This window comes from Sporosarcina obsidiansis (genome assembly GCF_009651005.1).
GTDB lineage: Bacteria > Bacillota > Bacilli > Bacillales_A > Planococcaceae > Sporosarcina > Sporosarcina obsidiansis.
Window position 1 is genome coordinate 1 of record NZ_WHVW01000023.1, and the last position, 52037, is coordinate 52037.

Annotated in this window: 53 protein-coding genes; 10 read left to right on the forward strand and 43 right to left on the reverse strand. The window is 40.9% G+C overall.

Features of this window, described 5'->3' with window-relative positions:
• Window positions 1-94: 94 nt before the first annotated feature.
• The 4 genes from GD002_RS15025 to GD002_RS15040 form a co-directional block, all read right to left on the reverse strand.
• A complete protein-coding gene (locus tag GD002_RS15025; protein ID WP_153733183.1) occupies window positions 95-2260 on the reverse strand; it encodes a peptidoglycan D,D-transpeptidase FtsI family protein in 2166 nt (721 codons plus the stop codon).
• Window positions 2261-2360: 100 nt separating this feature from the next.
• A complete protein-coding gene (locus GD002_RS15030; protein WP_153733184.1) occupies window positions 2361-2969 on the reverse strand; it encodes a superoxide dismutase in 609 nt (202 codons plus the stop codon).
• An 85-nt stretch (window positions 2970-3054) separates the two neighbouring features.
• Entirely contained in the window at window positions 3055-3537 is a 483-nt protein-coding gene (locus tag GD002_RS15035) for a DUF456 domain-containing protein (RefSeq protein WP_153733185.1), read from the reverse strand.
• A gap of 19 nt (window positions 3538-3556) precedes the next feature.
• Window positions 3557-5188: a Na/Pi cotransporter family protein gene (locus tag GD002_RS15040; RefSeq protein WP_153733186.1), complete on the reverse strand. Its 1632-nt coding sequence runs from the start codon at window positions 5186-5188 to the stop codon at window positions 3557-3559.
• Between the two features lie 248 nt (window positions 5189-5436).
• On the opposite strand from GD002_RS15040, the gene GD002_RS15045 reads away from it, so the two are divergent.
• From GD002_RS15045 to GD002_RS15065, 5 genes are all read left to right on the forward strand, one after another.
• Window positions 5437-5940, forward strand: coding sequence for a DUF1189 family protein (locus GD002_RS15045; RefSeq protein WP_194841632.1), 504 nt, complete (start codon window positions 5437-5439; stop codon window positions 5938-5940).
• Window positions 5941-5987: 47 nt separating this feature from the next.
• Complete coding sequence (locus GD002_RS15050; RefSeq protein WP_153733188.1) at window positions 5988-6320, forward strand: hypothetical protein; 333 nt, start codon at window positions 5988-5990, stop codon at window positions 6318-6320.
• A 67-nt stretch (window positions 6321-6387) separates the two neighbouring features.
• Window positions 6388-7512 (forward strand): flavodoxin-dependent (E)-4-hydroxy-3-methylbut-2-enyl-diphosphate synthase, encoded by a 1125-nt coding sequence (gene ispG, locus GD002_RS15055; RefSeq protein WP_255425166.1) that lies wholly within the window; start codon window positions 6388-6390, stop codon window positions 7510-7512.
• Window positions 7509-8099 carry a 5' nucleotidase, NT5C type gene (locus GD002_RS15060; protein WP_153733189.1) on the forward strand — a complete coding sequence of 197 codons (591 nt, stop codon included), beginning with the start codon at window positions 7509-7511 and terminating at the stop codon, window positions 8097-8099. Before ispG ends, GD002_RS15060 begins: the two co-directional genes overlap by 4 nt.
• 372 nt (window positions 8100-8471) lie before the next feature.
• Window positions 8472-8879, forward strand: a complete 408-nt coding sequence (locus tag GD002_RS15065; RefSeq protein ID WP_153733190.1) for a hypothetical protein — start codon at window positions 8472-8474, stop codon at window positions 8877-8879.
• Window positions 8880-9083: 204 nt separating this feature from the next.
• Here the strand turns inward: GD002_RS15065 and GD002_RS15070 are convergent, their stop codons facing one another.
• Genes GD002_RS15070 through GD002_RS15080 form a run of 3 tightly spaced genes read right to left on the reverse strand, consistent with a single transcriptional unit; the run spans window position 9084 to window position 11123 of the window.
• Entirely contained in the window at window positions 9084-9500 is a 417-nt protein-coding gene (locus tag GD002_RS15070; protein WP_153733191.1) for a Fur family transcriptional regulator, read from the reverse strand.
• 25 nt (window positions 9501-9525) lie between these two features.
• Window positions 9526-10356, reverse strand: coding sequence for a metal ABC transporter permease (locus GD002_RS15075; protein ID WP_153733192.1), 831 nt, complete (start codon window positions 10354-10356; stop codon window positions 9526-9528).
• Complete coding sequence (locus GD002_RS15080) at window positions 10353-11123, reverse strand: metal ABC transporter ATP-binding protein (RefSeq protein WP_153733193.1); 771 nt, start codon at window positions 11121-11123, stop codon at window positions 10353-10355. The genes GD002_RS15075 and GD002_RS15080 overlap by 4 nt, the downstream gene beginning before the upstream one ends.
• A 99-nt stretch (window positions 11124-11222) precedes the next feature.
• Between GD002_RS15080 and GD002_RS15085 the strand changes: the two genes are divergently transcribed.
• Window positions 11223-11465 (forward strand): hypothetical protein, encoded by a 243-nt coding sequence (locus tag GD002_RS15085; RefSeq protein WP_153733194.1) that lies wholly within the window; start codon window positions 11223-11225, stop codon window positions 11463-11465.
• Between the two features lie 40 nt (window positions 11466-11505).
• Here GD002_RS15085 and GD002_RS15090 read toward each other — a convergent pair whose 3' ends face one another.
• Both GD002_RS15090 and GD002_RS15095 read right to left on the reverse strand, forming a co-directional pair.
• Entirely contained in the window at window positions 11506-12393 is an 888-nt protein-coding gene (locus GD002_RS15090; RefSeq protein WP_153733233.1) for a deoxyribonuclease IV, read from the reverse strand.
• A 14-nt stretch (window positions 12394-12407) separates the two neighbouring features.
• Window positions 12408-13700: a DEAD/DEAH box helicase gene (locus GD002_RS15095; RefSeq protein WP_153733195.1), complete on the reverse strand. Its 1293-nt coding sequence runs from the start codon at window positions 13698-13700 to the stop codon at window positions 12408-12410.
• A gap of 113 nt (window positions 13701-13813) precedes the next feature.
• Between GD002_RS15095 and vrrA the strand changes: the two genes are divergently transcribed.
• Window positions 13814-14281 (forward strand): VrrA/YqfQ family protein, encoded by a 468-nt coding sequence (gene vrrA / locus GD002_RS15100; protein WP_153733196.1) that lies wholly within the window; start codon window positions 13814-13816, stop codon window positions 14279-14281.
• A 69-nt stretch (window positions 14282-14350) separates the two neighbouring features.
• Complete coding sequence (locus GD002_RS15105; RefSeq protein WP_153733197.1) at window positions 14351-15316, forward strand: 4-hydroxy-3-methylbut-2-enyl diphosphate reductase; 966 nt, start codon at window positions 14351-14353, stop codon at window positions 15314-15316.
• An 80-nt stretch (window positions 15317-15396) separates the two neighbouring features.
• Here GD002_RS15105 and GD002_RS15110 read toward each other — a convergent pair whose 3' ends face one another.
• The 9 genes from GD002_RS15110 to GD002_RS15150 all read right to left on the reverse strand — a co-directional run bounded on the left by GD002_RS15110 (window position 15397) and on the right by GD002_RS15150 (window position 24702).
• A complete protein-coding gene (locus GD002_RS15110; RefSeq protein WP_153733198.1) occupies window positions 15397-16515 on the reverse strand; it encodes a Nif3-like dinuclear metal center hexameric protein in 1119 nt (372 codons plus the stop codon).
• Window positions 16512-17210, reverse strand: a complete 699-nt coding sequence (locus GD002_RS15115) for a tRNA (adenine(22)-N(1))-methyltransferase (protein ID WP_153733199.1) — start codon at window positions 17208-17210, stop codon at window positions 16512-16514. Before GD002_RS15115 ends, GD002_RS15110 begins: the two co-directional genes overlap by 4 nt.
• A gap of 116 nt (window positions 17211-17326) precedes the next feature.
• Complete coding sequence (gene cccA, locus GD002_RS15120) at window positions 17327-17701, reverse strand: cytochrome c550 (protein WP_194841633.1); 375 nt, start codon at window positions 17699-17701, stop codon at window positions 17327-17329.
• A gap of 159 nt (window positions 17702-17860) precedes the next feature.
• Entirely contained in the window at window positions 17861-19000 is a 1140-nt protein-coding gene (locus tag GD002_RS15125) for an acyl-CoA dehydrogenase family protein (protein ID WP_153733201.1), read from the reverse strand.
• Window positions 19001-19191: 191 nt separating this feature from the next.
• Complete coding sequence (locus tag GD002_RS15130; RefSeq protein ID WP_153733202.1) at window positions 19192-19758, reverse strand: hypothetical protein; 567 nt, start codon at window positions 19756-19758, stop codon at window positions 19192-19194.
• Between the two features lie 97 nt (window positions 19759-19855).
• On the reverse strand, window positions 19856-21025 hold the full coding sequence (gene rpoD / locus GD002_RS15135; RefSeq protein ID WP_153733203.1) for an RNA polymerase sigma factor RpoD: 1170 nt from the start codon (window positions 21023-21025) through the stop codon (window positions 19856-19858).
• Between the two features lie 15 nt (window positions 21026-21040).
• Window positions 21041-22852, reverse strand: coding sequence for a DNA primase (dnaG, locus tag GD002_RS15140; protein WP_153733204.1), 1812 nt, complete (start codon window positions 22850-22852; stop codon window positions 21041-21043).
• Window positions 22853-23233: 381 nt separating this feature from the next.
• Complete coding sequence (locus tag GD002_RS15145) at window positions 23234-24052, reverse strand: pyruvate, water dikinase regulatory protein (protein WP_153733205.1); 819 nt, start codon at window positions 24050-24052, stop codon at window positions 23234-23236.
• Window positions 24053-24063: 11 nt separating this feature from the next.
• The gene (locus tag GD002_RS15150) at window positions 24064-24702 is read right to left on the reverse strand and encodes a helix-turn-helix transcriptional regulator (RefSeq protein ID WP_153733206.1); all 639 of its coding nucleotides are present in this window, start codon (window positions 24700-24702) and stop codon (window positions 24064-24066) included.
• Window positions 24703-25014: 312 nt separating this feature from the next.
• Here GD002_RS15150 and GD002_RS15155 point away from each other — a divergent pair, with 312 nt between their 5' ends.
• Complete coding sequence (locus GD002_RS15155; RefSeq protein ID WP_153733207.1) at window positions 25015-26394, forward strand: glycine--tRNA ligase; 1380 nt, start codon at window positions 25015-25017, stop codon at window positions 26392-26394.
• Between the two features lie 25 nt (window positions 26395-26419).
• Here GD002_RS15155 and recO read toward each other — a convergent pair whose 3' ends face one another.
• The 25 genes from recO to gpr all read right to left on the reverse strand — a co-directional run bounded on the left by recO (window position 26420) and on the right by gpr (window position 51480).
• The gene (gene recO, locus GD002_RS15160) at window positions 26420-27202 is read right to left on the reverse strand and encodes a DNA repair protein RecO (RefSeq protein WP_153733208.1); all 783 of its coding nucleotides are present in this window, start codon (window positions 27200-27202) and stop codon (window positions 26420-26422) included.
• 42 nt (window positions 27203-27244) lie between these two features.
• Window positions 27245-28159, reverse strand: coding sequence for a GTPase Era (era, locus tag GD002_RS15165; protein WP_153733209.1), 915 nt, complete (start codon window positions 28157-28159; stop codon window positions 27245-27247).
• Entirely contained in the window at window positions 28143-28553 is a 411-nt protein-coding gene (locus GD002_RS15170; protein WP_153733210.1) for a cytidine deaminase, read from the reverse strand. Before GD002_RS15170 ends, era begins: the two co-directional genes overlap by 17 nt.
• Before the next feature lie 33 nt (window positions 28554-28586).
• On the reverse strand, window positions 28587-28937 hold the full coding sequence (locus GD002_RS15175; protein WP_153733211.1) for a diacylglycerol kinase family protein: 351 nt from the start codon (window positions 28935-28937) through the stop codon (window positions 28587-28589).
• A 4-nt stretch (window positions 28938-28941) separates the two neighbouring features.
• A complete protein-coding gene (gene ybeY / locus GD002_RS15180; RefSeq protein ID WP_153733212.1) occupies window positions 28942-29415 on the reverse strand; it encodes an rRNA maturation RNase YbeY in 474 nt (157 codons plus the stop codon).
• Between the two features lie 18 nt (window positions 29416-29433).
• Window positions 29434-31500, reverse strand: a complete 2067-nt coding sequence (locus GD002_RS15185; RefSeq protein WP_194841635.1) for an HD family phosphohydrolase — start codon at window positions 31498-31500, stop codon at window positions 29434-29436.
• Between the two features lie 420 nt (window positions 31501-31920).
• On the reverse strand, window positions 31921-32832 hold the full coding sequence (locus GD002_RS15190; RefSeq protein ID WP_194841636.1) for a PhoH family protein: 912 nt from the start codon (window positions 32830-32832) through the stop codon (window positions 31921-31923).
• Window positions 32833-32888: 56 nt separating this feature from the next.
• The gene (locus tag GD002_RS15195) at window positions 32889-33980 is read right to left on the reverse strand and encodes a sporulation protein YqfD (protein WP_153733215.1); all 1092 of its coding nucleotides are present in this window, start codon (window positions 33978-33980) and stop codon (window positions 32889-32891) included.
• Window positions 33970-34227, reverse strand: a complete 258-nt coding sequence (locus GD002_RS15200) for a YabP/YqfC family sporulation protein (RefSeq protein WP_194841634.1) — start codon at window positions 34225-34227, stop codon at window positions 33970-33972. The genes GD002_RS15195 and GD002_RS15200 overlap by 11 nt, the downstream gene beginning before the upstream one ends.
• Before the next feature lie 47 nt (window positions 34228-34274).
• Window positions 34275-34811, reverse strand: a complete 537-nt coding sequence (locus GD002_RS15205; RefSeq protein WP_153733217.1) for a hypothetical protein — start codon at window positions 34809-34811, stop codon at window positions 34275-34277.
• Window positions 34812-34855: 44 nt separating this feature from the next.
• On the reverse strand, window positions 34856-35854 hold the full coding sequence (gene floA / locus GD002_RS15210; RefSeq protein ID WP_153733234.1) for a flotillin-like protein FloA: 999 nt from the start codon (window positions 35852-35854) through the stop codon (window positions 34856-34858).
• Window positions 35854-37191, reverse strand: coding sequence for an NfeD family protein (locus GD002_RS15215; protein ID WP_153733218.1), 1338 nt, complete (start codon window positions 37189-37191; stop codon window positions 35854-35856). The genes floA and GD002_RS15215 overlap by 1 nt, the downstream gene beginning before the upstream one ends.
• Before the next feature lie 181 nt (window positions 37192-37372).
• Window positions 37373-37546, reverse strand: a complete 174-nt coding sequence (gene rpsU / locus GD002_RS15220; RefSeq protein ID WP_009496905.1) for a 30S ribosomal protein S21 — start codon at window positions 37544-37546, stop codon at window positions 37373-37375.
• A 142-nt stretch (window positions 37547-37688) separates the two neighbouring features.
• Window positions 37689-38360, reverse strand: coding sequence for a deoxyribose-phosphate aldolase (gene deoC / locus GD002_RS15225; protein ID WP_153733219.1), 672 nt, complete (start codon window positions 38358-38360; stop codon window positions 37689-37691).
• Between the two features lie 93 nt (window positions 38361-38453).
• Complete coding sequence (gene mtaB, locus GD002_RS15230; RefSeq protein WP_153733220.1) at window positions 38454-39794, reverse strand: tRNA (N(6)-L-threonylcarbamoyladenosine(37)-C(2))-methylthiotransferase MtaB; 1341 nt, start codon at window positions 39792-39794, stop codon at window positions 38454-38456.
• 16 nt (window positions 39795-39810) lie between these two features.
• Window positions 39811-40551 (reverse strand): 16S rRNA (uracil(1498)-N(3))-methyltransferase, encoded by a 741-nt coding sequence (locus GD002_RS15235; RefSeq protein WP_153733221.1) that lies wholly within the window; start codon window positions 40549-40551, stop codon window positions 39811-39813.
• Window positions 40552-40553: 2 nt separating this feature from the next.
• Window positions 40554-41498: a 50S ribosomal protein L11 methyltransferase gene (gene prmA / locus GD002_RS15240; protein ID WP_153733222.1), complete on the reverse strand. Its 945-nt coding sequence runs from the start codon at window positions 41496-41498 to the stop codon at window positions 40554-40556.
• 15 nt (window positions 41499-41513) lie between these two features.
• A complete protein-coding gene (gene dnaJ / locus GD002_RS15245) occupies window positions 41514-42635 on the reverse strand; it encodes a molecular chaperone DnaJ (RefSeq protein WP_153733223.1) in 1122 nt (373 codons plus the stop codon).
• Window positions 42636-42771: 136 nt separating this feature from the next.
• Entirely contained in the window at window positions 42772-44604 is a 1833-nt protein-coding gene (gene dnaK / locus GD002_RS15250; RefSeq protein ID WP_153733224.1) for a molecular chaperone DnaK, read from the reverse strand.
• 39 nt (window positions 44605-44643) lie between these two features.
• Window positions 44644-45222: a nucleotide exchange factor GrpE gene (gene grpE, locus GD002_RS15255; RefSeq protein ID WP_153733225.1), complete on the reverse strand. Its 579-nt coding sequence runs from the start codon at window positions 45220-45222 to the stop codon at window positions 44644-44646.
• A complete protein-coding gene (gene hrcA, locus GD002_RS15260; protein WP_153733226.1) occupies window positions 45219-46274 on the reverse strand; it encodes a heat-inducible transcriptional repressor HrcA in 1056 nt (351 codons plus the stop codon). The genes grpE and hrcA overlap by 4 nt, the downstream gene beginning before the upstream one ends.
• Before the next feature lie 89 nt (window positions 46275-46363).
• Window positions 46364-47503, reverse strand: a complete 1140-nt coding sequence (hemW, locus tag GD002_RS15265; RefSeq protein WP_153733227.1) for a radical SAM family heme chaperone HemW — start codon at window positions 47501-47503, stop codon at window positions 46364-46366.
• A gap of 79 nt (window positions 47504-47582) precedes the next feature.
• On the reverse strand, window positions 47583-49406 hold the full coding sequence (lepA, locus tag GD002_RS15270) for a translation elongation factor 4 (protein WP_153733228.1): 1824 nt from the start codon (window positions 49404-49406) through the stop codon (window positions 47583-47585).
• Window positions 49407-49588: 182 nt separating this feature from the next.
• Complete coding sequence (gene spoIIP / locus GD002_RS15275; protein WP_228548397.1) at window positions 49589-50389, reverse strand: stage II sporulation protein P; 801 nt, start codon at window positions 50387-50389, stop codon at window positions 49589-49591.
• 53 nt (window positions 50390-50442) lie between these two features.
• Complete coding sequence (gene gpr / locus GD002_RS15280) at window positions 50443-51480, reverse strand: GPR endopeptidase (protein WP_153733230.1); 1038 nt, start codon at window positions 51478-51480, stop codon at window positions 50443-50445.
• A 196-nt stretch (window positions 51481-51676) separates the two neighbouring features.
• Between gpr and rpsT the strand changes: the two genes are divergently transcribed.
• Window positions 51677-51928 (forward strand): 30S ribosomal protein S20, encoded by a 252-nt coding sequence (gene rpsT / locus GD002_RS15285; RefSeq protein WP_153733231.1) that lies wholly within the window; start codon window positions 51677-51679, stop codon window positions 51926-51928.
• Window positions 51929-52037 lie beyond the last annotated feature (109 nt).

Here is a 52037-nt window from a genome sequence, read left to right on the forward strand (position 1 = left end):
CATTTTTCATGTATAAACAAAAATACCCTATAAGAGGGACTTTTTCAAAGTGTCCATCTTATAGGGTACAGTTTAATGTGACAGGAGGTTGTTTTTATTCGACATCTGAAACTTTTTTGATCTTGATTTCAGGAGAAGAGTTAGCGGCTTGTGCGCTTCTTTCTTTTTTTAAATCAAAGTACACATCCAGTGCTTCTCTTACAATCTCGCTTGCAGTTGCAGAAGGATAACGCTTTGTATTAGTTGAGATATACGGAATCATTACAGCGTATGCTACTTCAGGATTATCAGCAGGCGCAAAGCCGACATGAGATAAATTAATCGTTGGAATCACAGGCCGCGATTTATTGCCTGTATAATAAAAGGATTGTGCAGTCCCTGTTTTTCCTGCCCCGTCATATGAAGCACCTTTTAATAATCCTGACGCTGTTCCATTAGATCCGTAATACGTATAATGCATGCCTTTTTTTACTTGATCAATTTCCCGTTGTGTATTATTAATATGATTTAAAACCTGAACTGGACTTTCTTCAATCAATTCACCCAGCACTTCTCCATCCGGCGAAGGCTCACGTACTTCTTTTAAGATTTTTGGAGCGATCCGATTTCCATCCGCTGCTATTGTAGCGACATACTGCGCCATTTGAAGAGGTGTGTAGGTATCAAACTGACCAATTGCAAAGTCCATCAGTTTACCTGTTATCGTTTCGGTACCTGTAACTCCTGTATATTCGCCTGGCAAATCAATTCCTGTTTTCACACCTAAACCAAAGGAAGCAAAATTTTGTCGAAAAATATCAAAGGCTCCTTTGTCGATCGGTAACGCCTGTCCTGGCCGATAAGTCGCGCCGCCTAACGCAAAAGAGATTCGGAACATATAGACGTTAGAAGAACGCCCAATGGCTTGAATATCATTCAGTGCTACACGACCATTCTGATTGAATAGGGATCGCTTCACCGTCCGCCCGATACGGATCGGTTCGTCTATTTTGACATCCCCAACCCGTATAGCACCTTCACTGTATCCGGTCAGCATGGTAGCTAATTTTACAGTGGAGCCTGCTTCATAAGCGGAAGTAAATGTGCCAAACGTATAGTCTTGGATCGCCCATTTTCCTGTCGATTCATCTCTCACAACTTTCTTACCTACCAAGGATAAGATTTCTCCATTATTTGGATCCAACATGACAAGAAAAGCAGATTCCAATGCACCTGCGCTCGGGTTTCTCTTTAACTTTAATAATTTATTGGAGACGACTTCTTCAAGAGCTTTTTGCAATTCACTATCCGTCGTTAACACCAGATCTTTACCAGGCTCCCCTTCTTTCACCGTCTTTGTTTCGATTACCTTACCCGTCCGGTCTTTAATATTCTTTACAATAGTCTTTTGTCCTTTTAATAAATCTTCATAATAGGCTTCCAAATAACTTCTGCCGACCCGGTCATTACGAGAATAATCTCTTGCGAGGAAGTAATCTAGATGAGAACGTGGAATCCCTTCTACTGGACTCGTAGTAGAACCTAGGATAGCACTATCAGATTTCTTGACGCGATCCCAATCAGTCGTCGTGTTCACCCCAGGCAAATCATTTAGCCGTTCTGAAACAACTGCAAATTCTTTATCGGTGACTCCATCACTTTTAATAATTTGTGGTGAATAGGCGTAACCTGCCATCATTTCTCGATAAATGGCAAGAACCTCTAATTCTTCATCCGTAAAGGAGTTAATTTCTTCATCCGTGATACGATCTCTCGTTAATTGGTTGATTTCCCTTTGTATATCTTTTTTTGATTTCTTTTCGTCTTTACTAAGTTTCAGCTGTTCTTTTTTCGATACTTTTTCTGCTGCTTCTTCGGGATGCAGCAAAATCCAAAAATCTCGCTTATCTCCTAGTGTTACTCGCTTTGTATCTTGCTCGATCAACCCAGATAACGTCTTCGCAAGTTTCAGCATCTCCGTAGACGTAGTAGAGGATGTTTTTGTATATGTAATGGCATTTTTCGGTTCATTATCCACAAGCACTTGGCCATTTCGATCATAAATTCGTCCTCTTGGCGTGCTCGTATTGACAGCTATTTCTTCCGTACGTTCAAGCATGCTTGTATAGTCCTCGCCTTTAACGATTTGCAAATATCCTAACCGGAATATGAGCAAAGAAAAAAGGACGAAGATTGCTACAAAGAGAAAGTTCATTCGAAACGCAATATGTTTTCGCTGTCGGGCTTTCGCCTGATCCGCTTTTTTTGACGTCTTTTTCAACTGGAGTCTCCTTTCAATAAATTTATATGTATATCTAAGTATATCATGAACCCATAAAAGAACACACATCTTGACGAATCAGATGTGTGTCAGGTTTCAATTACTTATTGTTTTGGTAACGCTTTTCAACTTCATCCCAATTTACTACATTCCAGAATGCTGAAATGTAATCAGGACGACGGTTTTGGTAGTTTAGGTAGTAAGCATGCTCCCATACATCTAAGCCAAGTAATGGCGTTTTACCTTCCATGTAAGGAGAATCCTGATTTGGTGTTGAAGTAACTTCAATTTCACCGTTGTTCAGAACGAGCCAAGCCCAACCTGAACCGAAACGTGTAGTTGCTGCTTTCGCAAACTCTTCTTTGAATGCATCAAAGCTACCAAACTTCTTGTCGATTGCTTCTGCAATTTCACCTGATGGATTGCCTCCACCGTTTGGAGAAAGGATTTGCCAGAAGAATGAGTGGTTTGAATGACCGCCACCATTGTTACGGACTGCTGTACGCTTGTCCTCTGGAACTTTGTCCAAGTTCGCAACTAATTCATCAACCGGCATGCTTAGTAGATCATCGTGACCTTCTAGCGCATTGTTCACGTTTGTTACATACGTGTTGTGGTGTTTTGTGTGATGGATGTTCATCGTCTCTTTGTCGATGTGTGGCTCCAATGCATCATAAGCGTATGGTAGTTCTGGTAATTTGTAAGCCATTTCCATTCCTCCTCTAATTATTTCTGTTTTGCCCTACCTATTCACATTATCAAAATCAAAGGAATCATTCAATGAAAACGGACTCTTATCGAAGGAAATATAGAAAAATACCAATCATGATTCCCATAATTAACCCTTTTGATACCACAGATGTTAAAAATCCGACAAGAGACCCAATTCCTGTTTTAACTGCTTGTTGAACTCCAGAACGAGTAATAAGTAATTCCGCCAGTATAGCACCAAGAAATGGACCAACTATAATGCCGGCGACAGGAATGACGAATGGTCCGATCAGCAAACCAATTGTACTGCCCCACATGCCCGCCTTACTGCCTCCGAACCTTTTAACACCGACCCAATTGGCAATCGTATCTGCACCGAACAACAAGATGACGAACAGTCCTTCTATTACCCAAAACAACCATGTCAGCTCTTCGAATGAAACGATAAAGCCGTATAATAAAAATCCCGCAGCAATAAAGAGTACAGAAGGAATAATCGGATATACCAGTCCGATAAACGCAACGGCAAACATGAAAATGGTGACACCCCAGCCTAACCAAACCATATCCGTCATTCCTCCTTCATTATGCGTGCTTGCCTAAGATCGCTTCCGCAATATTTACCGCATGATCACCGATACGTTCTAGATTCGAAACGATGTCTACGAACACCATACCCGCCTGTGCACTACAATGTCCTTCATTCAATCGAATAATATGATTTTTACGGAAACGGCGTTCCATATTATCAATTAATTCTTCTTTTTCGGCAACTGTACGTGCCAATCCCGTATCGTTTTTATCCAATGATTCAATGGCTTTTTGCACTGTTTCAATCGTTAGCGTGAACATTTCTGTCAAATCATCCATCGCATCATCCGTGAGTTTTAATTTATTCGTTTCACGTAAATCAATTAACTCAATGATATTTTCGAAATGATCACCGATACGTTCGATATCCCGTACACTATCCATCAACATGACATGTCGTCCAGATTCTGCTGGCGAAACGGTAGCCGCTGAAATTTCTACTAGGTAGTCAGTAATCTTCCGATCTAGATTGTTAATGGCATCTTCAATTTGATACGCCATTTCCGCATGTTTTTTCTGTCCCGTTTTTAAATACTCGAAAGATTGTTCTAAACCTTGCACACTGAAATCACCCATACGGATAATTTCTTCCTTTGCCTGTCCAATGGCAACTGCTGGAGATTGTGTGATGAAGTGTCGGTCGAGGTGCTTCGGTTTATATTCGATCGTCACATCTTCTCCCGGAATCATACGAGTCACAAGATAAGCCCAGGCACCTATAAATGGAAATTGCAGAATTGTGTTCGCTATGTTAAATGAACCGTGGGCAAAAGCAATCTGCATTTTACTCTCTAAATTTAATAGGCCTGATACCCATTCCACATAGGCGGTAAATGGAATAAGCAATAACATGAAGATGATCGTTCCGACAATATTAAACAATACATGGGTAGCAGCTGCACGTCTAGCCGCAACGGACGCACCGATGGAAGCAAGGACTGCTGTGATTGTCGTCCCGATATTATCACCGAAAAGAATAGGCAAAGCCGCTTTCAACGTCACAAGATCTTCTGCGTAAAGACCTTGCAAGATTCCAACTGTTGCACTGGAACTCTGTACAATCAATGTGAAGATCGTTCCGGCTACGACACCCAGCAATGAATGTTCACTCATCACCAGTGTAAAATCCGAAAATGATTCGAGAGAACTTAGAGGCTTCATACCATCACTCATCAGTTCTAAACCTAAAAACAATCCCCCAAAGCCAAAAATAACTTCACCTAGATTTTTGATTTTAGCCTTATTAATAAAGAAAATGAGAAATGCTCCAACTGCCATAATAGGAAGTGCGTATGCGCCAACATCTAATCCGATAATAAACGCAGTTACTGTCGTACCAATATTGGCACCCATAATAACACCTATCGCTTGGCGAAGTGTCATAAATCCCGCACTTACCAGCCCAACTGTTATAACAGTAGTACCCGAGCTGGATTGAATCAATACCGTTACAATAATACCGACAAGAACGCCCATGAATGGGTTGGTTGTAAAACGGTCTAAAATTGCACGAAGTTTATCCCCGGCAGCTTTTTGCAATCCATCCCCCATATACTTAATTGCAAATAGAAAAATACCTAAACCCCCAAGAAATTGGAACACCACTTCTTGCCAGTTAACTTCCATTTAATTGTCAACCTCCATCAAACGATTATGTATGGTCTTGCTTCATCTCTTCACCCTAAACAACATCTTGTTCATGTGAAGTTTCACCTTATTATGTTAGGAGTAAACGCTAATTGTAAAGTACTGAATTATAATATTTACATCACCTTAACAAAGCGGTAACAATTTGTCATCAGAATGTCGAAATTTCGCGTAACATGTATGTTTTAAATAAATGGTAGACTAGGATACAAAGGGAGGCTTATTCAGTGAAATTCCATCAACTCTTCAAAGCATCTTTACACGAACCGAAAAAACTGGCCGCTTTTCGGTTGTTGCCGATCGGCAAAGTCATTCAATACATATTTGTTTTTGTATTTCTTTACACTGCTGTATCTTTCTTCCGTTTTTTGTTAGGCGATCATTCTATTTTTGAAACCACACCGGAACTAGCACTAATAGGAGAAACAATTGGTTTCTTGATTTATCCGATTGCGTTCGTCTTACAACTCGTCATTATTACGTCATATTTATTTATTCGGATCAGTTTTTTTGCTATTATAGGAGTATTGCTAGTAAAACTGTTGCATCGTCGTGGAGAATTCCGATTTATGTGGCGCACAGCAGCGATCGCATCCACACTGCCTATAATTTTGACGATGGTGTTTGAATTCTTGCCTGAACAGCAGTCTTACAGCCTTTGGGTTGCTTCGCTTGTCCATTTGCTATATGTTTGGCGAGCTGCTACGTATTATCCAAAAAAGCCTCGATGAATATCTTTCTCCCTGCATGCATAGTGTGATGGCAGGAGGGATCGGCTATGAGAATACTTCTACTTGCGCTCACTATATTTTGTATCATTCATTTCGTACGTGTTGATTTAACGGATGGGACAATCCCTCTTGCAGCCTTTTTTGAAGATGATTCGTCTTGTTTAGAGGAAACTGTCAATCATTCAATTGTCGTTCGGGCAGTTGAAGGTGATACAATAGAATCGTTATTTGCGTTATACCCAGATCCAGCTCATAATTTTCTAGAGAGGCTAGAGAAATTTTATGACTTGAATCCTCATCTAGAACGACAAAAGTTTTTCTCTGGAGAACAAATTAAACTGCCACTTGGCGAACAGCCAGAGACGATCTGCCAGGATTAACACAACCGGTAAGTCTATATTACATTGATTACGGTATTTATTTATGTATTTTAAGGAGAGAAAAGCAATGACTGAAATGATTCATCGTGCGAACACCCGTCCCGTAAAAGTCGGTAACTTGACCATCGGGGGAAGCAATGAACTATTTATTCAAAGCATGACAACTACGAAAACTCACGATGTAGAAGCGACTGTCGCTGAAATCAAGCGTTTAGAAGAAGCAGGATGCCAAATTGTACGTGTTGCATGCCCAGATGAACGTGCAGCTTATTCAATTGGTGAAATAAAAAAACAAATCAATATTCCATTAGTAGTGGACATTCATTTTGATTATAAATTAGCGCTAATTGCCATTGAACAAGGTGCAGATAAAATTCGTATTAATCCAGGTAATATCGGACGCCAGTCTAAAGTAGAGGCAGTCGTTAACGCAGCCAAAGCGAAAGGAATTCCAATCCGTATTGGTGTGAACGCAGGATCGCTTGAAAAGAAAATATTAGAGAAATATGGTTATCCGACAGCAGAAGGTATGGTTGAGAGTGCCTTACATCACATTAAAATCCTTGAAGATCTCGATTTCCACGACATTATCGTGTCACTTAAAGCATCTGATGTAAACTTGGCGATCGAAGCCTATAAGTTAGCAGCAACGGCATTTGACTATCCATTACACTTAGGAATCACAGAATCCGGTACGTTATTTGCAGGATCCATTAAGAGTGCGGCCGGACTCGGTACTTTATTATCTGCGGGGATTGGAAATACAATGCGTGTATCGTTAAGTGCTGACCCAGTCCAAGAAATTAAAGTAGCGAGAGAGCTACTTAAAGTATTTGGTTTGTCTTCTAATGCTGCGACGCTAATTTCATGCCCGACATGTGGTCGTATAGAAATCGATTTAATTTCAATTGCCAATGAAGTCGAAGAGTATATTTCAACAATTAAGGCGCCCCTTAAAGTAGCTGTTTTAGGTTGTGCAGTAAATGGCCCAGGTGAAGCGAGAGAAGCGGATATCGGCATTGCCGGTGCGCGTGGTGAAGGCTTGCTCTTCATGCACGGTAAAACCGTCCGTAAAGTGCCGGAAGAAATAATGGTCGATGAGTTGAAAAAAGAAATCGATAAGTTAGCAGAAGAATATTTTGAAAAGAAACGACAAGAAGAGGCACTTGTTCAAGGTGGCGTATCTGAATGAAAGATATCCGTTTCGGCATCGATATTGACGGAACCGTAACCTGCCCTACTTCCCTGCTTCCTCATATCAATAAGCGCTTCGGCGTGAATTTGAAACTACAAGATATTAAAGAATACGATCTAACCAAAGCATTTGATGTAGATCCTTTGCAATTTAGCCAATGGTATAAAGAAACGGAAGAACTTATTTACCAAACATCTCCTGCGCAACAATTTGCGAAAGAAGTATTAACAAATTGGCAAGAGAACTATGAGCTTTTCTACATTTCCGCACGAGGTCAAAACGTATTGGAGTGTACTACCAATTGGTTCCATGAGCAGCAGATTCCTTTTGACCACGTGGAACTGATCGGGACTCACCACAAAATCGAGACCGCGAAACGCTTTGCGGTCGATGCCTTTTTTGAAGACAAGCACGACAATGCAGTAGGAATTCATGAAGAGTTGGATATTCCGGTGTTCTTGTTTGATACACCTTACAATCAGGATCCGATTCCTAAAGGTGTTATCCGAGTTACTAATTGGAAGGAAGCAGATCAATACGTCAGACGTCTATTTCACTCATCTGAATCTATAGCATCTCATTAAAAAAAGATGTGCTCGCATTGTAATGGGTTTGATACACGGGGAGAAAACGTTAAAAAGCATAGCATATGGGGACACAATTCACACTTGAATTGGTGTCCCTATTTCTGTTGTCATATTAAGGTTTAAGGCGGTTATCGATAGAACATAGCAATACAATTGGTAAACGAATTAACAACAGCACATAGATTTATGTGCCCTTGCTAATTGCGGTGCTAATACGCTTGTTAATTGAAAGTTGGAATAGTTTCTTTGTAAAAAAATCTAAATAGTTAAAGATTTCGAAGGGAACGAAGTAATTTTTTGCTAAAATAGAGTATAAGTTGGTGGCTAATTCAACAAACAATCCAAATTGATTATTTGGAGGAGAACAAAATGATAAACTTTAGTTTATATGTGGTCACTCCTATCTTAGCTTTTATTGGTGGGTTTCTCTTTTATGTCCTGACATTGAAATTTGTTTGGGATGAATCAATAGCTGGTGACATGAGAGCAGTTTTATTTTGGGGCGGTATAGCGTTTTTCGCGATTGCAGTTCCTATTTACTTTGGAGTTATCTATTTTATTGATCGGCGTTTCGTAAGATTTAAAGTTTTGCTCTATCCGATTGTTTGTATGCTTATATTTTTCATACCGACATTAGTAATAGCAATGATGTTTGGCAGTTTAAATCCATTTTCTCCTGAAGCGATGTTGTTTAACTCATTCTTCATAGGCTCAGGTCTCATTTTTGGACTGTCTTTTTGGATTATCAAAAGATATAAAGCTCGATCTGTTCTTTAATTAACGGGTGCGATTGTTTAGTAAGACATATTCAAATTACAACAATAAAATAAGACAAGTAAAAACGCACATTATTGTGCGTTTTTTAATGCCTTTTATACTCTGCAATTCGGGGTGCGTTTTTGTGTTTTCTCCCCATCAATCGAACCCATCACACTCATTGAGCACATCTTTTTTGTCGCTATACATTCTACTAATCTGAATCTACTCTTCAATACACATTGGACACCTTCCATAAATTTCAAATTTATGGCCTTTTATTTCATAATCAGATAAATTTACTGTGACACTATCCATTGGACAACTCGGTATTGATTTTGTTTTCCCGCAAGTTGTACAGATAAAATGGTGATGATGACCATCTGATGAGCATTGCATACGGAAAAGACGTTCACCGTTTAATTCCGTTTCCTCCAATATACCTAACTTAGAAAAAACCGCTAAATTGCGATAAATGGTATCAAAACTGATGCCAGGATTGTCCTGCTCTACCGCATTTCGAACATCCATCGCCGTAACATAACGATCCACTTGATCAAAAAAACGCAACAGGATCTCACGGTTTTTCGTTCGTTTATAATCATGTTTCAAAAGAATTACCCATGCATCTTCCATTGTCATACCAAAACGCCCCCTTTCCCTATCATCATGCTCGGATCTTCTTTCCAAAGAGCACGAGCAGCAATATCATCACTGAAGTTACCACAATTGTTCCTCCAGGTGCTATATCTAAATAATAAGCTGAAATGAGTCCAATGATCACCGCTACTTCACCGAAAATCACAGAATAGACGAGTGCTCCTTTATAACTTTTCGCCACTTGAATGGCTGCCGCTACGGGAAGCGTCATTAAAGATGAGACCAGTAAGATTCCAACAATTCGCATAGAAGCACCGATAACGAGCGCTGTAATCACCATAAATGAGGCTTGAATCACTCGTTCATTAATACCCGAAACTTTCGCATACTCTGGATCAAAAGCCAGTGAAAATAACTCTTTATAAAGAAAGTATAAAAATATTATTACGATGACAGCTATGAGTATAACAATATATAAATCCTGACGACTAACAGCAGAAACAGAACCGAATAGATAGCCGACGAGATCCGTTCCGAAACCTTTTGCTAACGATATAAATATTGCACCAAAGCCAATTCCTGCGGATAGAATAATAGGAATAGCCAGTTCTTCAAAGCTACGATACACTCTGCGTAACCGCTCAATTAGTAATGAACCAATAACAGCCGCACCCATCCCTAAGTAGACCGGATTTAATGTTGCAAATAATACTACTTGCTGACTCAAATAGAGACTACCTGCGATTCCTGCTAAGGCAACATGACTTAATGCATCAGAAATCATTGCCATACGTCGAACCACGATAAACAGGCCAAGCATTGGTGCAATCATTCCGATGATCAATCCTGACCACACAGCGTTTTGCAAAAATTCATAGGTGAAAATCGCTTCAATCATTTGATAAGCTCCGTTTCTTTTTGATGAACCCGACGAATAGGATGACCATACCAGCCAGATAACTCTGCTTCACTCATTTTTTCATAATCGGCATGGACTCCATGAAAATGAATGGTGCGATTCAAACAAGCTACATGAGTTGCCAGCTGTGTCACAAGATCAATTTCATGCGTCACCAATAAAATCGCGATGCCATAGTCACGATTCAACTCGCTAAGCATAGAATAAAAAGATTCAACATTTTGCCGATCAATCCCGACTGTCGGCTCATCCATAATAAGCAGTTCAGGTTTACCCACTAAAGCCCTGGCAATAAAAACACGCTGCTGTTGACCTCCAGAGAGATTTCCAATACTCTCTCCATGGTAGTCAGACATTTTTACGACATGCAATGCATCCAGCGCTCGCTGTTCGTCTTCTTTAGTAAAGCGAGTAAAAAGACCTTTTTTACTCGTCAACCCACTTTTTACTACTTCAAGGACTGTCGCAGGAAACTTTGTTGTAAACGCATTAGATTTTTGTGAAACATATCCAATCCTTTGTTGTTCTTTAAATGAATCAATTGGGCCGCCAAATAACTGAATCGCCCCTTCTGTTGGCTTCAACAAACCTAATATAATTTTGAGCAACGTAGATTTTCCGGAACCATTCGGGCCAATCAACGCCCAAAACTCTCCCTGCTTCACTTCTAAACTAACATCAGAAAGCGCCACGGAATGATGGTATTTATAATGAATATTTTCTAGTTTGATAATGGAATTTGTCATATACATATCCCTTTCTTTAACTCGTAATCATTACGATTACTTTATGAATTATATAGGAATATGTGAAGGGATACAACTAATTGAAAGGAATTGATGAAAATGGATTTGCTTCAGCTTATTCAGGAGATCAAACAGTTATCGGACGCAGAGGCAAAACAATATGCTGCCAGTTATGATGTGCATCTATCCGTACAAGAAATTCAGAAATTACGCCCTTTATTAGATGAAGTATCATTGCATTGGCTATTTACTGGCATTCCTACTTCATTTATTGAAAAGATTTCTCATATTATTGGATATGAAAAAACCATGCTTTATTTAGAAGAATATAAACTGCAATAGGAAAAGGCGTTGCGTGATTAGCAACGCCTTTTCCATACCACTAATTTTTCAGTTCTTCTAACAAAGAAGGCGTGAACTGTTTGTTTTTCAGCATGTCAATTTCAATAGCATATGGTGCTTTTTTGTTTGCTTTGTCTATACCAACGAAAGGTGTTTCGAGTATTTTAGGAACGCCTTGGAACTTTGGATGATGAACAATATAGGCGAGCGGCTCAAAGCCAATATGGCCGAAACCGATATTTTCATGTCGGTCTTTTCCAGCACCGCGTTCGTTTTTGCTATCGTTCACATGAATGACCGAAATCCGCTCAAGTCCAACGATGCGATCGAATTCATCCAATACCCCTTCAAAGTCATTGACAATATCGTACCCTGCGTCGTGTACGTGACACGTATCGAAGCAGACGGATAGTCGTTCATTATGTGTAACACCATCTATTATTTGAGCAAGTTCATCAAAACTTCTGCCACATTCTGTTCCTTTGCCAGCCATCGTTTCCAATGCAATCCGGACATCAGCCTTCTCGGAAAGCACTTCATTTAGGCCTTCAATAATCTTGGCGATACCTTGATCCGTCCCTGCTCCTACGTGGGCACCTGGATGAAGAACGATTTGATTGGCCATTAATGCTTGAGTTCGCTGGATTTCCTGCTGTAGAAAATCCACACCTAGGCGAAACGTTTCAGGTTTCGTTGTATTGGCGATATTGATGATATAGGGTGCATGAACCACAATATTAGACTGCCCGTTAGCTTTCATATGAGCCGTTCCGGTCTCTATATTCAATTCTTCAATCGGTTTTCGTCTTGTATTTTGCGGTGCTCCCGTGTAGATCATGAATGTGCTTGCTCCGTATCCAAGTGCTTCTTCACTGGATCCCAGCAACATTTTTTTGCCGCTCATTGATACGTGGGAGCCTAAAAGAATGTTAGTAGGTGTCATTATTTTTTCTTCATTCTCCTTTGTCTCTTTTTGAACTTCTCTTGTTCTGCAGCCATTTTTTTCTTATACCCTGGCTTCACTTTATCAGGCTTACGAATTATAGAGACAGCTTTCTTATCAATTTCATCTATTTCTCTCACACGTTTCTTACGGGCTTGCCGCTCCTTGACTTCAATCCATTCCCCATTTTTTACGTCTTCATGGACAAACGGAATGCCAAGTTTTTCAATCCGATTGATCTGATCTTCATCTGACGGAGCATATAATGTAATCGCCATGCCGCCAAGACCCGCTCTAGCTGTTCGACCCACGCGATGAATGAAAAACTCTAGGTCTTCCGGTAATTCAAAATTAATGACATGACTAACACCTGGAATATCAATACCTCTAGCAGCTAGATCCGTTGCGACAATATATTGATATTCCAAATCTCGTACTTGTTTCATCATCCGCGTCCGTTCGCGAGGCGTCAAATCACCATGAATACGGCCCGGTTTATAACCATGCGATGCTAAATAGTCAGCAAGTTCATCTGCATTTTGTTTAGTATTCGTGAAAATGATAGCTAGATATGGCTGGATAGCATCCATTACATGAAGCAATTTCTTTTTTTTGTCCATACTTCTAACCGGAACTAAAGAATAATGCATATTCTCTGTCAGCGGCTTTTTATCGTCCATCTGTACATGAATAGGTGAGTTCATATATTTAGCTAAAAATGGTTTCAACTTCTCTGGAATGGTTGCTGAGAATACATACATGCTAAGCTTCTCTGGCATCCGTGAAGCGAATTGATCAATATCCTCAATGAATCCCATATCAAAAGCTAAATCTGCCTCATCAATCACGAGAGAAGTCGCTGTATGGATAGGTAGCGCACCCGTTTCTGCCATGTCACGTATACGTCCTGGTGTCCCAACGATAATATGAGGAGTAATTCGCAGGCGGTCTGCAGATCTTTTTTTATCTGTCCCTCCGATTAAAATGGCAGTTTTAATGTCAGTATCTTCAATCAGCTTTTTTAATTCTGTATGAAGCTGTGTAGCTAATTCACGGGTTGGTGCTGTAATCACCGTTTGAAGTTCATCTTTATCCGTATCAATTTTCTCGACAAGTGGAATAAGAAAACTATGTGATTTTCCCGTACCTGTATGTGCTTGTCCAATAGCACTTGTATTCTTTAAGATGAGTGGAATCATCTCTTTCTGTATGGGTGTTGGTTCTTCAAAACCTAATTTTTGAATAGCTTCCCTCAAAAACGGTTTAAATTGATAATCTGTAAATTTCGACATATCGTTCCTCCTCTAGCGTATTTCTTATTGTAACATGATTCGGTGCCATCAGTTGTTTTTTTCGCATAGGATATGAAGAGAAGTACCTAAAACTTTTCAGGAAGGAGTTCGTGATGAGATATCAATCATTTTATCCGTTTAGTAATAACCAGCCACCCATGAGACCCGGTCCCCCTCCGTCACCAATGCCAGGTGGTGGAATTCCTGGAGGTGGGATGCGACAGCCTTTCGCTCAAGGCATGATGCCGTCAAATCAAGGATTGCAACAGGCAGGCGGAAGCGGGCAACAAGCAGGCAGTGGAAATCTCCCTTCAAGAGCAGATCAATACATGCAGACTGCAAATCGTTTTCTAAATACGGCACAACAATTCGCGCCACTCGTGCAACAATTCGCTCCGATGGTCCAAAACTTACCTGCAATGTGGAAATTATATAAAGGGTTCCAATCCATGCCCAATGCGCCTGTCACACAAAATCCAATTCGCCCAGGAAGCTCACCCGCATCTCAAGGGGCGCCCACATCGGCCGCTACACCAGTTAACCAACCATCCACACCACGTATTTTCCAACCTCCCTTCTGAACTCTTTGAATCACCCATCAATCTCCGCTATAATGAAAGAGAAGTTATTTGAGGAGTGGAGTGGAAAAAATGAAAGTGATCAAGATTTCACCAAGAGGTTATTGTTATGGTGTGGTTGATGCGATGGTCATTGCTAGAAATGCAGCACTTGATCCATCCCTGCCGAGACCCATTTATATATTAGGCATGATCGTCCACAATAAACATGTTACAGATGCATTTGAGGAAGATGGAATTATTACGCTGGATGGTGAAAACCGTCTAGATATTTTACGTAAAGTCGATAAGGGAACAGTGATCTATACGGCACACGGAGTTTCTCCAGAAGTTCGGAAGCTTGCGAAAGAGAAGGGCCTAGTCGCGATTGATGCCACATGTCCCGATGTCTCTGTCACGCATCATTTGATTGAGGAAAAAGTCGCTGAAGGATATGACATCCTCTACATCGGCAAAAAGAATCATCCTGAGCCTGAAGGGGCAATTGGTGTAGCGCCTGAATCTGTTCATTTGATTGAAAGACTGGAAGATATCGATAAATTGGATATTACAAACGAACGTCTGCTAGTAACCAATCAAACGACGATGAGTCAATGGGATGTAGCCCATCTAATGGAAGAGTTACAACGCAAGTTCCCGCATATTGAAGTGCACCAGGAAATTTGTCTGGCTACACAAGTAAGACAGGAAGCAGTTGCTGAGCAAGCTGGAGAAGCGGATCTACTCATCGTTGTGGGCGATCCGAAAAGTAATAACTCCAACCGTCTAACGCAAGTTTCAGTGGAAATCGCTAATACACCTTCCTATCGCATTTCAGACGTCTCTGAGATTGATCCAGCATGGTTGATGGATATCGAAACTGTTGCTGTCACTGCAGGTGCTTCTACACCAACTGTGATTGTTAGAGAAGTTATCAGTTACTTAAACGATTTCGATGCCGCAGACCCTGCTACACATCCTCCAGTACGGCAATTTAAACTGGAGAAAATCTTACCCAAGATTAAGAATCCAAGTCCAGTTATCCGGATCGAACCATAAGCATCCTATACGAATAAACCGACAAGAGAATGGATTTCCTCTTGTCGGTTTTTTCTATTGTCACTTATCCACGCCAATAATTATAGAAACTGAAAAGGTTCTGTTATGATTTTAGATTCCATAAACTCTATGTCAAATTTCTTTTCTTTACAAAGCTTGGCTAGTTTGTCTGCGACTCCTTGGATCATGATTTTTTCAATATTATGTCCAGGATCCACTACAGCTAGTCCCATCGCTTGCGCATCGTGTGCGATATGGTAGTATAAATCGCCTGTCACTAGAACGTCTGCACCTTTGCGTTTAGCCGCTGTAATGTATTTATTGCCATCGCCTCCGAGTACTGCTACTTTACGTATTATGGAAGTAGCATCTCCAACAAAACGTAAGGCGGGTACTTGGAATACAGTTTTGACATGCTCTGCGAATTGCTTCAATGTCATACTCTCGTTTACATATCCAATTCTTCCAATACCTTGCACGTTCGTTTTTTGTTCCATCTTGAATAAATCGAAAGCCGGCTCTTCATACGGATGTGCGGCAAATAATGTTTTGATGACTTTCGCCTGAAGATTTTCCGGAAAAACGACTTCAATTCTTTCCTCATCGACTAAGGTAGGAACCCCTACTTCTCCGATCGTTGGGTTTGCTCCGTCAACCGGCGTAAAACGTCCCACCCCTTGTGAACTGAAACTGCATCCTACATAATCTCCAATCGCACCTGCACCGGCTGCCGCTAATTCATAGCGCAATTGATCTGCATCAGCTTCTGGACAAAAGACAGCCAATTTCACTAAATGCTCTGAATGTGTCACTTCAATCGGTTCTGTCTCTGTAAGATCGAGACGTGCCGCTAACATATCATTGACACCACCTTGTGCAATATCTAGATTTGTATGTGCGGCATAGACAGTGATATCGTTTTTAATGCACTTCTCAATCATCTTACCTTGCGGTGTGTCGGTTGATATTGTTTTAAGTGGACGAAATAATGGAGGGTGATGCGCGATAATAAGATTGGCACCTTGCTCAATCGCCTCGTCAATCACTAGTTCATTCACATCTAACGTGATGAGCACTTTGTTTACTTGGCGATTCAATTGACCAATATGCAAACCGACTGGATCTCCCTCAAAGGCCAGTCTCTTTGGTGACCACGTTTCTAAAACTTCAATGATTTGATGTCCATTTACTTTTTTCATGTAGCTAACACCTTCCTGACTATTTCATAATTATTCAGAATGGAAGATTTTTTCTGTCGAATCTCTTCTGTTTGTTCTGCTTTGTCAAGTGCTGCTACTACGCGCCTCCACTCTCTCATTTCTCTTTCCCATTTCTCCCGAAAAACAGCTGTGCACTTTTCTCGTAAGATGGGCCCGACTAGGAGGTCTGTTGGTGAATAATTCGCCGTTCCTCTCTCCAACACAAGAATTTCATATATTTTCCCGTCTTCTTGCATAATCTCTTCATCTACTAGCTGAAAATCATTTTCTACTGCCCACTGTCTAATCGCAATCGCATGCAAATTCGGCTGTGTAATAATACGTTTCACACTGGCAAGACGATCTTTCCCTTCATTCAAAATGGTAGTAATTAATGTTCCGCCCATCCCTGCAATCGTAATCGTTTCTACTCCGTCAGTTTCTTCAATTGCAAACAATCCATTCGCTAACCGGACTTGTATGCGATCAGAAAAACCATTCGCTTGGACATTGCGCTTTGCTGATTCAAACGGCCCTTTTACTACTTCCCCTGCTATTGCTCGTTGAATGACTCCCTTATTCACCAAATAACATGGTAAATACGCATGATCGCTACCGATATCCGCCAGTATCGTGTCTTTAGGAACAAACCCTGCCACTGCAGCAAGGCGTTCCGATAAGTGATTGGTGTTCATATATTCCCGCCTTTCATTCCATTCTATTGTATATTCGGCAACTTCTACATGCAATGTAAAAGAGCTATTAAACCAGGACATACCTTGGTTTAATAGCTCTTTTAATAAGTAAGCAATCATTTTAGTGATAAAATGTAGTCAACCATTTCATCTATGTTCTCGTCTGGAACAAGTCCAGCAGGCATTGCAGTTCCTGGAACTCCGTCTTTGATTGCAGCATGTAATGCATCAGCATCTAATGATGTGCCAGCTAGTGCAGGCCCCATTCCACCGGATAAGTTATCTCCGTGACAACTTACACACTTTTGCTGTGCGACAGCTTCCGCATCAAATTCGCCGGTATTTGCATTTTCTTCTGTAGTAGTGCCTTCTTCTTCGTTAGCACCAGCAATTTCTTCTTTTTGATCTAAACCATAAAGTGACATGAAGAAAATCAGTCCAATTCCGAGCGCGAAAATCAAAAGAAAAGGTACAACAGGATTTTTATTCATTGGATTACCCTCCTTCACCAGAATCTATTCTGTAAAAGATACAGTACACAATTAACATTGTACTGTATCTATGGGAAAACTGAAAGTGTTATTGAACGACTTTTCACCTTTTGTGACAGAATGGACATATTTAATTTAATTCAATAGAATTCTCTTAATTTAACAACCGATTTGTCTCGCAATCACCATACGCTGTACTTCTGAAGTCCCTTCCCCTATCTCTAGGAGCTTGGCATCACGTAAATAACGCTCTACTTCATATTCACGCATATAGCCGTAACCCCCGTGTATTTGAATGGCTTCATTGGCAATCTCCATCGCAATTTCAGAAGCGTACAATTTACACATAGACGCCTCTTTCGTAAACTTCCTACCTTGATCTTTCAACCACGCTGCTTTATAGACCATATTCCGTGCTAGTTCGATCTTCATCGCCATATCCGCCAACTTAAACTGGGTAATCTGGAATGAAGATAGTGTCTTTCCAAATTGCTTGCGTTCTTTTGAATAACGCAATGCTCTGTCATAAGCTGCCTGTGCGATTCCTACTGCCATGGCTCCAATTCCGATACGCCCCCCATCGAGGGTTACTAAAAACTGTTGGAATCCTTTTCCTCTTTTACCGAGTAAGTTCTCTTCGGGCACGACGACTTGATCTAACCATAATTCTGTCGTATTGGACGCATGAAGTCCCATCTTTTCATATTTATCGATAACCGTGAAGCCTTCTGAATTAGTGGGCACGATAATAGCACTTATCTCTTTCTGGCCTTCCTGGCGCCCTGTCACCGCTGTAATGGCTAAATGCTTTGCATAGCTGGCATTCGTAATATAAACTTTTGAACCGTTAATGGTGAAATGGCTGCCGTCTGATACGGCAAACGTTTCGGTACCGCCCGCATCTGATCCAGCATTCGGCTCGGTCAGTCCAAACGCACCGAGAGATTGGCCCGTACAAATTGGCGTCAGATACATTTGTTTTTGTTGTTCCGTACCAAATAAATATAACGGTGCACCGCCTAATGAAATATGGGCTGAGTACGTAATTCCAGTAGATGCACAAGCTCGGCTCAATTCTTCTGTTACAATGGCAAAACTAATCGTGTCAGCTCCTGACCCACCGTATTTTTCAGGGAAAGGCAAACCCATCATTCCCATTTCAGATAGTTCTTTGAAAATTTCAACAGGAAATCGCCCCGTTCTGTCACGTTCCACTGCACCTGGCGCAACCTCTTCATTCGCAAAATCTCTCATTAGCTTCTTCACCATTTGCTGTTCTTGAGTTAAATCAAAATTCATTTTGATCATCCTCTCTATGAAAGCCTTTACATTTTATTATATAGAGTCTGGATGAAGTTTGACAATGGTTACTTTTACTGACCTATCTCTCAAAAGAAAAAGTATCCATGGCGGCTAATTTATCAATGCTCATTCCACATGAAAGAAGCAACTTAAATTAGCACGCTACGAATACTTGAATATTTTATACGCTAAAACGATAAAATTAAGAAACCTACAATAATTAGCAAACCTAGAGAGCCCGAAATTGTGAAATAAAGCAATTTCAGCAGCCTCCCTGTAAATAGCCATAGACTACAATTCAGTACAAGCAAACCAATTAATAAAGTAGTTTCATCGTTAAAAAATGCTGTCCAAATTTTCAAAGACATCATTAGGATTAAAAAGGCCATTGATATGTATAGGAAAGGAGCAAATCCTTTCTTTATGAATGTCTTCCCTGATGCAAGCACAAGCAACAACAGCGCTAGTACAGAAGCAGACAGTAACGTTGCTGTCGGATATTCTGTTAGCATGAACATCGCAACAGAGGCAATACCAGCTAGAAGCAGACTAATCAACAGAATCATCATTTGTTTCGCACGGTACTGTCTACGTTCTTTTTGAAGAGTGGATGGTACTTTTGAAGATACTTCATCCAGTTCTTCACCTTGCGTATACAACGTGATCAAAAAATCACAATAATGTTCAGGAAGGAGTTTATTCTTTTTCCAATACTGGATTTCCGAAATAATGATTTTTTTCTTTTCCGTTGTCATCCTTTCTCCTCCCATAATAACTATCGTTGAAATAACTCATTTCACATGAGAAGATTGAGCAAAAAAAGCATCGGCTAATTTGAAGCCGATGCATCTATTACTCTAAAAAGTCTTTTAAACGTTTGCTGCGAGAAGGATGGCGCAATTTTCTAAGCGCTTTTGCTTCAATTTGGCGAATTCGTTCACGTGTAACTCCAAAGACTTTCCCCACTTCTTCAAGAGTCCGTGTCCGTCCATCATCCAGACCAAAACGAAGGCGCAATACATTTTCTTCACGATCCGTTAATGTATCGAGTACATCTTCGAGTTGTTCCTTCAAAAGTTCATATGCCGCATGATCTGAAGGCGATTGCGCTTCAGAATCCTCGATAAAATCACCCAAATGAGAGTCGTCTTCTTCCCCGATCGGTGTTTCTAACGAGACTGGTTCTTGTGCAATTTTTAAAATCTCACGTACTTTTTCTGGAGATAAATCCATTTCTTCGCCAATTTCTTCTGGAGATGGCTCTCGTCCTAAATCTTGTAGAAGTTGACGTTGCACACGAATTAATTTATTGATGGTTTCCACCATATGCACAGGAATACGAATCGTACGGGCTTGGTCAGCAATTGCTCGAGTAATGGCTTGGCGTATCCACCAAGTTGCATACGTACTGAATTTAAAGCCTTTTGTATGGTCGAACTTCTCGACAGCTTTAATCAGCCCCATATTTCCTTCCTGTATCAAGTCGAGGAATAACATCCCACGGCCGACATAGCGTTTGGCAATACTAACAACCAACCGAAGATTGGCTTCTGCTAATTTCTTTTTCGCATTTTCTCCTCGAATAATAGCTGCATCAATTTTAGGGGTCATTTCATTTGTTTCTTCAAGCTCTTGCTCCGCTTCAATACCTTCTTGAATTCGGATAGCCAAATCCACTTCTTCGTTGCCTGTTAATAAGTCCACACGTCCGATTTCTTTCAAATACATTCGGACGGGATCGTTAATACGAACTCCCGGCGGTACACTCAAGTCATTTAAGTCAAATTGTTCCTCCGCATCACTTTTGGGGTCAGCTTCTTCTTTTCTATCCATTTCAATTCCCTGCGTTTCTATTTGATCAAGAAACTCTTCAAACTGTTCAGGTTCCATCTCAAAAGATGCTAGCTTTTCTGTAACATCCTCTAACGTTAGTTCACCTGTTTTTTTACCCGCCTCTATAATATTTGCTTTTGCTTCTTCAAGAGTCATTTCTGCTTCTCCCGTATGTTCTTCTTTTGTCATAGTGACTATACCTCCTTACAGAACCTTTAACGATCTCACAAGCTGGAATACTTCTAAGCCCAACTCCGCTGCTTTTGCTTGGTCGTTCCTTTTTTCTGCTTCTTTTACTTCGTGTTGCTTTTGGTCAATCAAACGTTTTAATTGACTTTTTTTCAAATGACGGATGCAATCTTCCACTTCTTGCTCTGTATTTTCCTGTGAACGCTCTGTTAAAATGGCTTCCATTACAATCTTCTTCAATTGCCGATCGTCTAGCAGTTCAGCAAATCGTTGATAGTTGGGTAAGTCATACTGTTCATAAAACGCTGCCAACTTAAAAAATATGTTGATGACGTCTTCTCTGACAAATAAATTTTGTAGTTCTAAGCGTTTTTCTTCAAACAAGTCTGCGTCCATCAATAAATGAGCAAGCAGCAATTGTTCCGCCCGATCCGTTTCTGTTCTGTTCACTGTTGCGCTTGTGATACTTACCGATCGGCTTTCATCCACTAGACCTATATCCTGTGTTTGTTTAGCCTTTCGTGCGATCGACTTTGTAAACTCCTGTCCGAGTGATTCTTTCGAAGCATGTGTTTCACTATGGAGTTGTTGAATCAATAAATCTTTCTCAATAGGAGAACAACGGTGAGCGAGTTCATTAAAAACTTCGTGAACGTACTGCTTGATATCATGGTCGTTTGATAAGTTTTTGTCTCTTCTATAGTAGGCAGCTACAAAAGAAATATACGATAGGGGTTGATCGATGATTTTCTCCGTAAATGCTTTAACTCCCTGTTGCGTGATAAAATCGTCCGGATCCATTCGATCAGGCAGAGTAGCTACAAGCACGTCCATTCCACTATCAATTAAGCTGTCGGCAAATCGTTTGGCAGCCCCCCAACCAGCAGAATCCCCGTCACAGCAAATAACTACTTTCTTTGCCATTCGCTTCAATTTCACAATATGATGTGACGATAAAGCGGTTCCCATCACAGCAACCGTATTACCAATGCCACCACGATCTGCGGCAATCGTATCCATGAATCCTTCGAATAGTATTACTTTACCCGTTTTCCGAACATTAAGACGTGCACGATGAAAATTAAACAAAACTTTACTTTTTTCAAAGATAGGAGTTTCAGGACTATTGATATATTTAGCGTCTGTAGAAGAATCCTCTAGTCTTCTCCCAGAGAAGGCTATAGTTGCCCCATTATCATCTTGAATCGGAAACATAATCCTTCCTCTAAAACGGTCGAAATACCCTGAACCATCCTCTTTTTGAAAACACAGTCCTGCGGTTTCCATTTCTTTCAGATCAAAGCCTTGCCTTTTCAATAAGGTAGAAAGGGCATCTGACTGAACAGGAGACCATCCTATTTCATATTGTTCGATTTGATCACGCGTAAATCCTCTTTTTTCTAGGTATTCTAATGCTTTTTCGCCTTCTATGGTGTTTAAGAGCAGATGGCTATAAAAATTGGCAGCAAGTGTATATGCTTTAAGCATTTGCTGGTTGTAAGAGCTTTTCATAGCTTGCGTATCGTTTTGCGAAGCCTCCAACTCAATACCCATCCTGCTTCCAAGTTTCAATATGGAATCCATGAATGAACGATTTTCTATGTCCATCATGAACGTAATGGCATTCCCGCTTGCTCCGCAGCCAAAGCAATGAAATAACTGCTTGTCTTCGGAAACAGAGAAAGAGGGACTGTTTTCTTCATGGAACGGACAAAGACCAAACCAGTTTTTCCCTCTTCTAGCTAACTGAACATATTCACTGATCAAATCGACAATGTCTGTTCCTGACCGGATTTCTTCAATCGTGTCGTCAGATATTCTTGTCATTCTATCACCATTTCTACTCTATATACATAAATTCGTGGACTTTCTAAAAAACCCTCTTTTCTCGACAAAATTCGCACTAAAAAATTTATCTTGCTATGAAATAGACATTCTTACTCTATAAACTGTCCATAGATCTCTACCTCATACAGCGTGCAGTATAGCTTCCATTGAATTCCGTTACGAGCAGACTGGAACGTGAGCCATAAAGAAGGACGCTTTTTGTGAGTAAAGCGTAGTTGGTAGCACATCTTTACCTTACATCTCTGGCGCCTCACTACGTATGTTTTCAAGCACATATTTTGGTGATGAGCCGCCACTAAGGCTTCTTATTTATCCACACACAGCCACACACACAGAAAAAAGAAGACCTAACCATCCGGTTTAGTTGGCCTTCCGCGTTGTAAGCAGTTTGATAATTGTATTGGCTGTTTCTTCTACTGCACGATTGGTCACATCAATGACATCACAACCGACTCGTGACGTAATATCGTTAAAGTAGTCTATCTCTTGCTGAATACGTGCTATTTTCGCATAGTTTGCGTCATCTTTCAAGCCCAATGTTTCCAAACGCGCTTTTCGGATGGAATTCAATTGACTCACTGATATAGATAATCCAAAACATTTAGTTGGATTAATCGAGAATAATTCAGCAGGTGGATCAACCTCGGGAACGAGCGGAATGTTTGCCACTTTGTATCCCTTATTTGCCAGGAACTGCGATAAAGGCGTTTTGGAAGTTCTGGATACACCGATGAGTACGATATCTGCCTCTAGCACTCCACGCATATCTCTTCCATCATCATACTTTACCGCAAACTCGATTGCTTCAATCTTTTTAAAGTAATGATCGTCTAATTGTCTTACTAGACCCGGTTCTTCAAAAGGGTCTTGTCCTAATTGATCACTTATTTTCTCCATGATAGGACCAAGTAAATCTACGCATTTCACTTCCAGTTCCTCACAAAGTAATTGCAATTGTTCTCGCATAGTACTCTTGACTAAAGTGAAGACAATCAAAGCTTGCTGTCGCTTTGCTAAAAACACAATTTCCTCCAATTGTGAATTCTCTTCTATGTAAGAGAACCTTTTTATAGAAACCGTTTCCAAATCATGACGGAACTGACTAGCAGCCGCCTTCGTTACAAGACCGGCTGTTTCTCCAACAGAATCTGAGACGATGAATAATGTGAATTTCGGCATACAGTCCCTCCTCATAAATCATGATCTTCCGCTAATGAAAGAAATGCGGCTGTAATATTTGTTTTCGTAATCCGGCCAATCACTTCCAACCCACCCTCTTTCTCATTTACGATGGGCAATGAATCAATTTGACTATCCATCATTTTTTTGGCTACTGTAATAAGGGTATCCTGTTTTTTACAATATGTTATATTGGGCATTCTCGTCATAATAACATGTACAGGAATTTTATCTAATTCCGTTCTTCCAATGCTTGTTCGAAGCAAATCCTTACGTGACAAAACGCCCGTCAGTAAAGACTGTTGATCCACCACGAATAATGTACCTACATCTTCTAAAAACAGTTGGCAGATTGCATCATAGACGGACAAATTTTCAGTAACCACGACGGGTCTAGATTGGAAATCTCCAACTATCATATCTACCATACCATCCGCAACCGATTGAATAGGTTTTTTGCCAGAATAGAAATAGCCTACACGTGGTCGTGCATCTAAATATCCCGCCATGGTCAAGATCGCCAAATCAGGACGTATGGTGGCTCTTGCCAAATGTAACCGCTCTGCAATTTGCTCTCCTGTAATTGGCCCGTTTTCTTTAACGATGTCAAGGATTTCATTTTGACGAGTATTTAATTCCAAACATGTCACCGCCTTCAGACTTCAAAGTAGTATTTACTGTCTAATTATATATCAAGACGCTCACTATTGCGAAGAAAGGAGAAGCATGCTAAACTAATTTTGAATGAAGTAAACGAAGAACGGTCAATAAGTAGTGTAAACATCAGCGAGCAGGACCAGTGAAAGCCTGCAATACACGAAAACGGCAGCCGGGAGTTGAACCATTCATTATGAAAGTGGGTTGAAAAACCAATCGGGGTGGAACCGCGGGTCATTATGCACTCGTCCCCGGACATGTCTATGTCCGGAGACGAGTGCTTATTTTAATTGGAGGGGTTTAGAATGTTATCTATGGAACAAGTAGTGAATCTTTCAAAACAGCGGGGGTTTGTGTTCCCAGGTTCTGAAATTTATGGCGGTTTGGCGAATACTTGGGATTACGGTCCATTGGGTGTGGAGTTGAAGAACAATATTAAACGTGCTTGGTGGCGAAAATTCATTCAAGAGTCCCCTTATAACGTAGGGCTTGATTCAGCTATTTTGATGAATCCAAAAGTTTGGGAAGCATCTGGACATATTGGGAATTTCAATGATCCAATGATTGACTGCAAAAAATGTAAAACACGTCATCGCGCGGATAAATTGATTGAAGATGCCTTAGATAAAAAAGGGATTGAAATGGTGGTAGATGGCTTACCATTTGAAAAAATGTTTGACTTAATCCAAGAACACGATATCGTTTGTCCAACTTGTGGCGCAATGGATTATACAGAAATCCGTCAATTCAACTTGATGTTCAAAACGAGTCAAGGTGTTACTGATTCATCAGCAAATCAAATCTTCCTTCGTCCTGAAACAGCACAAGGAATTTTCGTTAACTTCAAAAATGTTCAACGATCGATGAGGAAGAAAGTACCATTTGGTATTGCGCAAGTCGGGAAAAGTTTCCGAAATGAAATCACACCGGGTAACTTTACTTTCCGTACGCGCGAGTTCGAACAAATGGAACTAGAATTCTTCTGTAAGCCAGGAGAAGATATGCAGTGGTATGAATACTGGCGTGATCAATCCAAGAATCTCTTGCTGAATCTTGGATTGAAAGAAGACAATATCCGTCTACGCGAACATAATGAGGACGAGCTTTCTCATTACTCCAAAGGTACGGTGGATATCGAATACAAATTTCCGTTTGGCTGGGGAGAACTTTGGGGTATTGCAAACCGTACGGATTTCGACTTAAAACGTCATATGGAATATTCAGGAGAAGACTTCCATTACCAAGATCCCGTGACTAATGAAAAATACGTCCCATATTGCATTGAACCTTCAGTAGGTGCAGATCGTGTAACATTAGCTTTCTTATGTGATGCGTTTGATGAGGAAGAGTTGGAAGACGGCGACAAGCGTACAGTCTTGCGCTTCCATCCAGCACTTGCGCCTATTAAAGCAGCTGTGTTGCCATTGTCTAAAAAACTAAGTGAAGATGCGGATAAAGTCTATACAGAACTAGCTAAGCACTTCCCAGTACAATATGACGATTCCCAATCCATCGGCAGACGTTACCGTCGTCAAGATGAAATCGGAACACCTTTCTGTATTACGTATGATTTTGATTCTCTAGAAGATCAGCAAGTAACTGTCCGTCACCGTGATTCTATGGAACAAGAACGTATGCCGATTGCAGACGTCAAAGCTTATATCGAAAAACATCTTCAATTTTAAGTAAAAACCCGGAAGAAGTTGGGCATTAGCCTTCCTCTTCCGGGTTTTCTTTCCGTCGCTGTAATTCAGGTGTCCGTTCTAATTGCTCAATAAACTTTCTAGATTTCAAGTAAATACCGATCTGCTCATGATAGATGGTAGAGATCAGTTTCTCCATGAACGTTTTCGTCGTCTTCTTTAATGTCAGTGTACCGATTTGATCCAATGGCACACTAAAAAATGTCCGAATCAGCTTGATTTGAGTAGGAGACAACCGAATAATGTACGGATCTACCGAAAAACAACGATGACATAGGAAACCAATTTGCTGGAAAGAAAAAGCAAACTCCCCTTCCGTAGCACCGCAATTCGCACACTCATGAAGAATCGGATGGATGCCAGCCACAGGGAGCATTTTCCACTGAACAAATAAGGAAATAGCTTCAGGATCATAGCCTTCTTCCATTGCATGAAACGCCTCTTGCAGCAATTGAAAAATGCCTGCATTCGGTTGTTCCGTCTCAGTCAAACGATCAATCAATTCAACAACCAGGCCAGCATAAGCTGTCGTTTCCAAATCTGAGCGAATATGACGGACACTGCTAATTAATTCACCTTGTTCGAGAGTCCCCATTCCCCTGCTAGCGCGTATCAAAAAGTAGCCATGAGTGAATGTTTGAGTAATGGCAGCTAACCGGCTTGCGGGCTTTTTCGCACCGCGAGCCATTGCCGTTAATTTGCCGGCTTCTCTAGTATAGATCGTCACAATTTTATTCGTTTCTCCATAAGGGATGCTTTTTATAATAAACCCTTCAATTTTGTTTAACAAAGCGCCCTCCCCTTACACACGTATACTGGACAGAGTATAAAATTAATAATCTTCCTCATTGAATCCAAATTCTTTTAATCGGCTCGGACGATTGCGCCAATCTTTTTGGACTTTCACCCACAATTCCAAGTATACTTTTTGACCAAGAAGCATCTCAATATCTTTTCGTGCCTTTGTGCCAATTTCCTTTAGCAACTTTCCACTTTTACCGATGACAATTCCTTTTTGCGAATCTCTTTCCACAATGATCGTCGCTCGAATATGTGTTTTTTCGGTTGAAGGATCCTGTTCCATGCTTTCTATAGCCACCGCAATGGAATGAGGGATTTCCTCACGTGTAGCATGCAGGACTTTTTCACGAATCATTTCCGAGATGATGAACCGCTCGGGATGATCTGTTACTTGATCAGCCGCATAATATTGAGGACCTTCCTGCAAATAGCTTTCAAGCGTTTCAACAAGTCGCTCGATATTATTACCGTTTAATGCTGAAATAGGAACCACTTCCGCAAAATCTAATTCTTTGGAGTATGTCGTAATGATTTCCAATAACTGATCAGGATGAACTAGATCAATCTTATTGATCACTAAGAAAACAGGCGTCTCGGATTTCTGTAGCCATTCCATAATAAATCGATCGCCCGTACCGATTTTCTCATCCGCGTTCACCATAAACATAATGACATCTACTTCACTCAACGTACTTCGTGTTACTTTCAGCATGAAGTCACCTAGACGGTGTTTTGGTTTATGAACACCAGGTGTATCAATGAAAATCATTTGTGATGTTTTACTCGTGACGATACCTTGCACTTTATTTCGTGTAGTTTGTGGTTTATCACTCATAATGGCAATTTTTTGCCCGACCATCCGATTAATGAATGTCGATTTTCCGACATTCGGACGCCCAATAATTGAAATAAAACCAGACTTGAATGGCTTATCGTTCTTCTGCATAATCTAAATCCTCCTTGGAAAAAGCACCTGGTAAAAGCTGTTCGACAGTCGTCTCTTGAACATCCCCTTTGAGATTCGTCAGATAGACCGGCATAGTAGGTGCACAAAACTCTGCAATCACTTGACGACATGAGCCACATGGTGAGATCGGTCCTGCAGTATCTCCGATCACCGTAAGCGACTTGAAGGACTTCACCCCCTCAGAGACCGCTTTAAAAATAGCCGTTCGTTCCGCGCAGTTTGCAAGTCCATAGGCGGAATTTTCAATATTACAGCCATGATAGATGTCTCCATCTTGCGTTTCCAAGGCAGCTCCCACTGGGAATTTAGAGTACGGAACATATGCAGTCTTCATTGCTTGTCTCGCTTCATTCTGTAATTGATCAATCTTCATATATTTCACTCCATTTCATTCATTTCTTATATGTCAACCTAACCATTTCGGTAAGAAGATCAAACAGCCTATTATCGCACTTGCAATGGCGAAAATCAATACCCCACCCGCCGCTGCGTCTTTCGCTTTTTTAGCTAACGGATGGTATTCCTTTGTGACAAGATCGACCACATGCTCTACAGCAGTATTCAATAATTCCAAAGCCATCATACCACTGATCAATAATAGGATAATAAACCATTCTGTTTTAGATAGACCTGTAAGCCAACCGGCTAGCATGACAATAATGGCAGATAGTGCATGAGATTTCATGTTCCGTCCATGCACAAAACCTTCGATAATCCCTGCCCATGCGTAGACGAATGACTTGAAAAATGTCTTCATTGGATCACTGCCGTTCCAAGCCGAAAGAAGTTAAAATTTCCGTTTGTCGACCGAACATTTTACGCTCTTCTTCATCCTCCATATGATCATATCCGAGTACATGAAGGAAGCCATGTAATGCTAAAAATCCTAATTCTCGTTGAAACGTATGATTGTATTCAACTGCTTGGCGTTTTGCAGTTTCGATGGAGATAATGATATCACCGAGTACGATAGGCATTTCATTATCATGAACAATCGCCACTTCACCTTCGGACAATTCCTCTAACGCAAATGAAATGACATCCGTCGGTCGGTCTTTCCCCCTGAATTCCGCGTTCACTGCTTGGATGGCTTCATCATCCATGAAAGTAATCGATAACTCGTATAAACCTTTTAAATTTTCCAATTCTGCTGCATGGCTCAAAAGATCGGTAATCAATTTTTCTGAACTTTGATCGACAGTTTCTGTTTCATCTTGAAAATAAAAGTCTATCATTATTCTACTACTCCTTTTTTATTCTGGATATTCAATTCGGTTATGGAAAATTCCATTTAATGTTTCACAAATTACTTTTTTCACCTGTTTTATCTCTTTCATTGATAAATCACACTCATCAAATTGATCATCTTCCACTTTTGTCCGAACAATGGATTCTACGAGAGCTGCGATTTTTTCAGGTGTTGGCTCTTTCATTGATCGGACTGCAGCCTCTACGCTGTCCGCAATCATGATGACCGCAATTTCCTTTGTTTGCGGCTTCGGACCAGAATATCTGAATTGTTCTTCCTCTACATCAAGATTATGTTCTTTCGCTTTCACGTAAAAAAACTTCAGCAAACTTGTACCATGATGTTGCCTAGCGATATTTACAAGCTCAGCGGGCATATGATGCTTCTCCAATATTTTAGCACCATCTTCCGCATGAGCTATAATCATATCACGACTTTTTTCAGGAGGGAGAGAATCATGTAAATTCTGCCCTGCATGCTGGTTCTCAATAAAGAAGCCAGGATGGACAGTTTTCCCAATGTCATGATAATAACTTCCCACACGTGCAAGCAATCCATTGGCACCGATTGACTCGCACGCTGCATCCGCCAAATTCGCAACCATAATACTATGATGATAGGTTCCAGGCGTCTCCACCAATATTTTCTTCAGCAATGGATGATTGGGATTCGATAACTCAACCAATCGTATATTGGAAAGCAAATGAAATGCAGACTCAAAAAACGGCAGGAGTCCAATCGTTAAAGCACCTGACAATACACCTGAAGTAATAGCCGCCACTACATAAAAAGTTAACTCCGCTAATGTATAGCTAGTCTGCGTCATTAGCAAATAAAATATAATAAACAAAACATTGGAAGCGGAAACAGCGAGACTGGCTTGTAATATCGTAGAACGTCTACCGTGCTCACTGAGAAGGTATATACTGACCATCCCGCCAAACAAAATATACAAGGCTACTTCCATTTGCATAATAGCAGCGATGCCTTCTTGTAGCATGATTCCAGCAGTTGCAGACGTAATGATAGTTGCTAGTACGGCAGTTCGCTCATTAATCAGAAGTCTGATCAGCATGGGTGCCAATGCAGTGGGAAATAAAAATGCAATTTGCACATCAAATTCATGATCAATATAACTGATAATTTTCATGAGAATAACGACAGTAAAAAATATAACATAAAACATCAGTAAGGCTTTCTTCTTGAATTGTTTGCTCTCTCGCCATTTAGAAAAATGAATCCATATCAGGCCAGAAATAAAAAGTATGAATAACCCGATTCCTAAAACCGGCTTAAAGGAAGACTGATTTGTCAGAACGCCCGCCAATTTCAGTTGTTGATAAATATCACGGTCGATCAGTTGTCCCTCTCGCACGATCACTTGTCCTTGTAGAATACGAATCGGTTCTACAGATTCACGTGCTTCGACTTTATTTTTTTCTGTCAATTCTTCGTCTATCACTTCAGTTTCCATAATAGTGGAACGCCCTATGAAAAGTGCGACATCAAGCAATTCCTTTGGCAATACGCTAGTTTGACGTATCTGTCTTTCCACTTCATAGCGATGTGTAGATACTTGCTCTTGCTTGAATGGTTGAGAAAGCTCTTCGCCAATAATTGTCAATAAAAGCTGATGCAAATTGTCTAAATCTTTTTGATCCGATGCTAACAACTGTTTTAATTGGTCATCAGATAAACGTAAAAGAGACCCTTCCTTTTCCATTCCATCAAGCTTTTCTCTAAGCAATTTCAACTTTTTACTTTCTGTCATGTCGGTTTCTTTTTTTTCTTCTACTTTCACATCACTTATGGCCGTGAAAATGGAACTAATAATCGCTTGTCTATTTTTCATGATATCTTCTGAAAAACGATAAGATGTTGGGACAGCTTGCTCCGCCCTGACGCGTTCCAATTCCGTTTTCTCTGTATCTTCTATCGTTTTTGGTGAACGTATCGTTTTGGGAGAAATCTCATATGCAGAAATTTCGTATGTTTCATTCCGACTATTTCCAAACATTAAAAAAAATAAAAGGATACTAGATAGACATACGACCAAAAGCATTAGAAACATAAATTTCACTTTCTTAAATTGTGAAAACAAACCATTGAAGTCCGCCAAATTATTTGCCTCCCTTTGGCAATTTTCGCCGCCTTACCTTATGTATTACTTTAATTCATAAAAAGCAGTACACTTTCTTGCCTAACGTTAAGCATGTATATCAATCCTGCTCTTCACTTACCATAGTTATGTTAGCCATTATACCTCATAAGGAGCCTATACTGCATTTATTTCCTTAATGACAAAAATCCGACAATGATATTTTCCTTAGTTGTATTTATGTATATCAAAATTAAAAACGAAGATTATTAGTTGCAAGTGCCAGCCTCTCGGATCACTTTGATCTTTCCGAAAAGGTGCATCTTCTCGCTTTTTGCACAAAATGAAAGCCCTCAAGCCATTATTAAGGGCTTTTGGGCTTTTTAACAATCATTAGTTCGATAACTGCTCTTTCTCATATGCATCAATGATCTTCGCTACAATCGGATGCCGTACTACATCGCCTTGTTCTAGGTAAATAAATTGAATATCCTGTACTTTCTTCAATATATTCTCCGCCACATTTAAGCCTGAATCTACACCACGTGGCAAGTCAATCTGCGTTTTATCTCCTGTGATCACCATCTTCGAACCAAAACCAAGGCGGGTCAAGAACATTTTCATTTGAGCTTTCGTTGTGTTTTGGGCTTCATCCAAAATAACGAATGCATCATCTAATGTTCTGCCTCGCATATAAGCTAGCGGTGCGATCTCGATCACTCCACGCTCAATTAACCTCTCTGTATGTTCAGCTCCTAGTATATCATGAAGGGCATCATACAACGGTCGCAAGTAGGGATCAACCTTCTCTTTCAAGTCTCCCGGAAGAAATCCTAGACTTTCTCCAGCTTCTACAGCAGGACGTGTCAAGATAATGCGCTTCACAGAACCTGATTTCATAGCCTGGACGGCCATAACCACCGCTAGATAGGTCTTTCCTGTTCCTGCTGGTCCAATACAGAAAACAAGATCTCTCGAACGAATTGATTGGATATACTCACGTTGTCCAATAGTCTTCGCGCGGATCACTTTTCCCTTTGTATTGCGTGCAATTTCTTCATCATACAAAGAGGAAAAGTATTCAATCGTGCCGTTTTTCGCCATTTCAATCGCTGTTGCAACATCTCGCAAATTAATATTAATCCCTTTACGAATGACTTTCAGCAGTTGTTCCAATAAAGCTTTCGCCGCTTCCGCAGGGTCCGCCTCTCCACTGATCGATATCGTCTCGCCCCTCGTTCGGATAGAGATATTCAATTCTTCCTCAATCAAATTCATATTTTGATCGGAAATTCCAAGAAGCATAATGGCTTCATTCGGTTCTTCAATATGCAGTTGAATTGTATGTTCGCTCAATATTTTCAGTCTCCTTGAGTTATCGGTCGTTTTTCAGCAATGTTTTCATTTATCAAAAATAATATAGTCCCCTTCACTTTATCATTAGTAAAGGTTACATGTAAAATATTTTCCTCTTTTATTATAAGCTCATCAGTTCTTTTGGACAGTAGATCATACTTCAATAAAGGAAGTATGACGGTTTCTTCCATTCCCTTACCTAAACGTACCGTATGGACTGGATCATCGCGTGTCTTTTTGAAAGTTACAGGATTCCTCAAACGCAAGCTGTCACTTTTACTTTTTTCCCACGGTGTCCTCCAATTAATATTCATTTGTTCTTCGCCAATAGTAAAATATTTAACAGTTCGTGGAAGTTCAAAATGATATTCTAACCAATAGTCGGCATACACCGCACCATCAGCTCCAACAACCGTGGTTTTTTCTCCTTGTTCTAAAATTCCGGTAGCGAGCATGTCACCTTTTTTTACAGTCTGGTGCACAATACTTGCACGTTCACCCCTTGTTAAGGCAAAATGCGTAATCACTCCTCCCGTTTTCGCTACTAAATGAGACGGTTTTTCCTTCACATCTTCTTTTACTTCAGTAGATAGCGGGGCTAGCATTGGCGAAACGATTAAAGACGTCCCCATCTGTTTAAAGCGAATCCACGATAAGGAAGACTCATCTTGCATTAACAGTCGCCTCATTTCATCTTCTTCAGGTAACTTTGAAAGAAGCGACGGAACCGTAATGTTCGCCTTTTCCATTTTGTTTTCCAGTCGCTCCGCTAATTCTGGCACTTCACTCTCCACCTTGATATTCCACAAGAATAAAGAAGCACAAAGCGGAAGCACACATCCCACAATAAATAGTAAGGAAGAAAACAGCCGATAATTGACTGTATCGTTTCCTATATGTGAAATTTTTACTTTCACACGATATTTTCTTCTTAATCGACGAATCGTTTGAATTCCTTTGCTGTCCGTTTCAAAATATACCGATCGGCCTGCCATATACAAATTTTTTATTTTAACTTGCTCTACTTGCAATTTTCCAAGAAAAGAAGACGCCCCCCCAGCAGCCGTCAATTGAACTTCGAATCTCTTATGACTCATATAGTCGCTCCTCGTTGGGGTTATATCGGATCGTCACATCTTTCAGCTCTATGATGGATACATGGGCACTTTGTTCAGTCAATGCTAGTACAGTCACTTCTTCACCTTGGATCGTTATAAAATAATCATCTGTTTGAAAGGAAACGGATTGCTCGCTTAATGCCTTTAATTGATAAAAGCCCGTAATCCGTAATGAATTAAATTCATCTAGAATGATAGATGGATGAAGTGCGAATAATTTTTTCACGAAAAAACCCCCTATCTCAACATATGACGGAGATGGGGGCGGCATGATTACCGTTTTGCTTTAGGAGGTCCTAAAATTTCAGAATAGATGATCCCTTGGAGGACCTGTTGCTGACTTGTCGGAATTAAATCCTCTTGTAGAATTCGTTCGTTTTCCTGAACTACTCGTTGTGGATCAGAATGTAATCGTCCTCTTCCAGACTGACGTTCAGGTCTTGGTGCAGAAGATGGCTTGGCAGGTCGCTCCCTATGCGTCACGGTCTCTTTGGGCTGCGGATAGAAAATTTCTGTTTGCGGCCCCTGCGACTTCATAGGCTGCTCTGCTTCCTGAGCCTCTTGCTGGAGGTCCCTGAATTCTTTCTGGATATCTTCAAAGAGACCTTTTGATAGTTCCTTCAGTGAGCGTGACTTCTGAGGAGCTTCGTTCGTACGAGACGAGTCTCTTTTAGATGAATCACTTTGAACAGTTTGTGTATAGGTCGGTTGCTGCTGACTAGGTTGCTTTTTAGGTTTTGGCTTTTCTTTCTTTTTACCGAAAAGCGATCCTAGCGCAAGCATGATAATAAAAATAATCAGTTGTTCCATTTATTATGCATCCCCTTCCCGGGAATTCATTGTTTTACTTACAATCAGTCTTTTTTCGGCGGTGGTGTTTGTTGGTCTCCGCCAATCTTGCTGATGGAGTCTCGCATACCTGTATCGGCTTGAATATTTTTGTAGTTCATATAATCCATGATCCCGATATTACCTGAACGCAATGCTTCTGCCATCGCTAACGGTACTTCTGACTCTGCGCCTACAACTTTTGCGCGCATCTCTTGTGTTTTCGCCTTCATCTCTTGTTCATTGGCAACAGCCATCGCACGACGTTCTTCTGCTTTTGCTTGGGCAATATTTTTGTCTGCCATCGCTTGCTCTGTTTGAAGTTCTGCACCAATGTTCTTACCGATATCAACGTCCGCAATATCAATGGATAGAATTTCAAACGCTGTTCCGGAATCCAAACCTTTCGTCAGAACAGTTTGGGAAATCATGTCCGGATTTTCAAGTACTTTCGCATGACTCGCAGAAGAACCAATCGTACTAACAATCCCTTCACCTACACGAGCAACGACTGTATCTTCACCCGCACCACCGACGAGGCGATCAATATTGGCACGAACTGTAATCCGCGCTTTTGCCTTTACTTCGATACCGTTCATCGCAACACCCGCGATGAATGGCGTCTCAATGACTTTCGGGTTAACGGACATTTGAACAGCTTCCAATACGTCACGTCCAGCCAAATCAATCGCTTGTGCTCTTTCAAATGTCAACGCAATGTTTGCACGTTGAGCTGCAATTAGAGAGTTGACAACGCGGTCTACGTTACCACCCGCTAAATAATGACTTTCCAATTGGTTAATTGTTACAGTCAGACCTGCTTTATGCGCTTTGATCAACGGGTTGACGACTCTACTCGGGATAACCCGACGTAAACGCATCCCGATTAGTGTGAAAATACTTACTCGCACTCCTGCTGCAATGGCGGAAATCCATAGCGTTACAGGTACAAACGTGAAAAATACTGCTAGTACGATGATGATAATAAAGACTGCAGCTACCAGTCCAATAGTTCCTAGTCCCATCATAAGCCTTGTTCCTCCTCTTTCTTCTTCTCTCTTACAACGATTCTGAAGCCTTCTACCGCCACAATCACTACTTCTTTATCACGATCAATATATCGTCCTTCCGACACGACATCGATTCGTTCGCCATTTAAATCAGCGACGCCAGATGGACGCAACGGGGTTAGAGTTGTCGCAACTTTTTGCAATAGATCCGTACGGTTTTCATTAGATACATAACCGTTTTCCGTATCCATCGTATCCATTAAAATGATTTTATTCAACAGATGAAGTTTTTTACCGAAGAATTTCATAATAACCACCGCTCCTATACTTGCTACGGCCATCGCAATCAGCACAGAAATTGCCATGAATGCCAAGTTTGTGCCTGCAAGCAAAATACTACCTATGATTGCCAAGACTCCGAAAATGCCCGCTATCCCTCCTGCAATGAAAAATTCGGCAATGATGAGTACAATGCCTAAAGCGAACAACAGCCAGCTCTCATACCCTGCCAAACCAGCCACCGTGTGCCCATAGAAAAATAAGAATAAGGAAGTTAACCCCATACTCCCCGGCACTCCAAAGCCTGGCGAATACAATTCTACAATCAGCCCAAGACTTGCAACAGATAGTAAAATCGGTACGATAATTGGATTCGTAATGAAGCGAGCTAATTTTTCCGAGAATGTCTCTGTTGTAGAGATGATCGTTGCATCAGCTAAGTCTAGTTTCTGCAACAACTCGTCAAACGTCGCGACCGTTCCCTGACTATAGTGCACTTTCTCCGCTTCATCAGCAGTGAGTGTCAGTAACTCACCTTTTGGTGCACGAAGTTCTGGCATGTCGATATTCGGATCAGCCATGGCAAGTGCATATTTTGGGTCACGTTTTTCTTTGTGCAATGCAGCATTTTTCATTTGTGCTAGCCAATAACTATTTGCTTTCGCTTCAGCAGCATTTCCAGACCCATCGATCACTTGTGCAGCACCAATCGAACCACCTGGTGTCATGTAGATTTCATCAGCATACAACGCTAAGAACGCCCCTGCCGATAACGCCCGATCATTGATAAACGCGACAATAGGCGTATCTGTCGATTTCATCAACTTCGCTATTTGATCGGCAGCATCTACAAAACCACCTGGAGTATCTATATCCAATACAATCGTGTCTGCCCCCGCATCCGCCGCTTCTTTGAATGAACGCTGTAGAAACGCATGTAAACCTTTCTCCACTTCTTTATGAAGTGGGACTCGATAAACCTTCGTTTCTGCTGCTTCCGAGTGCATAAAAGGCAAAGCGATCGTTCCGATGAATAAAATGAGCAGAAAAACTGACCTAATCATTTTAATCATTATATTCTCACCTCTCTCTACTGCCTATTATACTTACTATTTACGATTGAAACCGCTTTTAGTTTCATTTTAATTAAAATTAATTAAAAAAATATAAAATAAACCGAAAATCCTTTGAAGGATTTTCGGTTTATAGGAAATTACATTAATAGTTAATCTCAAATTTCATTGTATGAAGAAATTAGAATTTACGCTTACGAGCAGCTTCTGATTTCTTTTTACGTTTCACACTTGGCTTTTCATAGAACTCGCGCTTTCTAACCTCTTGTATTGTACCACTCTTGGATACAGTACGTTTGAAGCGGCGAAGAGCGTCTTCAAGTGATTCATTTTTGCGAACGACTGTCTTAGTCATATCTCTTGTCCCTCCCTCCGAGCACACTTCGAAACATAGCTGTTTGCCATGTACTAGCAAATTATAACGCAAAAAATTCAATTGGTCAATAAAAAACTATTAGAATATTAATTGGAATTTCTCGTCACATTCAAGGACCGCATCAATAATCAGCAGACGATTCCAGCCCCTCCATGATGGCTACACCTGAACTGGCACCAATTCGTGTAGCTCCAGCTTCGATCATTTTGTTGACATCATCAATATTTCGTACCCCACCTGAAGCTTTCACACCAATTTCAGGACCTACTACGGAACGCATTAATTTTACATCTTCTGGGGTAGCTCCACCCGTTGAGAAGCCAGTAGAAGTTTTCACGTAATTCGCGCCTGCTAGCACTGCCAACTCACAAGCTGTCCGTTTTTGCATATCATCAAGCAAAGACGTTTCCAGAATGACTTTTACAAGCGCTTGACCTTTCGCCGCTTCCACTACTGCTTCGATATCTTTCTGCACCTGTTCTAACTGTCCGCTTTGGAGCGCTCCTACATTCAGTACCATATCGATTTCGCCAGCCCCATTGGCAATTGCATCTTTCGTTTCGTAAGCTTTCACTTCTGTAGTGCTAGCACCTAATGGAAAACCAATGACCGTACACACTTTGACATCTGTATCTTGTAATGCTTCCGCAGCCGTCTTGACCCATGTCGGATTGATACAAACAGAAGCGAATGAATATTTTTTTGCTTCATCACATAATTCTAGGACTTGTTGTTTCGTTGCATCTGCCTTTAACAGTGTATGATCAATATAAGCGGCATATTTATTCGTCAATGAAAGCGCTCCTTTTCCAATCTCTTTTCTTTTAGTATAGCAAAGCTTGAATTTTGTTGCACGAAAAAGACCACCTTTTACAGGTGGCCGCATTTAGACTAAATGTTTCTCTTCTTCAATGATTCTAACCGGCTGTCCTTCGTTGTACGGGTATCCAGCTTTTGAAATTTTGACTCTCACAATTTGACCGACCATCGATTCATCTGCCGGCAACACGACTTTCAAATAATTGTCCGTATAGCCTTCATATAAGTTTTGCTCAGGATCTAATTTATAGCGCTCTTCTGGAATGATTTCTAACACTTCCCCTTCAAACTGAGAAGCATAGTCTTTTGCCAATTGATCGTTCAGCGTGAGCAAACGATGCACTCGCTCGTTTTTGACGCTTTCATCGATTTGATCTTCCATACGAGCAGCAGGCGTGCCTGTTCTCTTAGAATAAGGGAACACATGCAGCTCTGAAAACTTATGATCGCGAATAAAATTATATGTTTCCATAAATTCTTCTTCCGTTTCACCAGGAAAACCAACAATGACATCAGACGTGATAGCTAATTGTGGCAGTGCTTCATTCAATCGTGTGAGTCGCTCCGAGAAGAATTCCATCGTATACTTCCGACGCATCCGCTTCAATACAGTATTTGAACCTGATTGAATTGGAATATGCAAGTGACGTACAACGATTTTAGATTCTCGTAATACTTCGATCACTTCATCTGTTAATTGACTAGCTTCGATCGAACTAATTCGAAGGCGTTTAAGTCCTTTGACATTCTGTTCAAGATCACGCAAAAGACGGGCGAGATTATAGTCTTTCAAATCTTCACCATAGCCACCTGTATGAATTCCAGTCAAAACAATCTCCAAATAGCCTGCATCCACAAGTTGTTGCGCCTGGTGTATTACCTCTTGCGGGTCACGTGAACGCATTAAACCTCTAGCCCATGGAATAATACAGAATGTACAGAAGTTGTTACATCCTTCTTGGATTTTTAAAGAAGCACGTGTTCGGTCAGTGAACGCGGGCACATCCAATTCCTCATAGACACGGTTTTTCATAATATTACGTACGGCATTGATCGGTTTACGTTCTTCCCGATACTCCGCAATCAAACCTAATAATTTCGAACGATCTTGAGTACCAACAACGATATCCACACCAGGAATCGCCATAATTTCAGCAGGAGAAGTTTGCGCATAGCAACCCGTAACACAAATCACCGCATCCGGATTTTTGCGAATCGCCCGGCGGATGACTTGACGGCTCTTTTTATCACCTGTATTCGTTACCGTACAAGTGTTAATCACGTAGACGTCTGAACTTTTTTCAAAATCAACACGCTCGTAGCCTGCTTCTTGGAACAGCTGCCAAATAGCTTCTGTTTCGTAATGATTTACTTTGCAGCCTAATGTATGAAAAGCAACCGAAGACATAAGCTGCTCACCTCTTTCATTCAAATTCATAAGACATAGCGGACAATAAATATAATGGCGCGGTTTCTGTACGTAAGATTCTAGGCCCTAGCGAGATCGGTAGAAATCCGGCATCTTGCAATAAACCAGCTTCCTCTCTAGCTAAACCGCCTTCCGGTCCAAAAACAACTATTATCGATTGTTTATGATACACGTTTTTCAGACGGTCTGCAATCTTATGCGGCATATCGCTTTTCGCATCTTCTTCATCTGCGAACAATTTGACATCAAAGGAAGCGGCATAGTCTACTAGTTGCGTAATAGTATGGACTGGAAGTATCTCTGGTATTTTGTTTCGGTGACATTGTTCTGCAGCTTCTTTAGCGATTTTTTGTAGTCGTTCGACTCGTTTATCGCTTTTTTTATAATCCCACTTCACAATGGACCTGTTAGCTGCTAAAGGAATCAGACGGTTCATCCCAAGTTCTGTCCCTTTTTGCGTAATCAAGTCTAATTTGTCCCCTTTTGGTAGACCGCAAGCAATCGTAACGTGCACAGGAAGTTCATTAGTTTTATGAAATACCTGTTGTTGCAAGACGATCACTTGATTTTCAAGGATTTCCTTAATGATAGCAATCGAAACTATTTCATCATAAACAGTTAGAATTTCTTGTCCTGGCATCATTCGCATCACTTTGACGATATGTTTATAATCATCTCCGTCGATCGTTACGATTCCTTGTGCATCAAAAGGCTGTTCCAAAAAATATCGTTGCACAATTATTCACGCCCTCTGCGAGCAATGATCGCTACCCAATCTTCCATGAGCACCGTTTCCACAATTTCAAATCCTTGTGCAATTAAGTCTTCTCGAACCTCATCGCGTTTTTGCATGATGATCCCAGAGGTAATAAATAACCCTCCTGGTTTGACTAGGCGATACGCATCACTTGAAAACGACATGATCACATCGGCAAGAATGTTCGCGATGATTAAATCAGGTGGTTCCTCTATCGCATCCAGCAAATTGGCTTGTAAAACTGTAATTTGGTCATCTACATGGTTATATGAAACATTTTCTTGCGCAGCCCGCACAGCCACTTCATCTAAATCCAGCGCAGTAATTTGCTTCGCCCCTAGCAAAGCGGCTCCGATAGCCAAAACACCAGAACCCGTTCCGACATCGACAACTGTTTGTCCAGGCTGCAAATATTGCTCCAAGGCTTGCAAGCAAAGAACAGTTGTTGGATGCGTACCTGTTCCAAACGCCATTCCTGGATCTAATTCAATGATCAATTCATCTGATTCGACTGGTGTATAGTCTTCCCAAGTAGGCACGATCGTAAAACGCTTAGAAATTTTCACTGGATGGTAATACTGTTTCCAAGAATTTGCCCAATCCTCTTCGTCCACCTCTGTTATCCCAATCGTGAAATTTCCAGGATTTAATGAAAATTTGCGAAGTGCCTCGATTTCCAATTCTAGCTCTTGGACCGTTTCATTAATAAAGCTAGTAACTGGAAGATAAGCTTTTATGATGACTCCTTCGTTCGGAAAGTCCCCTTTATCGAGGGCATATAGCTCGCCATACTGGTTTACGCGTTCCTTATCCGGCTCTGCGGAATCTTCGATGATGACACCACTAGCTCCCGCTTCATGTAGTATATTCGCTACTGCTTCGGTTGCTTCATGTGTGGTATGCACAGAGACTTCAGACCATTTCACAGTTCTTCAATCCTTTCATTCGCCTTTGAAAGTACGTTTAATTTTGTCAAAGAATGAACTAGAGTATTCATCAGGCGACTCTCCCTCAATGGAAGCAAATTCCCTCAGCAACTCTTTTTGTTTATCTGTCATCTTTTTCGGAGTCACTACTTTCACAATGACATGTTGATCTCCAACTCCGTGTCCATGCACATTCGGAACCCCTTTACCACGCAATCGGAAGTTCGTTCCATTTTGTGTTCCTGCCGGGATTTTTAATTTCACTTTCCCGTGAACAGTCGGAACTTCGAGCTCATCTCCTAAAGCAGCTTGCGGGAAGGTCAATGATAATTCCAAAATAATATCGTCTTCTTCACGAATAAAACGCTTGTGAGAACGTACATTGAAGACGATATACAGGTCACCCGGAGGTCCTCCATTAACACCCGCTTCACCTTGACCTCCAACACGTAAACGCTGTCCTTGGTCCACTCCTGCCGGTACCGTAACTTTAATCACCTTATTCTTGGTAACTCGGCCTTTTCCGTGACAAGTCTCACATTTCTCTGGAATTATTTTCCCGGTTCCTTGACATGTTGGACATGTTCTTCTATTCACCACTTGGCCAAAAGGTGTATTTTGAGTCACTGATACTTCACCCGAGCCATTACATTGCGTACAAGTTTTCACACTTGTTCCTTTTTTTGCACCCGTTCCGTCACATGTCTCACATTCCTCTTCACGGGGGATAGTAATCTCCGTTTCTTGTCCGAAGATCGCATCCATGAAGTCGACCGTCATCGTATACTGAAGATCGTTTCCTTTTTGAGGCGCATTTGGATCTCTTCTTCTCGCACTACCGCCAAAGAATGTACTGAAAATATCTTCAAAGCCAAATCCTTCTGCACCACCGCCACCAAAGCCACCAAAGCCTTGACTAGGTCCTTCATGGCCAAATTGATCGTAGTTGGCGCGTTTGCTTTCATCACTCAGAACTTCAAATGCTTCTGTTACCTCTTTAAATTTCAATTCAGCATCCGCTTCTTTATTCAAGTCAGGATGATATTGTTTAGAAAGCTTTCGATACGCTTTGCGGATTTCTTCTTTTGTGGCTGACTTAGAAACCCCTAACACGTCATAGTAATCTCGTTTACTCATTTACTGCACCCCTCATCGCATTTTACCTGTGGTCCATTGTACCACGGGGAAATGAATTATGTGACGTTCACAGACAAAAAAGTCAAAGCCGGAATTTCGGACTTTGACTTTTCCGTCAACGTATATGTCAATTTACTTATTTATTATCTTTGTCGTCTACTTCTTCAAAATCTGCATCTACTACACTGTCATCTGTCTCTCCTGGTTGTGTATCGCCTTGTGCAGCTTGAGCTTCTGCTGCAGCTTGCTCATACAACTTTACGGAAAGCGCCTGGACTAATCCATCGAGCTTTTCTTTCTTCGTACGAATCTGTTCAAGATCTCCGGATTCGTTTGCAGATTTAAGCTCTTCCAACGCTTCTTGAGCTTCTTTTACTTCTGCCTCATCAACTTTACCTTCAAGATCTTTCAATGTTTTTTCCGCCATGAAGACAAGTTGATCTGCTTCATTACGTAATTCTGCTTCCTCTTTACGCTTTTTATCTTCTTCAGCGTGCGCTTCTGCGTCTTTCACCATTTGATCGATCTCTTCATCGGAAAGACCTGAACTTGATTGGATCGTAATATTTTGTTCTTTTTGTGTTCCAAGGTCTTTCGCTTTAACATTTACGATACCGTTTTTATCGATATCAAAAGTTACTTCAATTTGCGGGACGCCACGTGGCGCTGGCGGAATATCAGTCAATTGGAAGCGACCAAGAGTTTTATTGTCAGTCGCCATTGGACGCTCACCTTGTAATACATGGATATCCACTGCTGGTTGATTATCTGCCGCAGTTGAGAATACTTGAGATTTACTTGTTGGAATTGTCGTGTTGCGGTCAATTAGCTTTGTAAATACAGAACCCATTGTTTCGATACCTAGTGATAGAGGCGTAACGTCAAGTAATACTACATCTTTTACGTCTCCTGTGATAATTGAACCCTGAACTGCTGCACCCATTGCAACTACTTCGTCTGGGTTTACACCTTTAAAAGGCTCTTTACCAGTAGCTTTTTTGATTGCTTCCTGAACAGCAGGGATACGTGTAGAACCACCAACTAAGATGACACGGTCAATATCAGATGGTGAAAGATCCGCATCTTTCAACGCTTGACGTGTTGGTACCATAGAACGTTCTACAAGTCCTGCTGTTAATTCATCAAATTTCCCACGTGTTAATGTGATTTCCAAATGAAGTGGACCCGCTTCTCCTGCTGTAATGAACGGTAAAGAAATTTGCGTCGACGTGACTCCTGAAAGATCTTTTTTCGCTTTTTCAGCTGCATCTTTCAAACGTTGCATAGCCATTTTATCTTTAGAAAGGTCAATTGCATTTTCTTTACGGAATTCTTGAACTAGGTAGTCGATAATAATGTCATCAAAATCGTCTCCACCTAATTTATTGTCACCAGCAGTTGAACGCACTTGGAAGACACCGTCTCCAAGTTCTAGAATGGACACGTCGAACGTACCGCCACCCAAGTCATATACAAGGATCGTCTGGTCTTCGTCTGTTTTATCCATACCATACGCAAGTGCTGCAGCTGTTGGTTCATTGATGATTCGCTCTACTTCAAGCCCTGCAATCGTTCCTGCATCTTTAGTAGCTTGACGCTGCGCATCGTTGAAATAAGCAGGTACTGTAATAACTGCTTTTGAAACTGTTTCACCTAGATAGTCTTCTGCATAACCTTTCATGTATTGAAGGATCATAGCAGAAACTTCTTGAGGTGTGTATTCTTTACCGTCAACTTCTACTTTGAAGTCTGAACCCATGTGTCTTTTGACAGACATGATCGTATTCGGATTGGTGATGGATTGACGTTTTGCAACTTCTCCAACTTGGCGCTCCCCGTTTTTGAATGCTACAACTGAAGGAGTTGTTCGGTTGCCTTCCGGATTTGGGATAACTTTTGCTTCTCCACCTTCATATACTGCTACTACTGAGTTTGTTGTACCTAAGTCAATACCAATAATTTTACTCATGTTTAGTTGCCTCCTAAATTTTCTGTAAGTTAGTTTCTTTTATTCGTTCACTTTAACCATGGATGGACGAAGAACGCGATCTTTCAACTTATATCCTTTTTGCAGTTCTTCTAATACCGTGCCAGAAGGTTTTTCCTCGTCATTTCCTGTCATGACTGCCTGATGGAAATTAGGGTCAAACTCTTGATCAAGTGCTTCAATTTCTTCCAACCCTTCTGACTTTAAGGCTTCTACTAATGAGCGATACACCATATCCATGCCCGTGAGGATGGATTGGCTTTCTGATTCTTTTGCTTCAACAGACAACGCACGCTCAAAGTTATCTAGCACAGGTAAAATATTAACTATCACATTTTGTGAACGATACGTTTGTAATGCTTGATAGTCGAGTGAGGCGCGTCTTTTCGTATTTTCCAAATCGGCCAATACACGTAATTTTTTGCTTTCTTCTTCTTCAAGTGCTTTTGTTAGTTCATCTATTTTTTGCTGTTTTTCGTCTAATTCACTTACAGGTTCAGCTTGCTGCTCTTGCTGTTCCGTGGATTGATTCAGCTCTTGCTCGTTGTCAGAACTATTTTCACATTGTTCATTTTCATTAAGTTCTTGATTTTCTGTCACGTGTCTTGCCTCCTGTTCGCGTCTTGTCCAATTGTTAAACGATGAAGTGCAGAAGATAAATCACTGCTTAAACTATCCAGCAGCGTAATGACCCTTCCATAATCCATTCGCTTCGGACCAATAATAGCAATAGAACCTTCCATATTCTCTCCTGCAGAGTATGTGGAAGTAATTACACTATAGTCTTCCATATCAATCACCTTGTTCTCGGATCCAATCCGAACGTGAATTCCTTGATCATTCTTCTGAAAAAAGGCCATTGCAGGATTACCTTTTTCCATTAGCTCAATAAAAGACTGCATTTTTTGAAAGTCATGGAATTCCGGCTGTTTCCACATATTCAATTTTCCACCGAAGTACAGACGCTCTTCCGGCTCTACAGCAACTGCTTGTTGCAGAGAACTGAATAACTTTTCAGCTTGGTGAATATGCTGTTCAAACACATGCTTCGCTTCCTGTAACAGCTTCTGTTGCAACTGTACAAGTGAGGTGCCAATTAGGCGTTCATTTAAAATATTTACTGTTTTTTCGATTTCTGAAGCAGTAAGCCCTTGTGGAACGTCAAATATTCTATTTTCCACATGTCCATTATCTGTAACAATTATCGCAACTGCTTTCTTTTGATCCAATGGAACAATTGAAAATCTTTTTACAGCATGCGTCGACGTATCCGGTCCCAGTAGAATTGAAGTGTAATTTGTCAGTTCCGATAAAATCGTAGCTGATTTACGTATTAATTCTTCTGACTCTCCTACTTTTTCCTGAAATAACGTTCGCAACTGCATGCTGTCTTCCAAATCCAAGGTTTGCGGTTGTAATAAATGATCCACAAAGAAGCGATAACCTTTTTCAGAGGGTACTCTTCCAGATGATGTGTGAGTCTTTTCTAGATAACCCATATCCTCCAGATCTGCCATTTCATTCCGAATTGTAGCCGAACTAAATGGCGCTTCCGGTTTCTTTGACAGCTGTCTGGAACCTACAGGTTGGGCAGACTCGATAAAATCTTTCACTGTCAATTGTAGTATGAGCAATTGTCTGTTTGTCAACATGATCATCACTCCTGTTAGCACTCATTAACTTCGAGTGCTAATACTACTCATAATTTATCAAATTACATTTTACCTGTCAACGAATCAACTCACACTTCAAGTAAAAATTGTTGAAATACTGCGTTTCCTTGAAAAATCCCTTTTCTAGTAAGACAAAGCTGGTCGTCTACGATCTGCAACATGCCCTGTTGTTGAAGGTCATGAATCGGTTTGCCAAACACTTCTAGGATGGGTTTTTTAAATTTTTGCTTGAAATGTTCCATGGACACACCTTCTATTTTGCGTAATCCGAGAAACATTTCCTCCTCCATTGATTCAGCTTGCGTCACCTCGTGGACTTCCTTGATCGGCAATTTACCTTCCTCTAGATGATCAATATAATGTTTTAATGGTCCTACATTGGCATAACGTTGCTTCCCTAAATAACCATGTGCTCCTGCACCAATCCCTGCATAATTCAAGTTTTCCCAATAAATCAGGTTGTGAAACGAAGGATAGTCAGGTATCGCAAAATTACTGATTTCATATTGCATTCTATTGGAAGCATTCATGCGATCGATTACCATACCAAACATTTCTGCTTCCGCGTCTTCTCCAGGAAGCGGTAATTTCCCTTTTGTCATTCGATTATAAAACACTGTTTTTGGCTCAACGATTAACGAGTAAGCGGAGTAGTGCGGTAAGTCCAGAGATAATGCACGGTCAAGGGTTTCTTCCCACTCTGTCACTGTTTGGGTCGGCAAGCCATACATTAAATCTAGGCTAATATTTTCGAAACCGATGTTGCGGGCGGTGGAAATTACACACTCCACGTCATCGACTGAGTGCGTTCTGCCGATTTGATTCAATAGACGCTCATTGAATGACTGAACACCAATCGATAATCGAGTCACACCCTTCTCCTTTAATATGCAGAGCTGCGCTTCTGATAAATCATCAGGATTCGCCTCTGTCGTAAATTCTCGCAAAGCTGGTATATCAATATATTGCTCGACAATCGTCAGCAGACGATCTAGCTGTGGCACAGAGAGGGCGGTCGGTGTCCCTCCACCTAAAAAGACCGTTTCTACTTGTTCAAATGAATGGCCTGCTTCTTTCATTAATTGGAATTCCAGACCGATAGATTCGATATATTGATCGACAGGCTGGTTTTTTAAAAATACTTTGTTGAAATCACAGTAATGACAAATTTGCTGGCAAAACGGTATATGTATATACACTCCCCGCATGCTGACACTTCCCTTTTATCTAAGTATGCCTTATTGACGGCAAAAAGAGGGCGTTTGTGCCCTCTCTTGTAAGTATTTTTTAGTCTTCATCCATCTTCAAGACTGCCATGAAGGCTTCTTGCGGAACTTCCACTGAACCAACTTGCTTCATTCGTTTCTTACCTTCTTTTTGCTTTTCAAGAAGTTTACGTTTACGAGAAATGTCGCCACCGTAACATTTAGCTAACACGTTTTTACCGATCGATTTGATCGTCGAACGTGCAACAATTTTTTGACCTACCGCTGCTTGCACAGGCACTTCAAATTGCTGTCTCGGAATTAACGCTTTCAATTTTTCCACGATCGCCTTACCACGTTCATAACTGAAGTCTTTATGCACAATAAAGCTCAAGGCGTCGACTTGTTCACCATTCAACAGAATATCCATCTTGACGAGTTTAGACTGCTTGTAACCGATTAATTCATAGTCGAGAGAAGCATAGCCTTTTGTGCTAGATTTTAACTGATCGAAAAAGTCGTAGACGATTTCTGCCAATGGTAGTTCATAAATCACATTGACACGCGTACTATCCATATAGTCCATCGTAATGAAATCGCCACGCTTATGCTGGCATAATTCCATCACAGCGCCTACGTAATCGTTCGGAACCATAATAGATGCTTTAACATAAGGCTCTTCAACCGAATCCACTTTTTGTGCACTTGGCATCATAGATGGATTATCGACATTCATAGAAGTACCATCTGTTAGATTGACTTTATAAATAACACTCGGTGCAGTCGTAATCAAGTCAATCTTGAATTCTCGTTCAATTCGCTCCTGGATGATTTCCATATGAAGTAAACCTAAGAAACCACAACGATAACCAAAACCAAGCGCTTGTGATGTCTCTGCTTCATACTCTAAAGCAGAGTCATTCAACTCTAGTTTTTCAAGTGCTTCTCTCAAATCATTATATTTTGATGTATCAATTGGGTATAAACCACAAAAAACCATCGGATTCATCCGACGATAGCCTGGTAATGGCTCACTTGCAGGGTTCTTTACAGTCGTAACTGTATCACCCACTCGTGTATCCCCTACATTTTTAATCGAGGCCGATAAGAATCCGACATCTCCTACTGTCAATTCGTCTCGCTGAGAAATAGTAGGAGTAAATACACCTGTTTCTAAAACTTCAAATTCTTTTCCTGTCGCCATCATCCGAATTTTATCGCCTGGCTTCACTCTTCCTTCAACGATTCGGATATTGACAATGACACCTTTATATTGATCATAGTGGGAGTCAAAGATCAGTGCCTTCAAAGGGGCATCAGGATCACCTTCAGGAGCTGGTACTTTTTCGACGATCTGCTCCAGGATTTCCTCGATTCCAATCCCCGCTTTAGCTGAGGCAAGTACCGCCTCGGATGCATCTAGTCCGATTACATCTTCAATCTCTTGTTTGACGCGCTCTGGATCTGCAGCAGGTAGATCGATTTTATTAATTACAGGTAAGATTTCCAAGTCATTATCCAATGCTAAATAAACATTTGCCAATGTTTGCGCTTCAATGCCTTGGGCAGCATCTACTACGAGGACAGCACCTTCACAGGCAGCCAAACTTCTCGATACCTCATAGGTAAAGTCGACATGTCCAGGTGTATCAATCAAGTGAAAAGTATATTCTTCACCATTTTTCGCGTTATATGTTAATTGAACAGCATTCAATTTAATCGTAATACCGCGTTCACGTTCCAAGTCCATGGAATCCAATGTTTGTGATTTTAAATCACGTGAACTCACTGTTTCTGTCTTTTCTAAAATACGATCAGCTAGCGTCGATTTTCCGTGATCGATATGGGCAATAATAGAAAAATTACGGATATTCTTTTGACGTGCTAACCTCTGCTCTTGATTCATCCATGTTCACTCCTATATCAATTACGCCTTGGCGTAATTGTGTCCAGATTTATTCGAGCCTGCTCGAAAAGCTCCTTTGAAAATCTGTGACGTCCGCCGGAGGCTCTAACTCCATTCAGTTGAATTGAGTTAAACTACTTGAATTATAGCAGTGAACAATGAAGACTTCAATATCTGAGAGATTATTGCACAGTCAATAGCGCAGAAACCGATTCCCCGATGACAGAAACCGTCTGATTCAGCTCAACTTCCGTATTGCCCACACCACCAAGCTCGATCAAAATCATACTTGTATCCAAGTCCTGATTATATTTCCCATCCACTCCTCGTCCACCTTTAATAATGATTTCTCGCGTAATTCCGGGAACCCGTTTTTCCATTTCACTCTTCAATTGCTTAGCTTTCGACAAATTCTTTTCATAATACGGATGTTCTCTACCAACTACAAAACCAACTTTCGCATAACGTTGATTTTCATAGGTAATTGTCGACTTCGAAGGCCCTACCGAATCCCGATGCAAATCAATAACCAAATCATACGACTGACTGCGCACTTTCTCTTCGACATATGGACGTATAGCTGCATAGGATCTATGGTAAGGTATCTTCTTCTGTTGCATGATTTTCGCAATATCGACGTCTAACTGTTCAGCTGTCAAGCCATTAACTAGTAAATTGTCTTTCAGTCGTGTGCCTACTTTCATGATATTCTCAGAATGATGAGAAGCAGCTATTTTTCCATTGACAGCTTGAGTAATCGGTTCATACGCTTCATGAGAATGAGTGGTATAAATAAGTATATTCCCCTCTACTTTCGGTTGAATATCTTCTTCCAACACATTCGATGCGTAAACAATCATGCTAGGTTCTTTTAAAGAGAGGGTGGATTGAAGCGTCGGCTGTTTTGGAATAAACTGAATAACGACTGGGAAGATGAACAACAGAAAAATAATGCTCATCCAGATTTGCAAAGTTTTTTTCATTGTGATCCCTCCATCTCCCACTATATGCAGAAGAAAAAAGGACCATGACTGGACTATTTTTTTACTTTATGAATCCAATCCATCAATGAAGTAGAGAGGGCAGACGCATATTGCGCAACCCAAGAGTCAATTTCCTTCGGGGAAATGAATGTAGCCAATTCGTGTTGAGTAAGAACTTCCTCAAACAATTGAATCCGTTCTTCATGTGTCCAGGAAGACCAATCCCCAAATATAGGTGCAAGAGAAGTACGGTCGGCACTTTCTGTGGATTGTTGAGGGAAACGACCAGTCGCGAGTTTTGAAGATGGCATGCTATCTTCTTCAATCTTTGCAGCAATATAACCAAACATTGTATCAATCGCATCTGCCACAAGCACGGGTCCGTCCACTACGGTTGGCACACCAATAGCGATAACAGGAATACCAAGGCTCTGTTCTGACAGCTCTTTTCTGCTATTACCTACTCCTGAACCTGGATGGATACCTGTATCTGTCAATTGAATCGTTCGGCACAGACGGGAACTGCTTCTTGCTGCTAGAGCATCCACGACAATGAGGACATCAGGTTTTCCCTCATCCACAATCGCTTTTACAAAAGACGCAGTCTCCAAGCCCGTTTGAATCGTCACACCAGGTGCATAGACCATCACCCCACTATCGTCCGCTTCGTAATAGTCTGGGATGATCTCTTTCACAATATCCATCGTCACAGGTCCAACCGCATCAGGTGTAATATCTCGATTACCCAATCCAACAAATAAAATTTTCTTTGCGCTTCCTTGCAATTTTTCTTTAATCAACGCGTCCATTTTTTCCACAACCAAATTACATAACTTCTGTAATTCGTCTATTTCATGAACGGAAAGTGTCGGAATCGTTAACGTAACATATGTTCCTTTCGCTTTCCCAATCTCTTCTTCACCTTCCGCCTTCACTTTTACAGTAGTCGCCTTAATTCTTCCGAGTTCCTTTTCTTCCACTTCAATACCAGACATTTTCTTCAATTTCTTTTCTTCGCGTGCAGTTTGATGCCTGACAAACTCGTCACTTTCATCGATCAAATCTGTACGGTAATAATTAATCTCGTCCATTATAATCACCTCTAAAGTGAAGCTTGTGCAAAAAAGCGTAGTTTATTCTGATGAAGAAGTGCTATTAACAACGCGAGATTGCTCTTTTTTTCTTGCAATCTCCTTTTAGTTTTGTTAAAATTGTGCTTGTTGTAAAGAGATGTCCGGATGATTGTGGAAACACTCTTGCCTTACCTGAAAGCTGGAGGTGAATGAAATGCCAAACATTAAAGGTGCTATTAAACGCGTTAAGCAAAGTGCTGCTGCAAATGAGCAAAACTCTCATGTGAAAGCTGCTATGCGTACAGCGATCCGTAAAGCGGATGCTGCTCTTATCAATAACGAAGAGAACGCTCAAGATCTTTTGAAAGATGCTGTGAAAAAAGTGGATACTGCTGCTCGTAAAGGACTTATCCATAAAAACACTGCTGCTCGTCAAAAATCACGTCTAACTAAAAAAGCTCAATAATGACATGTTAAAAGACTGCCTTATACAAGGCAGTTTCAGACTGTAGACAAACTCCGGAAATTTGGAGTTTTCCTACAGTCTATTTTCTTTTACAATAGAGTAAACGCCA

Coding starts and splice junctions, on each gene's coding strand:
- GD002_RS15030 (WP_153733184.1), bottom strand. CDS start 2,969: ATGGCTTACAAATTACCAGAACTACCATACGCTTATGATGCATTGGAG.
- GD002_RS15035 (WP_153733185.1), bottom strand. CDS start 3,537: ATGGTTTGGTTAGGCTGGGGTGTCACCATTTTCATGTTTGCCGTTGCG.
- GD002_RS15040 (WP_153733186.1), bottom strand. CDS start 5,188: ATGGAAGTTAACTGGCAAGAAGTGGTGTTCCAATTTCTTGGGGGTTTA.
- GD002_RS15050 (WP_153733188.1), top strand. CDS start 5,988: ATGAGAATACTTCTACTTGCGCTCACTATATTTTGTATCATTCATTTC.
- ispG (WP_255425166.1), top strand. CDS start 6,388: ATGACTGAAATGATTCATCGTGCGAACACCCGTCCCGTAAAAGTCGGT.
- GD002_RS15060 (WP_153733189.1), top strand. CDS start 7,509: ATGAAAGATATCCGTTTCGGCATCGATATTGACGGAACCGTAACCTGC.
- GD002_RS15065 (WP_153733190.1), top strand. CDS start 8,472: ATGATAAACTTTAGTTTATATGTGGTCACTCCTATCTTAGCTTTTATT.
- GD002_RS15070 (WP_153733191.1), bottom strand. CDS start 9,500: ATGACAATGGAAGATGCATGGGTAATTCTTTTGAAACATGATTATAAA.
- GD002_RS15075 (WP_153733192.1), bottom strand. CDS start 10,356: ATGATTGAAGCGATTTTCACCTATGAATTTTTGCAAAACGCTGTGTGG.
- GD002_RS15080 (WP_153733193.1), bottom strand. CDS start 11,123: ATGACAAATTCCATTATCAAACTAGAAAATATTCATTATAAATACCAT.
- GD002_RS15085 (WP_153733194.1), top strand. CDS start 11,223: ATGGATTTGCTTCAGCTTATTCAGGAGATCAAACAGTTATCGGACGCA.
- GD002_RS15095 (WP_153733195.1), bottom strand. CDS start 13,700: ATGTCGAAATTTACAGATTATCAATTTAAACCGTTTTTGAGGGAAGCT.
- vrrA (WP_153733196.1), top strand. CDS start 13,814: ATGAGATATCAATCATTTTATCCGTTTAGTAATAACCAGCCACCCATG.
- GD002_RS15105 (WP_153733197.1), top strand. CDS start 14,351: ATGAAAGTGATCAAGATTTCACCAAGAGGTTATTGTTATGGTGTGGTT.
- GD002_RS15110 (WP_153733198.1), bottom strand. CDS start 16,515: ATGAAAAAAGTAAATGGACATCAAATCATTGAAGTTTTAGAAACGTGG.
- GD002_RS15115 (WP_153733199.1), bottom strand. CDS start 17,210: ATGAACACCAATCACTTATCGGAACGCCTTGCTGCAGTGGCAGGGTTT.
- cccA (WP_194841633.1), bottom strand. CDS start 17,701: ATGAATAAAAATCCTGTTGTACCTTTTCTTTTGATTTTCGCGCTCGGA.
- GD002_RS15125 (WP_153733201.1), bottom strand. CDS start 19,000: ATGAATTTTGATTTAACTCAAGAACAGCAAATGGTGAAGAAGCTAATG.
- GD002_RS15130 (WP_153733202.1), bottom strand. CDS start 19,758: ATGACAACGGAAAAGAAAAAAATCATTATTTCGGAAATCCAGTATTGG.
- rpoD (WP_153733203.1), bottom strand. CDS start 21,025: ATGACAAAAGAAGAACATACGGGAGAAGCAGAAATGACTCTTGAAGAA.
- dnaG (WP_153733204.1), bottom strand. CDS start 22,852: ATGACAAGAATATCTGACGACACGATTGAAGAAATCCGGTCAGGAACA.
- GD002_RS15145 (WP_153733205.1), bottom strand. CDS start 24,052: ATGCCGAAATTCACATTATTCATCGTCTCAGATTCTGTTGGAGAAACA.
- GD002_RS15155 (WP_153733207.1), top strand. CDS start 25,015: ATGTTATCTATGGAACAAGTAGTGAATCTTTCAAAACAGCGGGGGTTT.
- era (WP_153733209.1), bottom strand. CDS start 28,159: ATGCAGAAGAACGATAAGCCATTCAAGTCTGGTTTTATTTCAATTATT.
- GD002_RS15170 (WP_153733210.1), bottom strand. CDS start 28,553: ATGAAGATTGATCAATTACAGAATGAAGCGAGACAAGCAATGAAGACT.
- GD002_RS15175 (WP_153733211.1), bottom strand. CDS start 28,937: ATGAAGACATTTTTCAAGTCATTCGTCTACGCATGGGCAGGGATTATC.
- ybeY (WP_153733212.1), bottom strand. CDS start 29,415: ATGATAGACTTTTATTTTCAAGATGAAACAGAAACTGTCGATCAAAGT.
- GD002_RS15185 (WP_194841635.1), bottom strand. CDS start 31,500: ATGTTTCTAATGCTTTTGGTCGTATGTCTATCTAGTATCCTTTTATTT.
- GD002_RS15190 (WP_194841636.1), bottom strand. CDS start 32,832: ATGCTTCTTGGAATTTCCGATCAAAATATGAATTTGATTGAGGAAGAA.
- GD002_RS15195 (WP_153733215.1), bottom strand. CDS start 33,980: ATGAGTCATAAGAGATTCGAAGTTCAATTGACGGCTGCTGGGGGGGCG.
- GD002_RS15205 (WP_153733217.1), bottom strand. CDS start 34,811: ATGGAACAACTGATTATTTTTATTATCATGCTTGCGCTAGGATCGCTT.
- floA (WP_153733234.1), bottom strand. CDS start 35,854: ATGGGACTAGGAACTATTGGACTGGTAGCTGCAGTCTTTATTATCATC.
- GD002_RS15215 (WP_153733218.1), bottom strand. CDS start 37,191: ATGATTAAAATGATTAGGTCAGTTTTTCTGCTCATTTTATTCATCGGA.
- rpsU (WP_009496905.1), bottom strand. CDS start 37,546: ATGACTAAGACAGTCGTTCGCAAAAATGAATCACTTGAAGACGCTCTT.
- mtaB (WP_153733220.1), bottom strand. CDS start 39,794: ATGTCTTCGGTTGCTTTTCATACATTAGGCTGCAAAGTAAATCATTAC.
- dnaJ (WP_153733223.1), bottom strand. CDS start 42,635: ATGAGTAAACGAGATTACTATGACGTGTTAGGGGTTTCTAAGTCAGCC.
- dnaK (WP_153733224.1), bottom strand. CDS start 44,604: ATGAGTAAAATTATTGGTATTGACTTAGGTACAACAAACTCAGTAGTA.
- hrcA (WP_153733226.1), bottom strand. CDS start 46,274: ATGTTGACAAACAGACAATTGCTCATACTACAATTGACAGTGAAAGAT.
- hemW (WP_153733227.1), bottom strand. CDS start 47,503: ATGCGGGGAGTGTATATACATATACCGTTTTGCCAGCAAATTTGTCAT.
- lepA (WP_153733228.1), bottom strand. CDS start 49,406: ATGAATCAAGAGCAGAGGTTAGCACGTCAAAAGAATATCCGTAATTTT.
- spoIIP (WP_228548397.1), bottom strand. CDS start 50,389: ATGAAAAAAACTTTGCAAATCTGGATGAGCATTATTTTTCTGTTGTTC.
- gpr (WP_153733230.1), bottom strand. CDS start 51,480: ATGGACGAGATTAATTATTACCGTACAGATTTGATCGATGAAAGTGAC.
- rpsT (WP_153733231.1), top strand. CDS start 51,677: ATGCCAAACATTAAAGGTGCTATTAAACGCGTTAAGCAAAGTGCTGCT.